Origin of the sequence: Corynebacterium sp. HMSC062E11 (assembly GCF_001811845.1) — a bacterium.
Lineage (GTDB): Bacteria > Actinomycetota > Actinomycetes > Mycobacteriales > Mycobacteriaceae > Corynebacterium > Corynebacterium hesseae.
Window position 1 is genome coordinate 1 of record NZ_KV806779.1, and the last position, 52,903, is coordinate 52,903.

At 60.2% G+C, this 52,903-nt stretch carries 60 protein-coding genes and 1 tRNA gene (1 of these 61 cut by a window edge); 30 read left to right on the forward strand and 31 right to left on the reverse strand.

The window, feature by feature from the left end:
- The 4 genes from HMPREF2822_RS13270 to HMPREF2822_RS02000 form a co-directional block, all read left to right on the forward strand.
- On the forward strand, nt 1-760 hold a 760-nt coding region (locus HMPREF2822_RS13270), incomplete at its 5' end, for a hypothetical protein (RefSeq protein ID WP_232755540.1).
- A gap of 66 nt (nt 761-826) precedes the next feature.
- The gene (locus HMPREF2822_RS01990; protein WP_070444330.1) at nt 827-1,042 is read left to right on the forward strand and encodes a hypothetical protein; all 216 of its coding nucleotides are present in this window, start codon (nt 827-829) and stop codon (nt 1,040-1,042) included.
- Nucleotides 1,043-1,063: 21 nt separating this feature from the next.
- On the forward strand, nt 1,064-2,065 hold the full coding sequence (locus tag HMPREF2822_RS01995) for a ThiF family adenylyltransferase (protein ID WP_070520230.1): 1,002 nt from the start codon (nt 1,064-1,066) through the stop codon (nt 2,063-2,065).
- 33 nt (nt 2,066-2,098) lie between these two features.
- The gene (locus HMPREF2822_RS02000; RefSeq protein ID WP_042528789.1) at nt 2,099-2,335 is read left to right on the forward strand and encodes a type II toxin-antitoxin system RelB family antitoxin; all 237 of its coding nucleotides are present in this window, start codon (nt 2,099-2,101) and stop codon (nt 2,333-2,335) included.
- A gap of 243 nt (nt 2,336-2,578) precedes the next feature.
- On the opposite strand, the gene HMPREF2822_RS02005 is transcribed toward HMPREF2822_RS02000, so the two are convergent.
- Nucleotides 2,579-2,893 carry a DUF4288 domain-containing protein gene (locus HMPREF2822_RS02005; protein ID WP_070520233.1) on the reverse strand — a complete coding sequence of 105 codons (315 nt, stop codon included), beginning with the start codon at nt 2,891-2,893 and terminating at the stop codon, nt 2,579-2,581.
- 252 nt (nt 2,894-3,145) lie between these two features.
- Between HMPREF2822_RS02005 and HMPREF2822_RS13275 the strand changes: the two genes are divergently transcribed.
- The 5 genes from HMPREF2822_RS13275 (at nt 3,146) to HMPREF2822_RS02020 (ending at nt 5,566) form a co-directional block, all read left to right on the forward strand.
- The gene (locus HMPREF2822_RS13275) at nt 3,146-3,286 is read left to right on the forward strand and encodes a hypothetical protein (protein ID WP_158014566.1); all 141 of its coding nucleotides are present in this window, start codon (nt 3,146-3,148) and stop codon (nt 3,284-3,286) included.
- Between the two features lie 197 nt (nt 3,287-3,483).
- Nucleotides 3,484-4,215 (forward strand): DUF1648 domain-containing protein, encoded by a 732-nt coding sequence (locus HMPREF2822_RS02010; RefSeq protein WP_070520235.1) that lies wholly within the window; start codon nt 3,484-3,486, stop codon nt 4,213-4,215.
- 4 nt (nt 4,216-4,219) lie between these two features.
- The gene (locus tag HMPREF2822_RS02015; protein ID WP_070520240.1) at nt 4,220-4,975 is read left to right on the forward strand and encodes an NAD-dependent deacylase; all 756 of its coding nucleotides are present in this window, start codon (nt 4,220-4,222) and stop codon (nt 4,973-4,975) included.
- Nucleotides 4,976-5,032: 57 nt separating this feature from the next.
- Nucleotides 5,033-5,287: a prevent-host-death family protein gene (locus HMPREF2822_RS12870; RefSeq protein WP_369815736.1), complete on the forward strand. Its 255-nt coding sequence runs from the start codon at nt 5,033-5,035 to the stop codon at nt 5,285-5,287.
- A 9-nt stretch (nt 5,288-5,296) separates the two neighbouring features.
- Nucleotides 5,297-5,566 carry a type II toxin-antitoxin system RelE family toxin gene (locus tag HMPREF2822_RS02020; RefSeq protein ID WP_070444336.1) on the forward strand — a complete coding sequence of 90 codons (270 nt, stop codon included), beginning with the start codon at nt 5,297-5,299 and terminating at the stop codon, nt 5,564-5,566.
- A 79-nt stretch (nt 5,567-5,645) separates the two neighbouring features.
- Here HMPREF2822_RS02020 and HMPREF2822_RS13450 read toward each other — a convergent pair whose 3' ends face one another.
- Together HMPREF2822_RS13450 and HMPREF2822_RS02030 are read right to left on the reverse strand one after the other, a co-directional pair.
- Entirely contained in the window at nt 5,646-5,786 is a 141-nt protein-coding gene (locus tag HMPREF2822_RS13450; RefSeq protein ID WP_168163677.1) for a type II toxin-antitoxin system Phd/YefM family antitoxin, read from the reverse strand.
- Between the two features lie 352 nt (nt 5,787-6,138).
- A tRNA-Ser gene (locus HMPREF2822_RS02030) sits at nt 6,139-6,226 on the reverse strand.
- A gap of 146 nt (nt 6,227-6,372) precedes the next feature.
- Here HMPREF2822_RS02030 and HMPREF2822_RS02035 point away from each other — a divergent pair.
- Nucleotides 6,373-7,269: an NAD(P)/FAD-dependent oxidoreductase gene (locus HMPREF2822_RS02035; RefSeq protein WP_070520241.1), complete on the forward strand. Its 897-nt coding sequence runs from the start codon at nt 6,373-6,375 to the stop codon at nt 7,267-7,269.
- Between the two features lie 15 nt (nt 7,270-7,284).
- The gene (locus HMPREF2822_RS02040; RefSeq protein ID WP_070520242.1) at nt 7,285-8,241 is read left to right on the forward strand and encodes an NAD(P)H-quinone oxidoreductase; all 957 of its coding nucleotides are present in this window, start codon (nt 7,285-7,287) and stop codon (nt 8,239-8,241) included.
- On the opposite strand, the gene HMPREF2822_RS02045 is transcribed toward HMPREF2822_RS02040, so the two are convergent.
- Nucleotides 8,238-9,449 (reverse strand): aminotransferase class V-fold PLP-dependent enzyme, encoded by a 1,212-nt coding sequence (locus HMPREF2822_RS02045; RefSeq protein ID WP_070520243.1) that lies wholly within the window; start codon nt 9,447-9,449, stop codon nt 8,238-8,240. The genes HMPREF2822_RS02040 and HMPREF2822_RS02045 overlap by 4 nt on opposite strands.
- Nucleotides 9,450-9,645: 196 nt before the next feature.
- Here HMPREF2822_RS02045 and HMPREF2822_RS02050 point away from each other — a divergent pair, with 196 nt between their 5' ends.
- Together HMPREF2822_RS02050 and HMPREF2822_RS02055 are read left to right on the forward strand one after the other, a co-directional pair.
- On the forward strand, nt 9,646-10,497 hold the full coding sequence (locus tag HMPREF2822_RS02050; RefSeq protein ID WP_070520410.1) for a galactan export ABC transporter permease subunit Wzm/RfbD: 852 nt from the start codon (nt 9,646-9,648) through the stop codon (nt 10,495-10,497).
- Nucleotides 10,498-10,509: 12 nt separating this feature from the next.
- Nucleotides 10,510-11,307 carry a galactan export ABC transporter ATP-binding subunit Wzt/RfbE gene (locus HMPREF2822_RS02055; protein WP_070520246.1) on the forward strand — a complete coding sequence of 266 codons (798 nt, stop codon included), beginning with the start codon at nt 10,510-10,512 and terminating at the stop codon, nt 11,305-11,307.
- Here the strand turns inward: HMPREF2822_RS02055 and HMPREF2822_RS02060 are convergent.
- Together HMPREF2822_RS02060 and HMPREF2822_RS02065 are read right to left on the reverse strand one after the other, a co-directional pair.
- Nucleotides 11,304-12,194 carry a Fic family protein gene (locus HMPREF2822_RS02060; protein WP_070520248.1) on the reverse strand — a complete coding sequence of 297 codons (891 nt, stop codon included), beginning with the start codon at nt 12,192-12,194 and terminating at the stop codon, nt 11,304-11,306. The genes HMPREF2822_RS02055 and HMPREF2822_RS02060 overlap by 4 nt on opposite strands.
- Nucleotides 12,195-12,257: 63 nt before the next feature.
- A complete protein-coding gene (locus tag HMPREF2822_RS02065; protein WP_070520251.1) occupies nt 12,258-12,863 on the reverse strand; it encodes a GNAT family N-acetyltransferase in 606 nt (201 codons plus the stop codon).
- A 186-nt stretch (nt 12,864-13,049) separates the two neighbouring features.
- On the opposite strand from HMPREF2822_RS02065, the gene HMPREF2822_RS02070 reads away from it, so the two are divergent.
- The 3 genes from HMPREF2822_RS02070 (at nt 13,050) to HMPREF2822_RS02080 (ending at nt 15,014) form a co-directional block, all read left to right on the forward strand.
- Nucleotides 13,050-13,442: a hypothetical protein gene (locus HMPREF2822_RS02070; protein WP_070520254.1), complete on the forward strand. Its 393-nt coding sequence runs from the start codon at nt 13,050-13,052 to the stop codon at nt 13,440-13,442.
- A 147-nt stretch (nt 13,443-13,589) separates the two neighbouring features.
- The gene (locus tag HMPREF2822_RS02075; protein WP_070520255.1) at nt 13,590-14,048 is read left to right on the forward strand and encodes a hypothetical protein; all 459 of its coding nucleotides are present in this window, start codon (nt 13,590-13,592) and stop codon (nt 14,046-14,048) included.
- 60 nt (nt 14,049-14,108) lie between these two features.
- Nucleotides 14,109-15,014 (forward strand): galactofuranosyltransferase GlfT1, encoded by a 906-nt coding sequence (locus HMPREF2822_RS02080; RefSeq protein WP_070520256.1) that lies wholly within the window; start codon nt 14,109-14,111, stop codon nt 15,012-15,014.
- On the opposite strand, the gene HMPREF2822_RS02085 is transcribed toward HMPREF2822_RS02080, so the two are convergent.
- The 4 genes from HMPREF2822_RS02085 to HMPREF2822_RS02100 are packed head-to-tail and all read right to left on the reverse strand — an operon-like array spanning nt 15,011 to nt 17,200.
- A complete protein-coding gene (locus tag HMPREF2822_RS02085; protein ID WP_070520257.1) occupies nt 15,011-15,466 on the reverse strand; it encodes a GtrA family protein in 456 nt (151 codons plus the stop codon). The genes HMPREF2822_RS02080 and HMPREF2822_RS02085 overlap by 4 nt on opposite strands.
- A 2-nt stretch (nt 15,467-15,468) precedes the next feature.
- Nucleotides 15,469-15,858 carry a GtrA family protein gene (locus tag HMPREF2822_RS02090; RefSeq protein WP_070520260.1) on the reverse strand — a complete coding sequence of 130 codons (390 nt, stop codon included), beginning with the start codon at nt 15,856-15,858 and terminating at the stop codon, nt 15,469-15,471.
- Nucleotides 15,859-15,890: 32 nt separating this feature from the next.
- Nucleotides 15,891-16,757, reverse strand: coding sequence for a plasmid pRiA4b ORF-3 family protein (locus HMPREF2822_RS02095; protein ID WP_070520262.1), 867 nt, complete (start codon nt 16,755-16,757; stop codon nt 15,891-15,893).
- A 20-nt stretch (nt 16,758-16,777) separates the two neighbouring features.
- The gene (locus HMPREF2822_RS02100) at nt 16,778-17,200 is read right to left on the reverse strand and encodes a hypothetical protein (protein WP_070520265.1); all 423 of its coding nucleotides are present in this window, start codon (nt 17,198-17,200) and stop codon (nt 16,778-16,780) included.
- Nucleotides 17,201-17,236: 36 nt separating this feature from the next.
- Here HMPREF2822_RS02100 and HMPREF2822_RS02105 point away from each other — a divergent pair, with 36 nt between their 5' ends.
- From HMPREF2822_RS02105 to HMPREF2822_RS02125, 5 genes are all read left to right on the forward strand, one after another.
- Nucleotides 17,237-17,515 (forward strand): hypothetical protein, encoded by a 279-nt coding sequence (locus HMPREF2822_RS02105; RefSeq protein WP_070520269.1) that lies wholly within the window; start codon nt 17,237-17,239, stop codon nt 17,513-17,515.
- Nucleotides 17,516-17,663: 148 nt separating this feature from the next.
- A complete protein-coding gene (locus HMPREF2822_RS02110) occupies nt 17,664-19,067 on the forward strand; it encodes a decaprenylphosphoryl-beta-D-ribose oxidase (RefSeq protein ID WP_070520272.1) in 1,404 nt (467 codons plus the stop codon).
- A 14-nt stretch (nt 19,068-19,081) separates the two neighbouring features.
- Complete coding sequence (locus HMPREF2822_RS02115; RefSeq protein ID WP_070520274.1) at nt 19,082-19,840, forward strand: decaprenylphospho-beta-D-erythro-pentofuranosid-2-ulose 2-reductase; 759 nt, start codon at nt 19,082-19,084, stop codon at nt 19,838-19,840.
- Between the two features lie 38 nt (nt 19,841-19,878).
- Nucleotides 19,879-21,831 carry a galactan 5-O-arabinofuranosyltransferase gene (locus tag HMPREF2822_RS02120; RefSeq protein WP_070520277.1) on the forward strand — a complete coding sequence of 651 codons (1,953 nt, stop codon included), beginning with the start codon at nt 19,879-19,881 and terminating at the stop codon, nt 21,829-21,831.
- Nucleotides 21,832-21,862: 31 nt separating this feature from the next.
- Nucleotides 21,863-25,204: an arabinosyltransferase domain-containing protein gene (locus HMPREF2822_RS02125; RefSeq protein WP_070520280.1), complete on the forward strand. Its 3,342-nt coding sequence runs from the start codon at nt 21,863-21,865 to the stop codon at nt 25,202-25,204.
- 2 nt (nt 25,205-25,206) lie between these two features.
- Here HMPREF2822_RS02125 and HMPREF2822_RS02130 read toward each other — a convergent pair whose 3' ends face one another.
- Nucleotides 25,207-26,037, reverse strand: coding sequence for an alpha/beta hydrolase (locus HMPREF2822_RS02130; RefSeq protein ID WP_070520283.1), 831 nt, complete (start codon nt 26,035-26,037; stop codon nt 25,207-25,209).
- Between the two features lie 14 nt (nt 26,038-26,051).
- The gene (locus tag HMPREF2822_RS02135) at nt 26,052-27,968 is read right to left on the reverse strand and encodes a M13 family metallopeptidase (protein ID WP_070520286.1); all 1,917 of its coding nucleotides are present in this window, start codon (nt 27,966-27,968) and stop codon (nt 26,052-26,054) included.
- Nucleotides 27,969-28,010: 42 nt separating this feature from the next.
- Here HMPREF2822_RS02135 and HMPREF2822_RS02140 point away from each other — a divergent pair, with 42 nt between their 5' ends.
- Complete coding sequence (locus HMPREF2822_RS02140) at nt 28,011-28,502, forward strand: hypothetical protein (protein ID WP_070520291.1); 492 nt, start codon at nt 28,011-28,013, stop codon at nt 28,500-28,502.
- The gene (locus tag HMPREF2822_RS02145) at nt 28,499-29,341 is read left to right on the forward strand and encodes a PrsW family intramembrane metalloprotease (RefSeq protein WP_070520294.1); all 843 of its coding nucleotides are present in this window, start codon (nt 28,499-28,501) and stop codon (nt 29,339-29,341) included. Before HMPREF2822_RS02140 ends, HMPREF2822_RS02145 begins: the two co-directional genes overlap by 4 nt.
- A gap of 1 nt (nt 29,342) precedes the next feature.
- Here the strand turns inward: HMPREF2822_RS02145 and HMPREF2822_RS02150 are convergent, their stop codons facing one another.
- Nucleotides 29,343-29,945, reverse strand: a complete 603-nt coding sequence (locus tag HMPREF2822_RS02150) for a zinc metalloprotease (RefSeq protein WP_070520298.1) — start codon at nt 29,943-29,945, stop codon at nt 29,343-29,345.
- A 101-nt stretch (nt 29,946-30,046) separates the two neighbouring features.
- Entirely contained in the window at nt 30,047-30,820 is a 774-nt protein-coding gene (locus HMPREF2822_RS02155) for a hypothetical protein (RefSeq protein ID WP_083303761.1), read from the reverse strand.
- A gap of 325 nt (nt 30,821-31,145) precedes the next feature.
- On the opposite strand from HMPREF2822_RS02155, the gene HMPREF2822_RS02160 reads away from it, so the two are divergent.
- A complete protein-coding gene (locus tag HMPREF2822_RS02160) occupies nt 31,146-32,405 on the forward strand; it encodes an HNH endonuclease signature motif containing protein (protein ID WP_070520413.1) in 1,260 nt (419 codons plus the stop codon).
- A 47-nt stretch (nt 32,406-32,452) separates the two neighbouring features.
- Here HMPREF2822_RS02160 and HMPREF2822_RS02165 read toward each other — a convergent pair whose 3' ends face one another.
- The 6 genes from HMPREF2822_RS02165 to HMPREF2822_RS02190 all read right to left on the reverse strand — a co-directional run bounded on the left by HMPREF2822_RS02165 (nt 32,453) and on the right by HMPREF2822_RS02190 (nt 35,688).
- Nucleotides 32,453-32,752, reverse strand: a complete 300-nt coding sequence (locus tag HMPREF2822_RS02165) for an MGMT family protein (protein ID WP_070520303.1) — start codon at nt 32,750-32,752, stop codon at nt 32,453-32,455.
- Complete coding sequence (locus tag HMPREF2822_RS02170) at nt 32,724-33,428, reverse strand: VOC family protein (RefSeq protein WP_070520307.1); 705 nt, start codon at nt 33,426-33,428, stop codon at nt 32,724-32,726. Before HMPREF2822_RS02170 ends, HMPREF2822_RS02165 begins: the two co-directional genes overlap by 29 nt.
- Nucleotides 33,428-33,706, reverse strand: coding sequence for an RNA-binding S4 domain-containing protein (locus HMPREF2822_RS02175; RefSeq protein ID WP_046648682.1), 279 nt, complete (start codon nt 33,704-33,706; stop codon nt 33,428-33,430). Before HMPREF2822_RS02175 ends, HMPREF2822_RS02170 begins: the two co-directional genes overlap by 1 nt.
- A 19-nt stretch (nt 33,707-33,725) precedes the next feature.
- Nucleotides 33,726-34,373: a LysE family translocator gene (locus HMPREF2822_RS02180; protein ID WP_070708104.1), complete on the reverse strand. Its 648-nt coding sequence runs from the start codon at nt 34,371-34,373 to the stop codon at nt 33,726-33,728.
- An 80-nt stretch (nt 34,374-34,453) separates the two neighbouring features.
- Nucleotides 34,454-35,146 carry an SDR family oxidoreductase gene (locus HMPREF2822_RS02185; protein ID WP_070520317.1) on the reverse strand — a complete coding sequence of 231 codons (693 nt, stop codon included), beginning with the start codon at nt 35,144-35,146 and terminating at the stop codon, nt 34,454-34,456.
- A gap of 5 nt (nt 35,147-35,151) precedes the next feature.
- Nucleotides 35,152-35,688, reverse strand: coding sequence for an NADPH-dependent FMN reductase (locus tag HMPREF2822_RS02190; protein ID WP_070520320.1), 537 nt, complete (start codon nt 35,686-35,688; stop codon nt 35,152-35,154).
- Between the two features lie 83 nt (nt 35,689-35,771).
- Between HMPREF2822_RS02190 and HMPREF2822_RS02195 the strand changes: the two genes are divergently transcribed.
- Genes HMPREF2822_RS02195 through HMPREF2822_RS02205 form a run of 3 tightly spaced genes read left to right on the forward strand, consistent with a single transcriptional unit; the run spans nt 35,772 to nt 39,740 of the window.
- The gene (locus HMPREF2822_RS02195; protein ID WP_070520323.1) at nt 35,772-36,914 is read left to right on the forward strand and encodes a Fic family protein; all 1,143 of its coding nucleotides are present in this window, start codon (nt 35,772-35,774) and stop codon (nt 36,912-36,914) included.
- 23 nt (nt 36,915-36,937) lie between these two features.
- Entirely contained in the window at nt 36,938-37,552 is a 615-nt protein-coding gene (locus HMPREF2822_RS02200) for a sugar O-acetyltransferase (protein ID WP_232755543.1), read from the forward strand.
- Nucleotides 37,545-39,740: an ATP-dependent RNA helicase gene (locus HMPREF2822_RS02205; protein WP_070520329.1), complete on the forward strand. Its 2,196-nt coding sequence runs from the start codon at nt 37,545-37,547 to the stop codon at nt 39,738-39,740. Before HMPREF2822_RS02200 ends, HMPREF2822_RS02205 begins: the two co-directional genes overlap by 8 nt.
- Here the strand turns inward: HMPREF2822_RS02205 and HMPREF2822_RS02210 are convergent.
- Nucleotides 39,737-40,513, reverse strand: coding sequence for a TSUP family transporter (locus HMPREF2822_RS02210; RefSeq protein WP_369815739.1), 777 nt, complete (start codon nt 40,511-40,513; stop codon nt 39,737-39,739). The genes HMPREF2822_RS02205 and HMPREF2822_RS02210 overlap by 4 nt on opposite strands.
- Before the next feature lie 16 nt (nt 40,514-40,529).
- On the opposite strand from HMPREF2822_RS02210, the gene HMPREF2822_RS02215 reads away from it, so the two are divergent.
- On the forward strand, nt 40,530-41,582 hold the full coding sequence (locus HMPREF2822_RS02215) for an AbrB family transcriptional regulator (RefSeq protein WP_369815737.1): 1,053 nt from the start codon (nt 40,530-40,532) through the stop codon (nt 41,580-41,582).
- Here HMPREF2822_RS02215 and HMPREF2822_RS02220 read toward each other — a convergent pair.
- The 3 genes from HMPREF2822_RS02220 to HMPREF2822_RS02230 all read right to left on the reverse strand — a co-directional run bounded on the left by HMPREF2822_RS02220 (nt 41,562) and on the right by HMPREF2822_RS02230 (nt 45,220).
- Complete coding sequence (locus tag HMPREF2822_RS02220) at nt 41,562-42,821, reverse strand: ATP-binding protein (RefSeq protein ID WP_070520339.1); 1,260 nt, start codon at nt 42,819-42,821, stop codon at nt 41,562-41,564. The genes HMPREF2822_RS02215 and HMPREF2822_RS02220 overlap by 21 nt on opposite strands.
- A 97-nt stretch (nt 42,822-42,918) precedes the next feature.
- The gene (locus HMPREF2822_RS02225; RefSeq protein WP_070520342.1) at nt 42,919-44,580 is read right to left on the reverse strand and encodes a DUF885 domain-containing protein; all 1,662 of its coding nucleotides are present in this window, start codon (nt 44,578-44,580) and stop codon (nt 42,919-42,921) included.
- Between the two features lie 70 nt (nt 44,581-44,650).
- Nucleotides 44,651-45,220, reverse strand: coding sequence for an LOG family protein (locus HMPREF2822_RS02230; protein ID WP_070520345.1), 570 nt, complete (start codon nt 45,218-45,220; stop codon nt 44,651-44,653).
- Between the two features lie 98 nt (nt 45,221-45,318).
- Here HMPREF2822_RS02230 and HMPREF2822_RS02235 point away from each other — a divergent pair, with 98 nt between their 5' ends.
- Nucleotides 45,319-46,395, forward strand: a complete 1,077-nt coding sequence (locus tag HMPREF2822_RS02235) for an ROK family protein (protein ID WP_070520347.1) — start codon at nt 45,319-45,321, stop codon at nt 46,393-46,395.
- Here the strand turns inward: HMPREF2822_RS02235 and HMPREF2822_RS02240 are convergent.
- The 6 genes from HMPREF2822_RS02240 to amn form a co-directional block, all read right to left on the reverse strand.
- Nucleotides 46,392-46,970, reverse strand: coding sequence for an HAD-IA family hydrolase (locus HMPREF2822_RS02240; RefSeq protein ID WP_070520350.1), 579 nt, complete (start codon nt 46,968-46,970; stop codon nt 46,392-46,394). The two genes, HMPREF2822_RS02235 and HMPREF2822_RS02240, sit on opposite strands and share 4 nt — an antisense overlap.
- Nucleotides 46,903-47,298: a hypothetical protein gene (locus tag HMPREF2822_RS02245; protein ID WP_070520352.1), complete on the reverse strand. Its 396-nt coding sequence runs from the start codon at nt 47,296-47,298 to the stop codon at nt 46,903-46,905. The genes HMPREF2822_RS02240 and HMPREF2822_RS02245 overlap by 68 nt, the downstream gene beginning before the upstream one ends.
- A 63-nt stretch (nt 47,299-47,361) precedes the next feature.
- Entirely contained in the window at nt 47,362-47,844 is a 483-nt protein-coding gene (locus HMPREF2822_RS02250) for a ferritin (protein WP_070520355.1), read from the reverse strand.
- 112 nt (nt 47,845-47,956) lie between these two features.
- On the reverse strand, nt 47,957-49,405 hold the full coding sequence (locus HMPREF2822_RS02255; RefSeq protein WP_070520358.1) for a SulP family inorganic anion transporter: 1,449 nt from the start codon (nt 49,403-49,405) through the stop codon (nt 47,957-47,959).
- On the reverse strand, nt 49,405-49,920 hold the full coding sequence (locus tag HMPREF2822_RS02260) for a phosphoribosyltransferase (protein WP_070520361.1): 516 nt from the start codon (nt 49,918-49,920) through the stop codon (nt 49,405-49,407). The genes HMPREF2822_RS02255 and HMPREF2822_RS02260 overlap by 1 nt, the downstream gene beginning before the upstream one ends.
- A gap of 53 nt (nt 49,921-49,973) precedes the next feature.
- Entirely contained in the window at nt 49,974-51,377 is a 1,404-nt protein-coding gene (amn, locus tag HMPREF2822_RS02265) for an AMP nucleosidase (protein WP_070520364.1), read from the reverse strand.
- Nucleotides 51,378-51,545: 168 nt separating this feature from the next.
- Here amn and HMPREF2822_RS02270 point away from each other — a divergent pair, with 168 nt between their 5' ends.
- Nucleotides 51,546-52,295, forward strand: coding sequence for an esterase/lipase family protein (locus tag HMPREF2822_RS02270; RefSeq protein WP_070520367.1), 750 nt, complete (start codon nt 51,546-51,548; stop codon nt 52,293-52,295).
- On the opposite strand, the gene HMPREF2822_RS02275 is transcribed toward HMPREF2822_RS02270, so the two are convergent.
- Nucleotides 52,292-52,903: the 3' portion of a Sir2 family NAD-dependent protein deacetylase gene (locus HMPREF2822_RS02275; protein ID WP_070520370.1), read on the reverse strand. The gene runs 312 nt beyond the window's last position; 612 of the gene's 924 nt are visible here — the last part of the coding sequence; its start codon lies beyond the right edge, outside the window; it ends in the stop codon at nt 52,292-52,294. The genes HMPREF2822_RS02270 and HMPREF2822_RS02275 overlap by 4 nt on opposite strands.

Genomic DNA, 52,903 nt, shown 5'->3' on the forward strand with positions numbered 1-52,903 from the left:
TCAGGTGTCTACCAAACAGGGGTCAGGTCCGAGCGATAGTCCGTATGCGAGCCGCATAGTGCTCGCAACTAAGGAATCTACAAGCACGGTAACTCGCGATAGGAGACCAGTCGCGTTAAGGGCTTGTACTGATGAAAAAGCTGTCTGGATAGAACGTGATGAAGATGACGGAAGCGGTTTAACGCTTGTGCGTATGGGAGTCGACGGGTTGTTGTCTGAATCTCGCCTTGATATACCTGCCGGAACAGTCGCATCCGAATACTTCTCTGCTCTTGGGTGTGGGAAAGAAAAATCATATATTTCTTTTCCTGACGATACTGGTGGTGCGTATGTTGTCTCGGTTGGTACCTCGAATGAAAAACCAACTTTAAAACACGAAGGAAATATCGAAAGGCTGCCGATACCAGGCGTAAATAGGTCCTCTCGCTACGAAGAAGGAAGCGTGTCGTACTTTACGAGTCGAGGAACGATCGTGGCACTTGATCTCGAGCGTCAGGAAGTTAAAGAAACTGAACCGCTAATCGGCGCAGATCGCCGTCCTGTATCTGCAACTATCGACGGCGGAAATCTATATATCGTGACTCAGCCGATTGAAGGTGCTGAGGAGCTTCGCGTACATTCTTTTACATTCAAAGACCCAGCTGCGGATAAGGATGGCGCGCATATCGCGAAGCTTAGCCAGCTTATGCAAGGTGGTACTGCAAAAGGTGCATACACAATTCCGATGTCTATTTACCCTTTCGATAAACGGACGGAATAATGCCTAGAAGAGCTTTATTTTCTGCTCTTTACCTCGCATGGAAATCGCAAGTCCACTGCCTGGCTGATGCGCCTAGCCGACATTTCTGACAAAGATGAACTCGTCATCAAGGTCAACACACTGGTGGCCATCAAGGGCGTGCATGACGTTCGAGTGAGCGTCGAGGTAGGACGAAGCACGATTCCGCCAGAGCTTAGAATATCGACACCAACCGGGATTGAAACCGAATTCTTTAATCAGAATCCACTGCAGGAAACAATAGAAATCAAGGCAAAAGTCTAGGAAAACTCGGAGCACTTCAGAATGAGTTCACGCTACGCACGTCAGGAAGCCCTCTGGGGAACCTCCACACAGCAACGACTTCGCGCTTCCACAGTCGCCGTCATCGGTGCCGGCGGCCTGGGCTCGCCTGCCCTTCTCTACCTGGCAGGCGCAGGCGTGGGGCGCATCCTGCTTTTCGACGACGACACCGTCTCCCTCTCCAACCTGCACCGCCAAGTCATCCACAGCACGGCGACCGTGGGCCAGCCCAAGACTGAATCCGCCGCTGAAGCCTTGAGCGCCCTCAACCCCGAGTGCACCGTCGAGCAGTTCTCGCGCCTCACGCCTGATACCGCCTTGGAGCAACTGCGCGGCGCTGACCTCATCATCGACGGCACCGATAACTTCTACTCCCGCCACCTGGCCTCCTGGGCCGCCCATGAGCTGGGCATTCCGCACGTGTGGGCATCGCTGCTGGGATACGACGCGCAGCTCACCGTCTTCCACTCCGGCCACGGCCCGGTCTACGAGGACCTCTTCCCCACCGACCCGCAGGTACCCTCCTGCTCACAGGCCGGAGTGATGGGACCGGTCGTCGGCGTGGCCGGCTCCGCCCTAGCGGTGGAGGCCCTCAAGCTCCTCACCGGCATCGGCACCCCGCTCATCGGCACGCTGGGCTACTACGATTCCCTCGCCGGTACCTGGGAATACATCCCCGTACGCGCCAACGGCGCCGTCCCGACGCGCCCCGACAACCCCACCGACGTCCGCGAGATCCCTGAGGACGCCACGCTTATCGACGTCCGCACCGCCCCCGAACGCGCTACCTCCCTCATTCCCGGCTCGCAGCACTTCCCACTCGATGACATCCTCGCTGGCCACAACCCGCCCATCGACCCCGCCGACCTCGCCGTCCTCTACTGCGCCAGCGGCCTGCGCTCCTCCCAAGCAGTCGAGGCCTTGCGCGCCCGCGGCTTCAGCAACGTTTACTCTCTGCGCGGCGGCATCGATGCCTGGCAAGAATCTCATCGCGATGGGGTCTAGACATGGGACTTCACCTCGTGTAATCATGTTTACATGAGTAGTTCAGTTATCAGTTTGCGTATTGACGCAGAGCAAAAGGAGCGCCTTGATTCTTTGGCGTCCAAGACTGGACGTTCTGGCGCGTTTTACCTCCGAAAGGCACTTGACGCTTACTTGGACCAGTTGGAATACGTCTATGCGCTGGAGGCCGAGGCCGAGGCCGCACGCCGTGGCGAGCTAGAGACCATTTCTCTTGAAGACCTAGAGGCTGAATGTGGCGTGGAGAATTAGCTTCACGCCGCGCGGTGCAAAAGCCTTCCGAAAGTTAGACAAACCAACGCAGAAGAGAGTCAGCAGGTTTCTTCGCGAAGTGGCAGAACTCGAAGACCCGCGCTCGCGCGGCAAGCGTCTCGTGGGGGATAAATCCGGCCTGTGGCACTGGTGAGTCGGGGACTACCGCGTTATCGCGGCAATATACGAAAACACAGTCACGGTCACCGTTGTTGACTTAGATCACCGACGCGAAGTCTACGATTAATCAGCCAGCGGGTCGGTTCCGCCGAGCTTCATCTCGAAACGCTCGTAGTCCTCTAGGCTCGCAAAGTGCCGCGAGTAGAGATCACAATCGCGGTCTACATAACCATAGAGGGCTGGCGCGACATCCACGATGTGCCGTACCTTCACGTCCTCACCATCGGCCTGCTCGTTCGCCATCGCTTCAACGCGTTCTCGAGCCTTCTCGTCCGACTCCGCATACACAATATAAAAGTCCTCGCGGAAGAAGCTTTGGGCAGATGAACTGGACTTCTTAGCAAGCTCCATCACGACAATTCCAACATAAGGTTCCATTGCCGGCTACTGTCCTTTCCGGTTCTAGGTCAGCTTGGACTCGACTCTACCTGCTCACCCAGACCATGTAACGCGGAAAACTCAGCCGGCCGCCTTGAAAGCTCACTGTCATGCAGACCCGCCAGTATTACGTCGCCACCACTGCGGTGTGTGCTCTTACGCTGGGGCCAAACTGCGGCGCAAGGACTCGGCCCCAGGTCCCATCCCTGACCGCTTCGATCCGAAGTCTTTCCTCAACGCAACGGCTCTGATATGCGCTATAGCGCTACCGCTGCAGGTGTCACCATCTTCTACTCCGCGCAAGCAGTCGACGGCCTGCGCGCCCGCGGCTTCAGCAACGTCTACTCACTGCGCGGCGGCATCGATGCCTGGCAGGAGCACAACGACACATAGACCAAACCCCTGCTCAGTCTCCTCTGCCCACATGGCATCTTGTAAAAGGCATCAACCAGAAGGCGTTTTCAGAGCCATAAACGCCTTTTACCCCGCGCAAATGGCGTTTTTAATCCCAAAGATGCCTTTTGACAGATGCCATTTGCCAGACGCCTTTCGCAGAGGTCCTCGGCCTGCCGCCTTGTAAGCTTACTGCCATGAGAAGCCGCCAGTATTACGTCGCCACCGCTGTGGTGTGTGCTCTCACGCTGGGGTACATGCTGCTGCGCTGGGATTCGGTGCCTGATCCCATCCCGGTCCACTTCGATGGCTCGGGCAACCCGGACCGCTTCGAACCCAAGTCTTTCTTCAACGCCACCGCTTTGGTGTGGATTGGCGTTGTATTCGCCATTGCGCTGCCGTTGTGCGTGCCACCGGTCTCGCTGGCGCGAAAGACAACACGGGTTCCGGCGGAGTCAGCGCTTCCTTTCTCCGAGGTCACCGCACAGCGCGCGGAGCTGATCGCTGAAAAGACCACCACCTTCATCGCCCAGACAGTGTTCGCCATGACGACCTGCGTGTGCCTCACCGCGGTCTGCACGGTTGTACCGGACATCCCCTTCTCGGGCTTTCTCCTCGTGGCCGCGTGGATAGCCTTCACCCTGTTCATCATGATTCAAGGCGTCCGATTAACGCTGACATCTGCGAAGGCCGTGAAAGCCATACCAACCGACGATGATGAACAGGTTCGCAACGAAGCACTCCGCTTTGCCGGTGGCATGGGAGTCTACAAAGAACCTAAAGACCCGATGTGCATGGCAGTCTTTTCCACGAATCCTTCGAAGCTGCAGATCAACACCGCCCACGAACCGGGACGGCGCTACCTGTGGCGCATGGGCATTGCCCTTCTCGTATCCATAGCATTCTGCGTGCTCATCGACGTACTCTAGATGCATGGAGCACCTGTTTGAGCGCGCACACTCGATTCTTTCTGATGCCACCCACGTTGAGGTGTTCACCGGCGCGGGTATGAGTGCGGATAGCGGCATCGCCACATACCGCGATGCGCAGACGGGCATCTGGGAGAACGTGGATCCGGTCGCGATGGCGTCGATAAGCGCATGGCGTAATGAACCAAAGCCCATGTTCGCCTGGTACCTGTGGCGCGCCCAGCTGGCGCAGCGGGCCGAACCCAACGCCGGGCACCGCGCGATTGCTGCCGCACGCGGCATGACGGTGACCACGCAAAATATCGATAACCTGCACGAGCGCGCCGGAAGCCAGGACGTGGTCCACCTACACGGCTCCCTATTCGCCTTCCGCTGCACCGACTGCGATACACCGTACGACGAGGACATTGCGCTGCCGAAGAAACCGGTCGAGAGCATCACTCCACCCGAGTGCCCCGTGTGCGGCGGGCTCGTACGCCCAGGCGTGGTGTGGTTCGGTGAGGCTTTGCCCAACGACGAATGGGCCGAGGCCGAACGCCGCATGTCCACCGCGGACGCGCTGCTCATTGTGGGTACCTCCGGCGTGGTCTATCCCGCCGCCGGCCTGCCGCAGATTGCCCACGCGCGCGGCATCCCCATCGTGGAAGTCACCCCGCAGCCCACGGACCTCTCGCCGCTTGCCAGCGTGGTGGTCACCGCCACCGCAGCGGAGGCGCTGCCTCGCATCTTGGCGGGGCGGATCGATGGCAAAGACGAGTAGCAACCAGAAACCCCGCGGCCCTTGCCCACCGAAATGTACAAGATGTACATTTGCAGTATGAAAACGATGTCAGTGGCATCCAGCCAATTCCGCCAATCCCAAAGCCAAGTTCTTGAAGAGGCACAGCACACACCCGTCGCCATCACTAGTCGTGGAAGCCGGATTCGCGCTTTTGTCGTCTCTCCTTCATTTTTCGCCCGCGCAGTCGAAGCACTAGAAGATCGTGAGGATGTTCAGACCGCAGAGATTGCCCGAGGAGAAGCCGTAGAGATTTCACACGAAGACCTCAAAAAAGAACTCGGACTCACCTAATCGCCTTCTATGGCTGACTCCACTTATCACATCACCTATAAGGCATCCGCAGCCAAGGAGCTACGCAAGCTCGACAGGCCGACACAGAGGCGACTACTTGCTGCAATCGAAGACTTGGCCGTTACCCCTCGCCCTGATGGAGTAAAGAAGCTAAGAGCCTCAGACGACCTGTACAGAATTCGAGTCGGACACTATCGCGTAGTTTATGAAATCTTAGACGGAAAACTCGTGGTGCTCGTCCTGCGCATTGCTCACCGACGAGATGTTTACCGGAAATAGGTAAAATTCCTCTCAGATAAACAAAACCGGTTCCACCCTGCCAGAAGGTGAATACTCCACTTCGATCGGAAGATAGTTCTTACACAGCTAGATCGATGTCGTGCTCCTTAGCCTTTCCGTCTAGCACTTGCTCGTAAGACTCCAATAGCCGGCGAGCATTGACTGGGGAGCCGAAAAGATAATCAGTCTCTACCCACGCCGAATAGTTATCCTCTGACATCACGAAACCGCCTTCCTTACCACAACCATTATTCCCCCCGAGAGGAGATGAATCCATGCTCTACCTAGTTCCAGGAGCCTTAGCGGGAATCGTCTTTTATGTCATTCTCGCAGCAGTGAGCTGGGCTATCGAGAAAGCTTGGCCGCAATGCCACCTTGGAGCGCATAGCCGGTTGGTCATCCACTGCCTTGTCGCGATTGCATTTTCGATTTTCCTCGTCGTGGCTGGCGGCGGCGGAAACTCGGCCACCCACCTGCAAATTAGCGGATTCCTACTGGCAGGATGCGTTCTGAGCTTCGTTACAGCCGCATGGGACAGAAGCAAAGCCGCTACAAATGACCCCCAAAACAATTGGCGGAGGCGGCGGGATTTGAACCCGCGGTGAGTTTCCCCACGCTGGTTTTCAAGACCAGTGCATTCGGCCGCTCTGCCACGCCTCCTCGTCACGCGTCAGCATGCACCGCGCGCAACACATTCAGAGTACTAGACTCCGCCGCGGGAGAAGAATTCGGCTCATCACGTTGTGCAAAGCGCAACCTACTGAAAGCCATTGCCGCATATACCTTGCTCTGGTTTACTCGGGCCTATGCAGACAGTCGATACCCTCATCATCGGCAGTGGCGCGGCCGGCCTTCAGGCAGCACTGGTCATGGTCCGCGCCCGCCGCAGTGTCCCCGTTGTTGATTCCACCACTCCCCGCAATCGCTTCGCCCACGAAATCCATGGTGTCATCGCCCTCGAGGGCACACCACCACTCGAGTTCCAGGAGCGCGGTAAGGAGCAGCTGCGCAACTACGGCGTACAGATCGTCAACACCACCGTGGATTCCGTCACCGATAATGACCGAACACTCACCGCCACATTGAGTAATGGAGATACCGTCGCGGCCCGCTCCATCATCGTCGCCAGCGGTGTGGACGACGTACATCCAAACATCCCGGGACTCGAAGAAAACTGGGCAGATACAGTCCTCCACTGCCCTTACTGCCACGGGTTCGAGGTCGCCGACAAGAAACTCGGTGTTCTCTGCATCGGCGAGTTCTCCCTGCACCATGCAGCGCTCCTGCGCCAGTGGTCCAAGGACATCACCTTCTTCACCAACGGCATGAAGCTCACCGAGGAACAGCGCGCTGACCTGACCCGGCGGGGCATTGCGCTTGTCGACGGCCCCGTCACCGCCTTCCAGGACGGAAAAGTCCTGGTTGGGAGCACAACCCATGCCGTCGATGCACTGTTCTACATGCCTGTCCCTCACCCGCACGATGAGTTTCTCGCTGACCTCAACCTTGACCGCCACAGCCCGCCGTCGGGCATGGGCGGCAGCCTGATCAAAACGGGCCTCGCCGGTGCCACCAGCCACCCGCGCATCTGGGCGGTGGGCAACGTGGTCAACCCACCGGCACAGGTCGCGGTAGCGATGGGCGAAGCCAACGCCGCAGCCATCGCGGTCAATGCCTTCCTGGTCGAGGATGATTGGATTTAAGTACGGTGGTGTGGCATGAAAGCCATCATTCAGACCAATCTGGACGACCCGCACTCGCTGGAGTTGGGGGATGTCGCCACACCAGAACTAGCTGCCGGCGAAGTCCTCGTTAAAGTCAAAGCCGCCGGCGTAAACCGCGCCGACCTGCTCCAGGCCCGCGGGCACTACCCGCCGCCGCCGGGTGCTTCGGAGATTATCGGCCTCGAAGCCGCAGGCGAAGTCGTCGACGCCGGCAACACCGACGTCGCGGTTGGCTCCAAGGTCGGCGCGCTACTGGCCGGCGGCGGCTATGCCGAATACGTCGCCGTACCCAAGGGCCAACTGCTGCCCATCCCCAACGGCTATTCCTTTGCCGAGGCCGCCTCCGTCATCGAGGTGGCCTGCACCGTGTGGTCCAATATCGCGATGGAGGCGAAACTAAACAAGGGCCAAACCATCCTCATCCACGGCGGCGCGGGCGGTATCGGCACCTTCGCCATCCAGGTGGCGAAAAACCTCGGCGCCACCGTCGCGGTGACGGCTGGCTCGGACGAAAAACTCGAGACCTGCAAGGAACTCGGCGCGGACATCCTCATCAACTACAACGAACAGGACTTCGCCGAGGAACTGAAGAACCAGTGCGATGTCATCCTCGACATCATGGGCGCGAAGTACCTCAAGAAGAACCTCATCGCGCTGGCTAAGGGCGGCCACATGGTCACCATCGGAATGCAGGGTGGCACGAAGGCCGAGCTCAACATGGCCATCCTCCTCAACAAGCGCCTGACCCTGCAGGGCACCACGCTGCGCTCCCGCTCGCTGGAGGGCAAGGCCGCCATCGTTGCGGACACCGTCAAAAATGTCTGGCCTTGGTTGGAAGACGGCAGCGTCAAGCACCACCTGCACGCGACGTATGCGCTTGCCCGCGCCGCCGAAGCCCACAAAGCCCTCGACTCCGGCGAGGTCACGGGCAAGCTCGTCCTCGAGGTCTAAGCCAGCGACGCCACGACGCGGGTGAGGTGCTCTACGTCGTGGTACGTGCTGAACGGGCTCAGCGAAACCGTGACGGCACCGCCAACCTCCTCCACACCCATCTCCGTAAGCAGTGGGGTGTGCGGGGCGATGGTAGTCACCAACCCATTATCGAAGAGGCGGCGGTGGATCACGTCCGCAGGCACATCGCGCACGGCGAAGGTCAGGCGCGGGAGGCGGTCATCGGAGGCGTCGGCAGCCGCCTCCCCCGTCACGCCAAGGATGTGAACGGCCGGCAGCGTGCCCAACAAGCTATAGAGATCCCCCGTGAGATCCTCCATGTAACCCGCGAGGGCTTCCATCGAACGCGTCAGGCGCACGCGGCGCGAACCGCGCTCCCCGCCGGCAAGTTCTGCCAGATGATCCACCAAGGGCCCAACGCCACCCGCCAAGCCCGCGGAGACCGGGCCAACGACAATCTCATCGAGGCGGCGGAACATCGCGGTATCGCGGAAGACCAGCGCCGCCATCTGCGGGCCACCCAGCGCGCCCACATCCACACCAAGAATGTCTGCCCCAATCGCATCAAAGTCGAGGAGACGGTAGGGGGCGATCGATGAGACGTCGACAAGCGCCCATGCGCGCGAACGCTCATGGACCGCATCAACTATGTCCGAGGCCGGCGTGACCGTGCCCAGCAGCTCGTGCGCGGCGGAAAAAGCGACGAATCGCGTCGAGCCATCAACCAGATCGGCGTACTGGAAGGCTGGGAGCTCGCCCGTACCCAAATCCGGCTGCGCCCACCGAATATCAGCACCCACGTGCTCAAACGCGCGTGTCATCTCCGGCGAATCAAAGCGGGAGAGCACCACCGAAGACTGGCGGCGCAGCAGCGGGCGCAGTGCAACGCCCAAGGACTGGTAAAGCACCGGCAAGGACGGGCCCAGGATGACCCGTTCCGCCGTGGCACCCGTGAGATCCGCCACCGCCCGGCGCGCGGAGGCATACATGTCTGCCGCGTGGAGCTCCCCCGGATCGTTGTGCGCCGAGTGCGCACCCACGGCGTCCTCCAGCGGCTTCACCGTGGCGGACATGCGGAAAGAACGGGCAACACCAGAGGCCACGCGCTCCGCAATCTGCGGCGCGGCATGCGCGTTCAGGTAGGTCCAACCATCGGACAGACCAGTGTAAAGACCTCGCACGCTGGCGACGTCATACTGTTCCGTCATGCTTCAACCCTTCCTTCCGATGCGGATGAACGCCCCCTACTCTATACGCCCCACCTGAATCTTTCCTAACCCTCGGTTTTCCCAGCTCGCCCGTGTTTTCCCAGGTTACGGGCGTGTGTGTAGGTGTTTGTGGGACGTGCGCGCTAGGGTGAAGGGCGTGCAAGACAAGAAAAACCTGCGTGACGACGTCGCCCGCATGACCTCCGCGCCTGCACCCGGCGAGGAGCCGGCCTCGCGTTCCATGACCATGTCGGCGGCCTTCGCCGATCTCCTGCAAGGCGCTCGCCAGCGCGAGCTGTGGTTCAAGCTGGGCATCCAAGACATCAAGCAGCGCTACCGCCGCTCGGTGCTGGGTCCGTTCTGGATCACCATCGCGACCGGCGTGATGGCCGCGGCGCTTGGCCTGCTGTACTCCATGCTCTTCCAGATCCCCGTGGCGGAGTTCCTGCCCCACGTGACCGTGGGCCTGATTATGTGGAACTTCATTTCGGGCGCCATCAAAGAAGGCTCGACGGTCTTCATCGACAACGAGGGCCTAATCAAACAGCTGCCCGCGCCACTGTCGGTGCACGTCTACCGCTTGGTCTGGCGGCAAACCCTTTTCTTGGGTCACAACCTCATCATCTGGCTGTTGCTCATTCTTATCTTCCCGCGCCACTTGGGCTGGGAGTTCTTCCTGTTCATCCCGGCACTGGCACTCTTCCTGGTGAACGGCGTGTGGGTGGCCATGTTCTTCGGCATCATCGCCACCCGCTTCCGCGACGTTGCCCCGCTGCTGGAGGCTCTAACCCAGCTGCTCTTCTACGTCACGCCGATCGTGTGGATGACCAACACCCTGAAGGATCAGGGAGGTGCCGTGGCCAGCCGCGCACGCATCGCTGAGATCAACCCGCTGTATCACTACATGGAGATCATCCGCGCCCCCATGATTGGTGAACCCGTCGCCGGCTATCACTGGCTCATCGTCATCGGCTGCACCGTCGCCGGCCTGCTCATCGCCGGCTTGGCCATGCGCCAGTGGCGCTTCCGCGTCTCCTACTGGGTCTAGAAAGGATCGTCCATGGTTTCCATTGATACGTATAACGCTTGCGTGGACTTTCCCATCTTTGATGCCAAGTCCCGCTCTCTCAAGAAGGCGATGCTCTCCACGGCCGGTGGCTCCATTGGCAAGAATGACCAGAACGTGGTCATGGTGGAAGCGCTCAAGGACATCAACCTCCACCTGCGTGAGGGCGACCGCGTCGGCCTCGTCGGCCACAACGGCGCGGGCAAAACAACCTTGCTGCGCCTGCTCTCCGGTATCTACGAGCCCACCCGCGGCGCCGCCAACGTGCGCGGACGCGTGGCCCCCGTCTTTGACCTCGGCGTGGGCATGGACCCGGAGGTTTCCGGTTACGACAACATCATCATCCGCGGCCTCTTCCTGGGCCAGACCATCAAGCAGATGAAGGCCAAGATGGATGAGATCGCGGAATTCTCTGAGCTGGGTGATTACCTCTCCATGCCGTTGCGCACCTACTCCACCGGTATGCGCGTGCGCCTAGCGCTGGGCGTGGTGACCTCCATTGAGCCGGAGATCCTGCTTCTCGACGAAGGCATCGGCGCCGTCGACGCCGCTTTTATGGCCAAGGCCCGCGTCCGTCTTCAGGACCTGGTGAAGCGCTCCGGCATCCTGGTCTTTGCCTCCCACTCCAACGACTTCCTGGCGCAGCTGTGCGATACCGCCCTGTGGATCGACCACGGCCAGATTCGCTCGGTGGGCGAGGTCTCCGAGGTCGTCGGCGAATACGAAGGCCCCGAGGTGGGCCAGTACGTGCGGGACTTGCGCAAGCGCTTCGACAACGAGGAGAACGCCTAGCCACGGCCTTTGTTGTCACTGCCATACTGCGCATCAATCATCCACGTTCCGCGCTGCCGGAAGGCCGGGATGGTACCCCGCGCCGCCTTATTGGCGGCCGCGGACCCAGAAACGCCATTAGCCTTTGCCCATTCCGCTAGGCGAATCACCTTCGGCGCGGTCATGAGCGTTATGCGCTTGTGTAGGGACTCGACGAGTTGCCGCGCGATGAGCGTGCTCAGCGCAGAGAAGTCCCCACTAACTGGGTAGCCACGGAACACAGGGTAATAGTGGCGCTCTTTTCCCTTGTTCGGAATGATGATGGGCGGTGCCCCTAGCTCCAAGAGCTGTTGATTGATAATGACGCGCCCGATGCGCCCATTGCCGTCTGAAAAAGGATGGATGGTTTCAAATTCCGCATGAAACCGCGCGATTCGGTCAACAAAGAAGCTGGTGTCCTCGTAGTATTCGGCAATGGCTGTGTCCACCAGCCTGTCCACGTATTCAGGGTTGGCCCCCATATGAGCGCCCACGCGAACCCACTCCCCCCTTCGACGAAAGTGCCCCGCCCAGTCGTCATTGATGCCGCGAAGCAATATGCCATGCAATCGCAGAATGAGGTTTGCATCGAGCTTACCGACGCCCCGAATAAGTTCCTCAGTCACGTCCGCCAGGTTTTTGGCCTCAAAGACTTCCCGTAAATCGTGCGCTCTGGTGGTGAACCCCGCCAAGATGTTCTCGGTGTCTTCCAAAGTCAACGTGGAATTCTCAATGGCGTTCGAGTTATACACCGACTCCGCTACCTCTGCGCGTGCTATCTCTGCAATGGCCTCGGAGTTGTCCTCCCGCAACGCTGCATATTGATCAAGAAGAGCGTCAATTTTTGAGGCGGTCCGCGCGTTAAGCATGCCAATATTATACAAGTATCCGTGAAAACGAGTCGATACTCTCCCATTTTCACGAATCATTCGTCATACTGCGTAGTTTGCTCCCAAAAGCTCGCGCAGTTCCTCACTCATCCCGGCCACAATCACTTCCGGCCCCGGCTGGTAATCTTCTTTGCTCAGCACGGCCTTATTGCCTTCGATGGTGTACCCCAGCTTGCGTGATACAGCCTGCGACGCCTCGTTCCCCGGCTCCCATTCGGAGCGCAACGTGCGCGCACCCAAGTAATCAAAACAAAAGACCGCAGCGGCGTGGCGAACCTGCGTACCTATCCCGCGGCCCTGAAGGCGGTGGTAGATCCACGAGCCAGTTTCGACCTCATGGTTATCGGGAAAACTCTTCGCCCGCAGATCCACAGAACCAATGACTTCACCATCAAGATGCACTCCGAAGTCGAGCGACCATTCTTCCGGGGACATCTGCGCGCGGTGCGCCCACCGGAAACCTGGATCAGGCTTCTGCTTCAACCACGGAAACGTGTAATCCGGTAGCGGCTCACCAAAAATCTCGGCGGCAGTGACACCATGAATCGCAGCGATGTCGTTATCACGCAGCACCCGCAGGGTCAGGTCACCCACGTGGATGGAAACTCGAAAGGGAGCCCACATTTCTTCAACGCTTCGTACGGTCATAAGGTCACTCTACTGTGTGCGGAACTCGTCAATGGGCCCATGCGCTGGAAGAATGCATACCCCTGTATGGGTGAATCACGATAGATACTTTTTCTATTTGCTCTTTTTCTTAGTTCCTTTCAAGCTAAAATTGTCGCGAGCCTGAATCACAGGCACCGTTCTCTCTTAACTCTAAGGAGCCCTATCATGAAGCGTTTCGCTGCTGGCGTTGTTGCCGCCGCTACCGCACTGTCCCTGTCCACTGGTGTTGCCTCTGCTGCAACTAACTCCGATGACGTCCAGGTAGCCACGGGAGTTCTTGACCTTCTCGGCGCCGCTGCTGCCAATGGTGTTTCTGATCCGCATGAGGGTTCCTCAGACATCAGCTCTAAGGCTCAAGGTGGAGAATGGTCGACCAACTCCTCCAAGGACTGGTTCAAATTCTACGGCTCTTCCTACGACAACGATCTCAAGCAGGGCTACGCTGCTGGCACCACCGCTGACATCCTCTGGGGCGTTGGCATCGCCGCTGCCGTCCTCGGCGCTGCTTACACTGCAGTTCAGAACGGCCTGATCCCGGGCGCTTCCCTTCCGTTCTAATTTGAACGCATCAAGCTTTTAGCTTTGAAGTTCTAGCTCCAGTCCTTTGAGGGCTGGAGCTTTTCCATATCGCATACTTTTAGCCTTCGCTTCTTTATCATTTTCTTTACTTTCACTTTCTCTACCTTTCTTCCAAGGAGTACCTCCATGAAGCGTTTCACCGTCGCTGCCGTTGCCGCCACCACTGCACTGTCCCTGTCCATCGCCCCGGCTACTGCTGCTGAGAAGGGTTCCTCTGAGGTCTCCGAGGCTGAGGTCTTTGGCTACATTCTGAAGCAGAGTGGCAAAGAACTCGTCGGCGGTGACGGCTTCGCCTCCTCCGTGGATTACGGCATTGAGAAGGGCGCTGAAGCTATCAGCAGCAAGGGCAGCAGCGAGGGCAGCAGCTCCCCTGAAGAAATCAAGGAAGGACTTGAGACTGCCGGCTCCGCCAAGGACGTGGCCATGTCTTCCCTGAAGAATGACACTGCCAAGGAATACCCGGTGGGCACCACCGCTGAGATCATCGTTGGCACCTCCATCGCCGCGATTGTGCTGGGCCTCATTGCTGGTGTTGTCAATGCTGTGAACTCCGGCTTCATCAAGGTTCCGGGCTTCAACGCCTAAACCTTTGCCACCTCCATGTCACGCACCTGAGCGCCACATGCGGGTGGCACAATAGAACCCATGACTGCCACCCTGTCCCAGGCCGGAACAACGGCCGCTGTGATCGTCACCCACCAGCGCGTGGAGCTGCTGCGCGCCTCCCTTGAGCAGGTGGTGAACCAGACGCACCCGGTGCAGTGGGTGATCGTGGTGGATAACGGTGCGGAAGCAGCAGTGAAGGAGCTCCTCCACGAACTGGCCGGCGAGCGCGGCGTCTACGTGCCTTCCGAAACCAATCTGGGCGGTGCCGGCGGCTTCGCGTTGGGATTCCTGACGGCTCTGGCCCTGGGCGCGGATGCGGTGTGGTGTGCGGATGATGACGGACGGCCCGCCGACCACCAGGTGCTAGAGGAGCTCTACCGTGTTGCGGAAAACCACGCACTCCACGAAGTCTCCCCCGCCGTGTGCAATATCAATGAGCCCGCCAAGCTGGCCTTTCCCCTGCGCCAGGGCCTGGTGTGGCGGCGCTACATGAGCGAGCTGGAGGGTGATTTTCTCCCTGGCATCGCCTCCCTGTTCAACGGCGCGCTCATCTCCGCAGAAGCCATGGAGATCATTGGCGTCCCAGACTACCGCCTGTTCATCCGCGGTGATGAGGTGGAGTACCACCGCCGCCTGGTCAACTCGGGCCTAAACTTCGGCACCGCGCTGACCACGAGCTACCTGCACCCGGATGGCTCCGATGAGTTCAAGCCCATCCTCGGCGGAAAGATGCACACGCAATACCCGGAGGGCGAGTTCAAGCGTTTCTTTACCTACCGCAACCGCGGCTACCTGTTGTGGCAGCGCGGCATGCGCAAGCTGCTGCCGCAAGAATTCGCGCGCTTTGGTTGGTTCTTCCTAGTTCAGCAGCATGACGTGAAGGGCTTTATGGAGTGGCTGCGCCTGCACAACCGCGGCCGCAAGGAAGACTTCCGCCGGCCCTAAACCTCAAAGGACTTGCGCGTGCTGCGGAAAATCACCCACCGCTGCACAAAGAAGTTGATAAGCGTTGCCGTGCCCTGGGCAATCACGAAAGCGACCGCCAGCGCCCAGGACGAAGGCCAGTCCAGCGTGTGATCAAAGAAGGGGAAAGCCCAGCGATACAGCACAATGTTGATCGCATAGGTCATGGCGTAGGTGGCAAACACGGCAGCAAAGCGGCGCTTCGATGCCCGCGCGTTGAAGGTCCACCGCCGGTTCAATAAATAAGCCACGAAGGTGCCGGCGGCAAAGCCTACGGTCCGCGAGGCCACATCGCCGAATACCCCTAAGCCAATTTGAAAGAGCCAGGTCAGGGAGACGTCGATAAGCGCGGCAATGGCTCCCGTGATCGCGAACTTCGCGCCCTGCGCCTGCAGGGAATTCGACCGTGAGAGGCGTTCGGCGCGACCGGGCATGGCTACTTTCCTTTGAAGATGAAGGCGCGCTGAATGGCGAAGTTGGTCACCGTAGCAACGCCTTGTGCGATGACGAAGGCGATGGTGTCCTTGACCGCGCCTTCAAAGCCCAAGCTGATCAGCGGGGCATTAAGCACCCAATACAGGAAATTTTGCACTGCAAAGGTGGACAGGTACAGCAAGCCCACGGCACCGGCGGTGCGGCCGGAAACCTGGGCACCAAAAGTCCACCGGGCATTGGCCACATAGGCGGCGATGGTGCCGAAAACCCAGCCAATCGCCTTCGCCAGGGAGCGATGCAGACCCAAGTAGGTAAGGAAGAGGGTCAGGCCGTAATCAATCGCGGCGGTGAAAACACCGACGGACACGAAGCGCACGAGTTGGGTCTTCATGCTAGAGGTAGGTTCAGTCACGGCGAAATACTTTACCCGCGGATAAGGGCGCGGTAAATGTCCAGGCGATCCACGGGCGCGACGGCATCTTCACCATAGGCGCCGAGGGATGACAAAACCTTAAGCGACGCAGAGCACAGCTCCCGAATCGCCGAACCGCGTAATTCCTCACCGTCATCGTCGACCCAGCCCAGAGCGGCCATGGCGGTCTCTACGACGGAATCAGTCAACTCGCGCCCGCCCATGCAGGACAGTGCCAGAGCCATGGACCAGAAAGCATCCTTGCCCTCATTCGTCACCTCGCGCGGCAAGGTGCGCAGCTGGCGGTACGCCTGAGCATCAATGCTTACCTCACGCTTCAGATCCAGTGCTTGGAGGAGCGGAACGAAGTCGTAGAGACGGGTTCTCTCAATCAGCGCGTGGACGGGACTAATGACAAGATCCAACACCTCATCGATGGTTTCCTGGCCCGTGAGCTCCGCATTCACGGCGGTGAGATCAAAGGGGGTCTGGAAAGAACCGGAACCGCCCACACACAGGGCCTCCGGCGTCCCGCTATCGCGCGGGTAGGTCTCCACCACAACGATTTCGAAGTCCCACAGCCCCCAGGCGTAATCAACCTGCTCGCCTTCGCGGCTCAAGAATTCGCGCACGGTATGGCTCGGATCGATGCGCTGGCCGCGGGCATCTGTGTGCTCAAAGAAGTGCCACGGTGAATCCTCTTGCGGCAGCCCGAAGCAGATTTCAAGAATGTGGTGGAGCTCTTCCAACGTGAGCGCGTCAGAGAAACCGATCTGGCGGTGAACCTCTGCTTCTGCGCGAACATTGGATACCTGGCACAGGAGGGTTTCACCACGATTGGCGCGGACCTGCGCCAAATCTGTGACCTGTGAGCTCATGTGCCCCACCATACGCATTTTTAGTTACGCGCGGTGAGCTCGCGTGCTTCAAGCTCGCTAAGGATGAGGACGATGGCAGCACTAATTCCGCCCCATACCGTCCAGGGTTTTGCCGCCCCACGGCGGCGAATAAACCGGACCACGCTTTGCTCAGTCTTCACAGTGATCCATCCACCCAGCACAAGAATGGCGAAGGCAACTGGGATGGCCCACACGGGAACGTCGGGGGTCTCCGGCTCCGGGCGGTCCTCATGGCTCTCTGCATTAGTGATAGCCACGAGCGCGCCGAATCCGAGGAAGGACAGCACGTAGGCGAAAACGAGCGCAGTCTTATTCTTGATCCAGTCAGGGAACGCGGTCATGATGCCCACGGCCGCAGCCTGGGTGATGCGTCCGGCAAGGGTGTCATCCAGCGCATAATTGTCTTGCTTGGGAGAAGTCATACCGCCCCACTTTAGGCGGGCGGTAGGCTACCGTGCATGTACTCCTCCAAAAAAGAGCACCTCACCCCGGCCCAGCGAGCAGCGCAAGATGAGCGCGCCGAGGAAGACAAACGCCACGGCCACTATCTGGCCACCGAACACACCTCGCTGCCGCTCAATGGTTTCATGACGCGGCTCATCGCCGAGGAACTCCCCATCCTCGATTCCGTCTCAAGGGCAAGAGTCTACGAGATCCTCCGTGAGTATGACGGCCCGGAGATCACCTCCCAGGAAGAGCTGCCGGAAGAGATCCGCGAGATTATGGATCTGTACTAATTCCGAACTAAAACCACATAACCGGACAGTACAAATGTTCCGTTTACTTGGCTTTTGTACCTAATCTCACGTTTTCACTCACGCCACAGGCACTGTCACCTAGGTAGGGTAGAGAACCGACCCATCACATCGAATCAAAGAGTAAGAGATGGAACTGCATACTACTGAGAAGTCCCTCCACGGTTGGGGCCGCACGGCGGCGACAACCGCCCACGTTTTGTCCACCCCAGACGTCGACGTCATCAAGACTGCCGTCGCCCAGGTGGCTGAGGACAATGCTGATAAGCCCGCCCACCTGCGCCGTGGCGTCATCGCCCGCGGTATGGGCCGTTCCTACGGTGACCCCGCGCAAAACGCCGGTGGCCTCGTCATCGACATGCAACCCCTCAACAAGATCCACTCCATCAATCCGGAGTCGGGCATTGTCGACGTCGACGGTGGCGTCACCCTTGACCAGCTCATGAAGGCCGCTCTGCCCTACGGCCTGTGGGTTCCTGTCCTGCCGGGTACCCGCCAGGTCACCATCGGCGGCGCTATCGGCCCGGATATCCACGGCAAGAACCACCACTCCGCCGGTTCCTTTGGTAACCACGTCACCTCCATGGAGCTGCTCGTCGCCGACGGCCGCGTCCTCCACCTAACCCCGGAGGGAGAGCACAGCGATCTTTTCTGGGCCACCGTCGGCGGCATGGGCCTGACCGGCATCATCCTGCGCGCGCAGATCAAGATGACCAAGACGGAAACCGCCTACTTCATCGCGGATACCGACCGCACCGATAACCTCGATGAGACCGTGGCCTTCCACTCCGATGGCTCGGAGCACAACTACACGTACTCCTCCGCGTGGTTCGACGTTATCTCCCCGGAGCCGAAGCTGGGCCGCTCCACCATTTCGCGCGGCTCTTTGGCCACCTTGGAGCAACTTGAGGAGCTCGCTCCGAAGCTGGCGAAGGACCCGCTGAAGTTCAATGCTCCGCAGCTGATGACGGTTCCGGATATCTTCCCGAACTTCACCATGAACAAGCTCTCCCTCATGGCTATCGGTGAGGCCTACTACCTCATGGGCGCCCCGGCGCGTAACCAGGTCAAGAACCTCACGCAGTTCTACCAGCCGCTGGATCTCATCGGCGAGTGGAACCGTGGCTACGGTTCCAACGGCTTCCTGCAGTACCAGTTCGTGGTGCCGACCGACGCCGTCGAGCCCTTCAAGGAGATCATCCGGGACATGCAGCGCTCCGGCCACTACTCCGCGCTCAACGTGTTCAAGCTCTTCGGCCCCGGAAACAAGGCCCCGCTGTCCTACCCGATGCCAGGCTGGAATGTCTGCGTGGACTTCCCCATCAAGCCGGGCCTGGGCGCCTTCCTCGACGATCTGGATAAGCGCGTCATGGAATTCGGCGGCCGCCTCTACCTGGCCAAGGAGTCCCGCACCTCGGCGGAGAACTTCCACAAGATGTACCCGGGCCTCGAGGGCTGGCTCAAGACCCGCAACGACATCGACCCGACCGGCGTCTTCGCCTCCGATATGTCCCGCCGCCTCGAGCTGCACTAGAAAGGAATCACCTCATGCTGAATGCAGTAGGCCAAGCACAACACATCCTCCTTCTCGGCGGCACCTCCGAAATCGGCCTGGGCATCGTCGAAGAATTCCTCGAGCGCGGCCCGGCCAAGGTCACCCTCGCGGCACGCGCCGACTCCCCGCGCATCGCGGATGCCCGCGCGACCATCGAGTCCCGCGGCGGCGACGTCGAGGTCATCGACTTTGACGCGACTGACTTCGAGGGCCACGGGGACGTCGTCAAGCGCGCGTTTGAGCGCGGCGATGTCGACGTCGCCATCATCGCCTTCGGCACCCTCGGTGACCAGGAAGAACTGTGGCAGGACCAGGCCAAGGCCGTCGCCTCCGCCCAGACCAACTACACCGCACCGGTCTCCCTCGGCGTCTTGCTCGGCCAGAAGTTCAAGGAGCAGGGCCACGGCACCATCGTGGCGATCTCCTCCGTCGCCGGCATGCGCGTGCGCCGCTCCAACTTTGTCTACGGCGCCTCCAAGGCCGGCGTGGACGGCTTCTTCATTAACCTCGGTGAGGCCCTGCGCGGCTCCGGCGCCAACGTGCTCGTGGTCCGCCCGGGCCAGGTCCGCACCAAGATGTCGGCGGAAGCCGGCGAAGCGCCACTGACCGTCAACGTCTCCGACGTGGCCAAGGCCACCGTCAAGGCGGTCCTGGACGGCAAGCAGTCCATCTTCGTGCACCCGCTGTTTGAGTACGTGTCCTTGGGATTCAAGTTCATCCCGCAGGCGATCTTCCGGAAGCTGCCTTTCTAAAGTTCCGCTAAGTCCACGGCGTGTGGGAAACTACTTACATGACTGAGTCTCCCACCATGTCGTCTCCCGCCGTGTCCCCCACCATGGAATATGACGTCGACCGCCTATCGCGTCGCGCCACCCTCGTGGGTATCGCCGCCGCCGCTCTAGGTGGTGGCCTTGTCACGCTTTTTGGCTTCTTTGCCTTTAAGACGGTCTCCCTCCCGGCGTTCAGTACGTCGATGGTGACCCGTGCGCTGAGCACCGCGGGAACTGCGCTCACCGTCCTCCTGGTGGGCGCGTTATGCGTGTGGTGGGTCATTGGCAGCTCGCCGCGGCCCCGGTGGCGGACGTGGCTCACCACCGCCCTGTGCTACATCTCCCCAGCGCTACTCACGCTAACTAGTATCGGCCTGCCTCTTTCGGCCTCCCGTCTCTGGCTCGACGGCGTCCAGGTCGATCAGGTGTTCCGCACCCAGTTCCTCACCCGCGTCACGGAAGCCAGCTCCTATGCGGACATGAACTACGAGGGCCTGCCCACCTTCTACCCGCTGGGCTGGTTCTGGATGGGCGGCCGGCTGGCCAACATCCTCAACATGCCCGGCTGGGAGGTCTACCAGCCCTGGAGCCTCATCTCCCTGGCCGTAGCCGGGTGCATCCTGGTTCCTCTGTGGCAGCGGCTTGTCGGTTCCCTACCGGTGGCCACCGCCATTGCCTTGACCACCACAGCGGTGACCCTGACCATCGGCGCTGAAGAACCGTATTCCGCGGTCATCGCAATGGGCGTACCAGCGGTAGCTGTCCTGTGCTCACACGCCTTCTACGGCTCCTCGTGGTTCTCCGCCGCCGCAATCGCCATCTACCTCGGAATCTCCGCCTGCTTCTACACGCTGTACACGGGAGCCGTGGCGCTTACCATCGTCAGCCTCATTGCACTCGTCACGTGCGTGGCCGACCGTACGTGGACTCCCCTCGTGCGCCTCGCCGCCATCGCGGCCGGATCCCTGGCCATCGCCGCGATTGCTTGGACACCGTATCTGCACGCCGTCCTGCACGCCACCGCCCCGCTAGAATCCACCGCGCAGCACTACCTGCCGGAGGAAGGCACCCAAATCCCGGCGCCCTTCCTCTCCTTGTCCGTCATCGGCGCCCTCAGCCTTATTGGCCTGATCTACCTCATCTTGCGCGTCGACGAACCCGAAATCAGAGCCATGGGCACCGCGCTTGTCGGCACCTACCTGTGGACTTTGGCTTCCATGGTCATGACTCTTGCCGGCAGCACGCTGCTGGGCTTCCGCCTGGAGCTAATGGTCGCGGTGCTCTTCGCCACGGCGGGCATTCTCGCGCTGGCCGACGTCCGCCTCATGGGCCTGCCCACGCTCTACCCGGCGGGCATTACTGAGACCACCAGCAAGCGCGTGACCCTGGTCTTTGCCATCATCATGGGGCTGGGCGGTATTTACTATGCGCAGCAGATCCCCGCGACGAACGTGACCGCCTTGGATCACGCTTATACCGATACCGACGGCTACGGGGAGCGCGCGGACCGCTACACCAGCGATTCTTCCGCTAATTACGGAAAGATCCGCGAATTCATCGACGCCCAGGGCTACGAGGCCACCGACACGGTTGTCCTGACCGATGAGAAGCTCTTCATGGCCTATAACCCCTACTACGGATTCAACGCCTTCACCAGCAACTACGCTAACCCGCTGGGAGAGTTCAGCACCCGCAATCTGCAGATCGAAGAGTGGGCCTCCAAATCCTGGGAACAAACTCCGGAAGAATTTGCGACGTCGCTTGAGTCCGCACCGTGGCGCGGGCCGGACGTCCTCATCTTCCGCGGAGACATCAAAAAACCCGGCGATGGTTACAAGACGCACGTGGCGGAAGACATCTACCCCAACCAGCCCAACGTGCGCTACCGCGCGGTGTTCTTCAATCCAGAGGTCTTCGATAAGGGCTGGGAAGTCGAACAGATCGGACCCTTCGTCGTCGCGGCCAGATCTTAATAAGCCAAGGCGGTGACGTAGACTGATCGCCGTGTCAGATCGGAATACCTCTTCACTGCGAGCACCGCAGTCCCTGCGGCTCACCGCCATCATCGCTGGATTCATCGGTTTCCTGTGCTTTGTGGCCACACCGCTGCTGCCGGTGAACCAAACCCAATCTTCCTTCGATTGGCCCCAGCAGGACTCCCTGCAGTCCATCAACGCCCCGCTCATCTCGGTGGCGCCGGAGGAGATCGATGCAGAGATCCCTCTGAAGGCCGTCGATAAGCTGCGCGATGGCCAGGACCTGCTTTACGGCACCGTGCCCCCGGAGTCCAAGAAGGCCTCCAACCGCGGCATGTTTGTCCGCGCCGGCGAGGATGGTCTCTCGGTGACCAGCCTCGATGAGGTCATTTTCTCTCTCACGGCCGAGCAGGTGGCGAAGCTGCCTGAGGACTCCACGCTCCGCATCCAATCCACCGGTGACGGCACCACCGTCTCCTTGGGCAAGCACAAAGAGACCTCCGAGGAGGATCTCCGCCCTCAGGTCACCGGCGTTTATACCGAGATCGACGATTCCCCGGAAGCCCTCGCCGAGCTTGGCGACGACCTCCGCATCCACGTGGAGATCAACTCTCGGTTCACCTCCTCCCCGACACCGCTCAAGCTCATCGCCATGTGGCTGGGCCTGGCCATGGTGGTGATCAGTCTGGTCTGCCTGTGGCGAATCGACCGCCTCGATGGCAAACGCCGTGGCTTCATGCCCGAAACCTGGAAGCAGATCCGCCCGCTCGATGGCGTCGTGGCGGCTGTTCTCGGCTGGTGGTACATCTTCGGTGCTAATACCTCCGATGATGGCTTCATCCTCACCATGGGACGCGTTTCCGATCACGCGACCTATATGGCGAACTACTACCGCTGGTACGGCGTCCCCGAGGCCCCGTTCGGCGCGCCGTACTACGACCTCGTGGCATGGCTGGCGCAATTCTCCAGCGCGTCCATCATCGTGCGCCTGCCTGCGCTTATCTCAGCGCTCATCATCTGGTTTATCTTGTCGCGCGAGATGCTTCCGCGCTTCGGCGCTCGCGTCAACGAGCGCCGCCTGGCGCACTGGACCGCCGCGTTCATGTTCCTGGCTTTCTGGCTGCCCTATAACAACGGCATCCGCCCCGAGCCCATCGTGGCCCTCGGCGTCATGCTGACGTGGGCCTCTTTCGAGCGCGCCATCTCCACCCAGCGCCTCCTTCCGGCAGCGGTGGGCACCATCATCGCCACCATCACCCTGGCCGCTGGCCCCACCGGCCTCACCGCAGTGGGCATCTTCCTGGTCTGCCTGCCCGCCCTGTTCCGCATCATGGGTAAGCGCGCTCCCCAGATCGGCTGGACAGCTCTCATCGCCCCGTTCCTTGCCTGTGGCACCGCTGTCATGGTCGCTGCCTTCGGGGACCAAACGCTAGCGTCGGTCCTCGAATCCACTCGCGTGCGTTCCGCGGTCGGCCCGTCCCTGCCGTGGTACTCGGAGTTCGTGCGCTACTCCACGCTCTTCGAGCCCTCCGTGGACGGCTCCCTGACGCGCCGCTTTGCAATGTTCACCATGCTCTTCTGCTTGGCGCTCATCATCTATGCCTTCATCAAGGACCACCGCGTCGTCGGTGCGGAGGCAGATCCCACCAAGCGCCTGCTGGCCATCATGGCGCTCTCGGCCTTCTTCCTCATGTTCACGCCGACGAAGTGGACGCACCACTTCGGCATTTACGCCGGTGTCGCCGGCGTCATCGCCGCGCTCGGCTCGGTAGTTCTTTCCCAGATTGCCATGCGCTCCCCGCGTGCCCGGACCTTCTCCATCGCCGCGGTGATCTTCCTCCTGGCCATCTCCCTGGGCGGCTGGAACGCCTGGTGGTACGTATCCTCCTTCGGCATCCCGTGGTGGGACCGCACCGTGCAGTTCAAGGGCATCGAGGCCAACACCGTGGTGCTGGCCATCGCCATGGTGGTCCTGGCGATTGGCCTCTACCAGTCCCTGGTTCACAGCTATCGCAAGAACAAGGCCGAAACCGCCGGCACCCTCGAGGAATTCGAGGCCGCCAATGCCGCCAAGGTCTCGCGCTGGGCGGGTGTCATGTCCGCACCGATTGCGGCGGCCTGCATTATCATCGTGGCCTTCTCGTGTGCCTCCTTTGCCAAGGGCTACGTGGCCCAGGCGGATTCCTACTCCGTGGGCAAGGGCAACCTGACTTCCCTGCGCGGCGATACCTGCTCGCTGGCGGATTCCACCATGGTGGAGACCAACACCAACGAATCCTTCCTCACGCCAGTCGAGGGCGAATTCCAGGACTCGCTCGTTGACAAGAAGGAGGACAACTTCGGTTTCGGCCCCAATATGATCAAGGAAGATATTGAGCCGGAGAACCTCAACTCGGCGTCGGTAGGCGCTATTGCCAACACCACCAGTGACGACTCCGCTGCGTCTAACGAGCAAACCGAGACCGAAACTGAAGAAAAAGCAACCGAAGTCACCGACTCCTCCGCCGGCGGCGTGCGCGGAACCCTGGGTGTCAACGGCTCCGAGATGCACCTGCCGTTCAACTTGGATTACCGGAAGGTCCCGGTCATGGGCTCCTACGATGAATCGCAGCGCTCGACCGCCACCATCACCACCCAGTGGTATAACTTGCCGGAACCTGGCGAAAACACCCCCGTCCTCTCGGTCTCTGCCGCCGGTAAGATTTACCACCACGACGTCAACGGAGTGGAGCAGGAAGGCACCGAGCTCACCCTGGAGTACGGAACACTCAAGGACGGCAAGGTCACCAACAAGGGTGAGGCCGAGCTTTCCGACGTCGGCGCGACCCCCAAATGGCGCAACCTCCGCATTGCTCTAGACGAGCTCCCAGAGGAGGCCAACGTTGTGCGCCTCGTCGCGGTCGATGATTCCACCGATGAGGACGATTGGATGGCGTTTACCCCGCCGCGCGTCCCGGAGCTTGCCACCATCAACTCCCAGTTCGATTCCTCTACCCCGGCACTCCTCGACTGGTCCGTGGCCCTGCAGTTCCCCTGCCAGCGCACCTTCGACCACTACGCCGGCGTGACCGAGATCCCGCAGTTCCGCATTCTTCCCGACGCCGCCGCACAAACCTCCCTCACGGACTTCCAGTCCTTCTCCGGTGGTGGTGCGCTGGCAACCGCGGAGGCAGTGAACTACTCCTATGAGATCCCGAGCTACCTCAACAACGATTGGGCGCGCGACTGGGGCTCCATTGAAAAGTATGAGCTGCGCACCAACTCCCGCGGCGAGGCCCCGCTCGAGGCGGATATCGACCAAGAAATTATCCAGCGCTCCGGCCTGTGGAAGAACTCCGAAATGAAGATTCGCCCCGAGGGCGAACAGTAGAACTACAGGAACTCGGCCGAATCTTTAATGCGCTGCCGCGCCACGGCCGGGGTCGAAATACGGTGCATGGACACGTACTCCGCAGTCTGTGCACCGGGGACCTCCACGCGCTCAGCAATCTCATCCTGCGCCGCGGTCTGGACCAAGATGTCAGAATACAGCCCCGGCAGCTTCTCAACATCGAGGACGTAGTCACCGCGGATCTCCTCCGGCAGCTTGGCCAGCGCACCGAAGTCGGGGAAGGTGAGGAGGAGGGCGTCGGCAGGCACCAGCGCTGCGAGCGCCCCACCGGAGGAATATCCCCACACCGTCACGCGGTTGGCCCCATGCTCGCGCGCATAATCGACGGCCGCCTGAACCGACTGGACCATCTCCGCCACGGTGTGCTCCGGCGCCAACGGATAATCGACATCGATGATCGTCGTGCCCGACAACTGCGCTGCGGCAGCAACTTCGGGCCGCCATTGCATTTCTAGCGCCTTGCCGTCACCGCGCCACCAGCCGCCGGAGTGCAGCGACACCGCCCAACGACCAGACTCTTCTGACGGCCTAAAGATCGCTCCCACCTCAGAGTCTTCAACGCTCACGCCTTCCGTAAAAACGGTGCCGGGCAGCGAGTGATCCACCGCGGATCCCAGCACCATCATGGAGGCCTGCACGATACGGTCCGGCAGCAGCGCGCAATAGCGGTCCGCCTCCGGCGAACCTCCACCGGCCCACGGCGGGCGGAAATCCGGCAGCGGGTAGTGCACCTCCATGTAGGAGGAGAGCTGCTCGAGCTGTTGTTCTGGACTTAGCTGGCGATCCTGGCCGCCGATATTCCACTCACTCATGGCCCCCAAGGGTACTACCAGATGGTGACGCGCTCCTCTGGGACAAGACCACCCTCGACATCAAAAGCCTCGTAGAATTCGTCGATGTTCTCGGCGATGATGTTGCAGCGGAACTCCGCCGGCGAGTGCGGGTCAATGGCCAAGTACTGCGTGGCCATCTCCGGACGAATAGCAGTGCGCCACACGCGCGCCCACGCCAGGAAGAAGCGCTGCAGACCGGTGTACTCGTGCTCTGCCAATTCCGGCTCAGCGCCCTCGGCCTCAAACGGCGCTACCTGGCCGTTGATGTCCAGGCCTTTGTCGGCGCAGTAATTCTTGTAGGCCACCACAGCAATACCCAGTCCACCGAGGTCACCAATGTTCTCACCCAGGGTGAAGCTGCCGTTGACGCCCGCGGAATCGGTGCCTTCCAGCACCTTCGGCACCTGTCCCTGGAACTGGTCCACCAGCTTCGCGGTCAACTTCTCGAAGGCCGCGCGGTCCTCATCCGTCCACCAGGAGTTGAGGTTGCCCTGGCCGTCGTACTGCGAGCCCTGATCATCAAAACCGTGGCCAATCTCGTGGCCAATCACCGCGCCGATGGCACCGAAGTTCTCCGCCGCGTCCGCGTCCGGATTATAAAACGGCGGACGCAGAATCGCCGCCGGGAAGGTGATGTCATTGACTACTGGGTTGTAGAAGGCATTGACCGTCTGCGGGGTTGCGAACCACTCGTCGCGGTCGGCCGGCTTGCCAATCTTGGCCAGCTCATAATCGTGGCTCCACGCACTGCCTGCGCGCACATTGGCCACCAGGTCCGCACCCTTGGGTGAAAACTCTAGGTCGGAATAGTCACGCCAGGTCTCCGGATAACCAATCTTGGCCTTGAACTGCAAGAGCTTCTCCAGCGCGCGCTCACGAGTGGCCGGGGTCATCCACTCCAGCTGCGAAATCCTCTCGCGGTATGCGGAGGTAAGGTATTCCACCAGCTCATCCATCTCGGACTTCGAGGACGGCGGGAAGTGCTTGTCCACGAAAACCTTGCCAATCTCCTGACCCACCATGTTCTCTGCCAGGCCCACGGCGCGCTTCCAGCGGTCACGCTGCTCGGTAGCGCCGGAAAGCTTGGTTCCGTAGAACTCGAAATTCTTCCTACCGATCTCCTCGGTAAGGTACGGCGCGCGCGACAGCAGAATGTGCCACGTGGCCCACAGCTGCCAATCCGCCATGCGGCCGGCGGTAAACAGGCCCTCCAGGTGCTCAAAATACGACGGCATCATGGCCACCGCGCGGTGCTCCGGCAGTCCCCCACCGTTCAGGATGGCGCGGGTGATGCTGGGCAGCTTGGCGACGTCCACCGGGTTATACGTCTTCACCGCATCACGGGAGGCCACCACATCCCAATGCCCTGCAGCAATTTCCTTTTCCAGATTCACGATGCGGGTAGCTGCAACCTCCGCCCCCAAGCCGAAGAGGCGAGCCGGATCCAGGAATCCAAGCATCGCTGCGACGTGCTTCTCGTAGGCCTCAAGCGTCTCCGCATGCGCTTCTTCGCGGTAATAAGCCTCATCCGGCAAACCCAAGCCAGACTGAACAATATAGGCCACTGCCTCCTCGGAGCCGGAGTCCTTTTCTACCCAGAAGGTAACCGGGGCGCCGACGCCCTCGCGCTCCAGTACGCCAAGGTTGTGCGCCAGCTCTTCCGGGTCCGCCGCCACCAGCTTGTCCAAATCTTCGGCCAAAGGCGCCGTTCCCGCAGCGTTCACTCCCTCAACGTCCATGTGGGAGGAATACACGATCCCCGGACGGCCTTCGTCTTCCTTAACGATGTCGTGGACGAGTTCCTCGGCTTCGTCGCGAAGCGCGTGAAAAGTCCCGTCAACACCGCGGTCATCGGGAATAACGTGGGACTCAATCCAGGGGCCATTAACAAACTGATACAGATCCTTCATGCACTTCACTCTATGTCAGATGTACCCGTTAGTGTGGTGTGCATGACTTCTTATCGTTTCCCGCCAGCGAAGATGACGGGGCCGTTTTTCGCTGTGCTTGGGGTGACCCTCCTCGTGCTCGGCACGCCCGCCGTCCTCAGCTTGGCGCTGCCGGACCACGATCCTGAAACCGAGCCTGTTGTCCTCGACGATCCTGAGTGGCGTCAGCCTATCGACGGCGTCGAATGCAGCGTGAACTACGATTCCGTGGCCAACCAGGCGTGGGATTGCGGCGATACCTTGGTCGAGGCCTACCTCACCTCTGATGTCGACGATGACGAGCTGGCCCTGCGCCGAGCTGTGCGCGCCACGACCTTCGGGTCGATGCCGAAAGAAGAAGTAGAAAACCAAGACGGCATCCTCGTACTGCGAACGTATACATACATCCCGGTCGTTGCCTTTAGCGTGGCCAAGGACGATCTCAACTACGAGCTCGTCTTTTCAGACGGAAACCCAGAAGAAATCGCCGATCAGTTTATGGAGGCCTTCAAGTGAGCAAGATCTTCCGCGTGGCGCTGTGGGTCATCATTGGTATCTGCCTGCCTGCAGCTCTGATCAACCTGTTAGGTGCTTTCCTCGTTGCCCCGCTGCCGGGCCTAATAAGCCTGCTGATCGGCTTTGCTTTCTTGGCGCTGGGGCTGTATCTGTGGCACCTCAGCCCGATGTGGGCGCGACCTGCCAAGGGATGGGCCACAGCCAGCGTGCTGTGGGGAGCCGGCACCGCGGTGTCTTTGGCGCTCCTATCAGCACTTCCGTTCAGCTCCCTCACCAAGGGCGTGGGATGGGAAGAATCCATGATGTCATGGTCCGGAGCTTATCCGGAGGAGTTCGCCAAGGCGCTGGGCGTGGTTTTTGTGTTACTCAGTTTCCGCCAGCTCAACCGCCCTTGGCATGGTTTCATCGTCGGCGCGCTTGTGGGCTGGGGTTTCGAGGTCTTTGAAAACGTCCTCTACGCTTCTCTCGGCGCCGTCATGCACCCGACGTCTGATTGGATTGGCATGCTGCAGATGTGGGGGCTCCGCCTTGTGGCGGGCCCAGGCCTACACATGTCACTGACGGCCATCGCAGGCTTTGGCATCGGCTGGGCCATTTACGCCGCCCACAAAACGTGGTGGTGGCGCCTCGGAGTGGGCGTGGGCGCGCTTTTTGTTTCCTTCTGTCTCCATTTCGCGTGGAACTACATGTGGGATGAGACATGGCAGCTGGTCACGCAGTACATCGTGGTCGCGCTCATCCTCTACCCCATCGTCATCACCCTGGGGCTTCGCGCCCACCGCCTAGCCAAGGCGGACGATACCTACTCGCACTCGCCCGGCTCAGCCAGCCTGCGCTGAATTAGTCAAACTGCCCCTGCAGGACAGCCACGGCGTCAAGCGGAGTTACGTGATAGGAAATGGGGTTCTGGTTTGCGCCGGCCATGAGGGCGTGGGCGCAGGAGTGGCCCGCTCCCATCATGTGGCCGAGCTCGTGAGCGATGGTTCCCTGAAGCGCCTCTGGGTACTGAGCGGTGGCCGCCTTGATGAAGAGCATCCCGTGGTCCGGGTAGGCCGTACCCTGGACGTAACCATTCGGCTCCGGCTTATAGATGATGGCGATGGTGTCATCATCGGCCTCGGACGGCGCTACTTCCTTCAGAGAAGCCTTGCCGTCGAGAGCATCGTTCCACTCAGCTACCGCGGCATCGAGCTGCTCGCGGTAGGGGAAGTTATCCGCCACCTTGTACTTGAGCACGCCGCTCTTGAAGTAGGAAGGAACGGAATCAGCATCGTGCAGAATCGACGGATCCGGAACCGGCTTTCCTTCGTTTGCCAACTTGGTGATGGAGGTGCAGGTGCCAGGGGAAATGAGCGAACGAGTTTGGTCGCTCTTCGCCGAAGCCGACGGGGCAACGGTCAAAGCAACAACAGCAATGGCCGCGATGGACAGGGCCTTACGCATAGGGAAATACCTTTCGGGTTAGTAACCGCTTATTTGGTAGCCGAGAATATATTAATTTCTCAGTTTCCGCAAAGGTAAAACTTAGCTAAACCCGTGGCCAATCAGCACACGTGCGATGAACTAGGCACAGCGCGCTTCAGCTCCGCACACGCCCTATCGCGCAGGTCCTGAGGGGGCGTCGGCAAGCTCGGCGCTTGCGGCTGTACCTCCACCGCGCCGAGCACATCTGCGGTGAGATCCGCGGGAGATCCATAGGTATTTGCCGCCACACTATATCCAGGACCGAAAGAAGCGCTCGCATGCACCTGCCGGTCATCCGACCACCCAAATTTCGTTCCGATAATGCCCGGAATCCGCGCGGTGCCGAAGTCCTGACGATATCCGTCGGATGCCGTAGGCGCTGCCGTCGCCATACCTTTCATGAGCGGTGCAGCAACTGGGTCACCAGATATCACCCCAATAAAGCGAGCGAGATCCTCCGTCGACGTCGTGGTATTGCCCCAGTAACCGTTGTGATGGGTCTCCCCCAAGCGATATTCCCCGATGATGGAAGGTATGGCCTGCGGATACTTCCGCTCCAGATCGCTAGCGGTGCCATCCTCAGAGAAGCGAACCATGTTTTCCACCCGCGCTTTATCCTCCGGCGCGCCATATTTCAGGACCCACATTCCTAGGTACAGCTTCGCGAGGGATAGCGCAGGACGAGACTCGTGGCCATTTCCAGTGGAAACCGAGTTTCCGTCGGCATAGCGCACGGTCATTTGAGTGCGTGGCGGAACCTTTCCAGGATCAAACGTCAGGGCCTGGGCGGATGGCGCAGCGACGGTCGCTAGCGCAAGACCAGCAATAAGGGAGCGGAGTTTAAGCACTTTCATAGATTAACTCAAGCCACAGCTTCAACAGGCTTGATTGGTACATAAGCGCCGCTGCCCAAGGGATTCAGCGCGCACCCTTCCCCACGCTAGGGTTCGAACAGTAATTTTATTAGCTTCTTACCCAACAAGCCCCTCCCAACGAAGCTCAAAGCGGCGGAAGGCTGGGTAAATGCAATATCAGTAGGCACATTCACCTCTCTAATCACAACTTTCCGCCAGGGTATAGACTTTCCAAACGGTACAGAATAAACTCATTTTTCGAAAAGGGATTCGGACAGTGGGGGTTCGGTCCTTCTCAATATCTCTAACGAAAGAGGGGGTTGAATTGTCTTCCACTACAGAAGCCGTTGTTTTCTATTTCTCTCATTCCAATCCGAACGACCCGGTCTGCATGAAAGGTAAAGCCATACGCCAAGCAGACTACGAGTTTTGGTCTAGCGTCCTTCCCGCCTTGGACGAGGACTCAGATACAGCGTGCATGCGCCTTGGGCTAAAGACCGGCAAGGCGGCCGGGACGGTTGCTCGCATAATCATGGGGATTTACCGCCTGAAAGAGCTACCCCAGCTCAAGGCCCTGCAAGATGCAGATTTTTTGCTGGACTTACCCGCTTTGATTGCCATCGACCAGGTCATGGCTAAACTCGGCCAACCTTCCACTGAGGTAGTAGCCGCCATTGACGCTGCGTTGGCCCGTTGGCTTACGCCTACGAAGCCAAATCAGGTATTTCCCACCACGTCGCAGATTCGTCGCCGCATGCGTGACCTTGTCAAGGTCCATGATGACTCCATCGCAGTGGAGGATAAGCGCACAAAGAATCGATATTCCATTCTCACCCGCGACCAACGCGCCACCATAGAACTAGAGGTGGATAGCAGCGTTGGAATCATCATCCATGAGGCCATTAAGGCAGCTGCTGAAAAGCATGAAGTCTCGATGGCAGAAGCACTAATCCTTTTAACGACTGGAAAGGTAGAACCAGAAGCTGCCCGAGTAGTGCTCCACACTTATCAAGCGAGTGATGTCGAAGACGCGCCAGTGTATGTAGAAGGGCACGGCTGGCAGGTAGAGAATATCCCAGCACAAGCCGTAACGAAAAGGGACTTGAGCACCAAGCCGAAAGCCACTAATGGCTACGGACCAGCCACGTTGGTTCGCAAATATGTTGAAGGGCGCGATGGCACCTGCCGTGCAGCTGGCTGCGGAATGCCGGCGTGGCTGTGTCAATTAGACCACCGTATTAACTATGCCGATGGTGGGCCAACGCATCCGGACAACATGGTGGCGTTGTGCCAGCATCACCACAACATGAAGACCGATGGGCGGGCGTTCTATTTTTTGGACCCCGATACCGGGGATGTGGTCTGGCTCTTTGAGGATGGAACCTGGGCAATCACGGAACCTTCCGGGCCACTAGCACCAAAGAACAAACGCTGGGCGCGAAGCGTTGCGCAAGATATTGAAGGTTACCGCGCTAGGAAGCACCGGGAAGCTCAGGAGCTGAAAGCCGAGCTAGACCAAGAACAGCAAGCAAACACAAATAAGAAGACCGCTTATGGCAAGGGAGATGAAGAAATCCCCTTCTAGATAACTAGGTTCGTCGCTTAAAACGACGAAACACATTGGTGCTCGGCTTAGAGGAGGTAATTGAGGTCCGCCGCATCCAGCCCGCATTCAGCGAGCACCACACTGTCGCCGCGGTGTGGAATACCTTCGGCATCCCACTGGGCTTGGGCGGCGGGGGTATGGGCGCGGCCCGTACTGTTGACCACCCGCCACCAGGGCAGATCCGCGCTTTTCGACATCACCCAGCCCACATACCGCGCACCGACCCCTACGACTTTGGCGATCTCTCCGTAGGTGGAGACGTTGCCAGGCGGAATGCGGAGAACGACCTCCGCAACCCTAGAGCTCGATGGGTTCTTCGGGGGCATCCTCGACCTCGCACAAGGTAAGCGTCGCACCCGTGGAATCCTCAATCAGGCACAATCGGCCGAATGGTGAGTCGTGGGGCTCGCGGATAACCTGCCCGCCATTCTCCACAACAGCCTTCGCTGCTTGGTCGATGTCCCGCACACCCAAGTATGTTTGCCAGAAACTCGGCAAACCTTCCGCATGCCAGAACCCAGCGAAGGCAGCGCCTTCTTCCTCCGCAACTGCATAATGCTCATCACCACGGATTTCCCAATCGAAGAGCTCACCATAAAAGTCCAGCGCTGAGTGAAAATCCTCCGAGACCGTCAGCTCGTGCCACACCGGGGTGCCAGGCTCACCGCCGGCGACGAAGCGGTCGAGCTCCGGCTGCGTCAAGCCAAACATGGCACCGGACTTGTCGAGTACGAGCGCCAGCGGAGCACCTAAAGCGAGGATTTTTCCGCCGAGTTGTTCTACTCGGGCGCAATCGGCTTCCAAGTCGCGGGAGAGGAAATAGGTAGCCCAGGTGTCCTGGCCCGGAACAATTTCTGCAATCGGCAGACCTTGAAGGCGGGCGATGCCATCTTCGAATTCCCAGCCCAGCACGGCCGAGTAAAACTTCTCGGAGGCTTTCACATCAGAACTGGCCAGAGTAATCCAGTAGGGCATTCCTACTTCAGCTTCAAAAGCGGGCATTAAAGGTTCCTCCACTTCTCCGGGTCGAAGTCATCATCAGCGGTAGCCTCATCAAAATAATCGTCGTCGTCTTCGACGACGCGGGCGCAAGTGTCGGAGACACAGATGACGTCGCCAAGCGCCAGCGTTGCTCCGCGCTGCTTCGTCACTTCCCCATTGACGGTGACCTGACCCTGCTCGATGAGTTCTTTGGCCTCTCCCCCGGTGGCGACCAAGGAGGCCAGTTTGAGGAACTGGCCGAGCTTAATGGATTCTCCCTTAATTGAGACTTCTAGCATGTTGACCAGCATACCCAGCTCAAAGCGCAAGAATTCCCTCTGCCAGAATGATGACGCCAAGCAGGGCAAACACGACTCCGCTGAAGATATCTACCCCGGCGGAGTTCTTTGCCATCCACTTCGCCACCGCACGGGTGCACAACGCAACGCCGACAAAAATAATGAGGCTTTCAATAATCAGCACAGAACCAACCGTGGCATTCGCGCTCAAGCCCATGCCCGGATCGATGAAGTTGGCGAAGATAGCGCCGAAGAAGATGAGCACCTTGGGATTAGAAAGATCGCTGACCAGGCCCATGCGGTACGCCGTACCGAGTTTGATGATGCCGTCCGGGGTGAACCCGCGCGGTTGAGGATTCATGGTTGCTGGAGCACGACGCTCTTTAATGCCGCTGCTTATTGCAGAAAATGCCATCCATAGCAGATAGCTACCGCCGGCAATCTGCAGCGCCACAAGGATTTCAGGATGGGCCGAAATCAGCGCGGTAAGCCCCGCCAGCGAAGCAACGGTCCATATCATCAAGCCAGTCGTGCTACCTATTGCGGCCCACACCGCTGCACGCGTGGAACGCGCACCCAAACGAATAATCTGAACCACATCTGGCCCCGGCGAAGCCATCGCCGCGAACCACACACCCATCAAGGCCACTATGGCGCTGAAAGCCACCTAACACCCCCATACTCACATGCGTTTTCACTAACACATGCCACTATAAGAGGCGTCTCACCTGCAGCGAAACAGGTAAATTAGCTTTGCGTACGCGGCTTAATAGTCATGGTGTCAATGTTGACGTGCTCCGGCAGGGACGCCACCCAACGCACTGCCTCAGCGATGTCTTCTGCGGTGAGGTTGAGCTCGCCGTCATAAACTTGTGCGGCACGTTTGGCGTCACCCCGAAAACGATTGAGGGAAAACTCCTCCGTGGCTACACGGCCCGGGTCAAGTTCGGTAACGCGAACGCCGTGCTCTTCAATACGCAGTGCACGAGAAATCACGCGGACGCCATGCTTGGCGGCGTTGTAACCGGAACCGCCCTCGTAGACGTTCCACCCGGCCACGGATCCCATGTTGATAATGAGCCCGCCCCGCAGCTTCGGCATGAGAGCCTGGATCATCCGAACGGTGCCAAGGACGTTGACGTCATACATCCACTGCCAATCCTCGATGGTGGTGTCCACGAGGGGCTCCAGGCCCTTAGCGCCACCGGCGTTGTTGACCAGCAGGTCAACGCGGTCGAGGTGGGAAACGAACTCGGCTACGGATTCGTCCGAAGTGACGTCGAGGGCATAGGCCTCGCCGCCGATGTCGTTCGCGAGGGCCTCAAGGCGCTCCACGCGCCGCGCGCCGACGACGACACGCCAGCCGTCAGCCGCCAACGCTCTTGCCGACGCCTCCCCAATCCCCGAAGACGCTCCTGTAACGACTGCTACTTTTTCCATGCGCCCTAGGATAGGGCTTCTTCCAGCTCGGCGCAGATGTTTTCGACGATTCCACTCTTGAAATCAGCCGGGGTGAAGGTGCCATCCTTCATGTCGGTATTTAGCGAGATATCCAACTGAGTGCGCAGCTGCGGCATGGAGAAGTTCGCCATGATAAGGCGCCACGCCTCTACCGCGCGGATGCCGCCGCTGAAGCTGTAGCCCACGTAAGCAATCGGCTTGGCCACCCACTCGGCACCGAGGGAATCGACGGCGTTCTTGAACGCGCCCGGCACGGAATGGTTGTACTCCGGGGTGACGAAGATAAAGGCATCGCAGGAATCGATAGCATCGGACCAGGCCTGCACATTCGGGTCCTCGTAGTTTTTGTTTGCCGCCATAGGAATGACGGAGGTGGTGAGGATCGGGACATCGAAAGCCTTGAGGTCAATGAGCTCGTAGTCCACGTCGCGGCCCTGAGCGAGGTCGGTGACCCACTGGGCGATGGCCAGCCCGGCGCGGTCGTCGCGGGTAGAGCCGAGGATGATGCCGATTTTCGCCATAAGGATGCCTTTCATGATTTTGTTAACGCGTCAACGTCTGAGGGTACGCCGATATGTCGACGCAATCGACAAGTCACCCAGATATGTCGAAAATTCTAGAAAAAATCGACATATCCGCTCAACATGTCTATTCTTTTACCATGCCAACCTATAGCCCGGACACCCCCTACAATGGGCTTCCGCCCCTCCCACCAGCAGAAGTGGTGGAAACCGTTCCCGTGCTTAAGGCCATCATCGATGCTAAGGAAAAACTGGCTGAACTGCGTACGGCCTGCCAGCTCATTCCCAACCCGGAGATCATCACCTCAACGATTCCACTGCGTGAGGCTCGTGCTTCCTCCGAGATTGAGAACATCGTCACCACTAATGACGAGCTCTTCCGTGCGGCGTGGCACGTCGATGCTGAGCCGACTCCTGCCACCAAGGAGGCTCTTCGCTATAACGCCGCGCTCCACGCTGGACTTTCCTCGCTATCGCAGCGACCTCTATCCGAGAAGACGGCAAAAATCGTATGCAGCACCCTTCTAGATACTCAGGCCGAGGTGCGTTCACTTCCGGGCACATTTATCGGTAACCCTGTAACGAAGGAGCGGCTCTACACCCCACCTGAAGGAAAGGAGATTATCGAGGGCCATCTCGCAGCGTGGGAGGACTATATATATTGCAGCCACGACGTTGATTCCCTCGTAAAGATGGCACTGCTTCACTATCAATTTGAAGCAATCCATCCTTTCTACGATGGCAATGGGCGCACTGGACGAATCCTTAACGTCCTCTACCTCATTCAAGAAGATCTTCTTGAGCTGCCGGTTTTATACCTGTCCGGGTATATCGTCGACAACAAAGCAGACTACTATCGCTATCTCAACGCTGTTACAGCCAAGGGAGCATGGCAAGACTGGCTTCTCTTTATGATCCGCGGCGTTCACGCAGCGGCTGCCGACGCCTCCTCGATGATTACCCAGCTTCGGGCTATCCAGGAAAACACTGCGCAACGAATACGTTCTGCGGGCGTGATTAACCATCCCCTCGAGATGGCCGAGCTCATTCTTATCAAGCCCTATGTACGCATTACTGACGTGGTAGAGATGGGCTTCGTCAAACGCCAAACTGCCAGCGCGTGGCTGGCACATCTCGTAGATTTAGGAATCCTCGAAGAAATCCAACAAGGCCGCTCCAAGGTTTTCCTTCACCGTGCCGCTCTCGATGTTCTGACTCGAGACTAAGACGAGGGAATAGGATGGCTGACATGCATCACCCAGACGAAGGATCCTTTGAGCGCATGACCAGCGGGCAGTGGTTCATGCCCGGTGTCAACGAGGAGGTCAGCGCCGAACATCGACGCGGCTTCCTGCTGGTCAAGGAGCTCAATGAGCTGCACAACACCAACCCAGAGCGCGCGAAGGAGATCTTGCGAGAGCTGCTTTCGCCCGAGTCCGAGGTTCCCGGGCTGCACGTCCCGCTCAACTTGGAGTATGGCTGCAATGTGACCATCGGAAAGGGCGTCTTCATCAACTTTGGTGCGACGATCCTGGCGCAGGCGCCTGTAACCCTCGGAAATCACGTCATGATCGGTCCGAACTGCTCGCTTATTACCGTGGGGCATCCTGTCAACGATCATGAGATGCGAGCAAACGGTTGGGAGATTGCGAAGCCTATCAGCGTCGGCGATAACACGTGGTTCGGCGCCAATGTCACTGTGTTGCCGGGCGTGACCGTGGGCAAGAACTGCGTCGTGGGAGCGGGCACGCTGGTGACTAAGGATATCCCGGATAACTCGCTGGTCTTGGGCTCACCGGGACGTGTGGTGCGCAAGCTGGAGGACAACGAAGATAGGTGGGAGCGCCAAGATCTCGATGTTTGATCTCAAGGCGATCGGCAAAGGACTCCCCGTCCTAGAGACTATTGATTCGCTTCCGTCCGCCGGTCACGTCGTCGTCCAGGCCCCGCCCGGCACGGGTAAGACCACGCTCGTTCCGCCGGCGCTGGCTAACCAAGTAGAGGGCAAGGTTCTCGTCACCGCGCCGCGCCGAGTAGCTGTGCGTGCGGCGGCAAACCGCCTTCAAGAGTTGTCAGGCCAGCGCATCGGCTATGCGGTGCGCGGTGATTCCCGCAAAGGTCAGGACGTCGAGTTTGTTACCCCCGGCGTGCTGTTGCGCCGACTGTTGCGGGATCCGGAACTCACTGGTGTTGATGCCGTAGCCATCGACGAGGTGCATGAACGCCAGCTCGATACCGATTTGGTGCTGGGCATGTGCTTGGAGTTGGCGCAGCTCCGCGATGATTTCCGGGTCATTGCCATGTCCGCGACTGTCGACGCCTCCCGCTTCTCCCAGCTCATGGGAGGGGCGCCGATCCATTCCACTGAGGCAGTGACGTACCCGCTCGACATTTCCTATGAACCGATTCCGGGACGTGCCGCGGGCGATCGGGAGTTTTGGAAAGGCGTGGCCAAGGTTGCCGCGCGGCAGCACGAGTCCACGCTGGTCTTTGTTCCCGGCGTGCGCGAGGTCAACCTGGTGTGTGATGCATTGAGCGGCCACAACGTTTTTCCGCTCCACGGCCGCCAAACCACGCAGGAGCAGGACGCGGCCCTGTATACGCGAGAACAGCGCATCGTGGTGGCGACGTCTATTGCGGAGTCCTCGCTGACCGTGCCGGGCGTGCGCACCGTCATCGATGCTGGATTGTCCCGCGTTCCCAAGCGGGATGCGCAGCGCGGGATGAGTGGGTTGGTGACAGTGTCGACGTCGAAAAGCAGCGCCGACCAACGCGCCGGACGTGCCGGGCGTGAGGCGCCGGGTACCGTCGTCCGTTGCTATTCGCAGGAGGATTACCAGCACTTTTCTCCGCACGTGATTCCAGAAATCCTTTCCGCCGACCTCACGCAGGCGGCGCTGTTCATGGACTGTTGGGGCGCGGGATCAGACTTTCCGTTACTTGATCAACCGCCGAAGGCTGCGCTTGCCGACGCCCACCGCACCCTAGATCTGCTTCATGCCACTGAAGAGTTGGCGCTTTTGCCGGTGCACCCGCGATGGGGCGCGGCACTGTTGAAGTACGGTGCGGGGGCAGCATGCACGATTGCTCGTCTGGATGATTCGGACCCGAAGCGGCTTGCCCGCTTGGTGCCCAACAACGGGCCGGTGGACCCAGGCGTGGTGGTCGCTACCGCTTTCCCAGAGTTCGTGGCTAAGCGCGTGGGTGACAAGGAGTACTTGTTAGCGAGCGGTACCCGCGCGCGGCTACTCAACGGTGAACAGGGAGCTGACTGGTTGGCGGTGGCTGAGGTGTCGTTGGCGCAATCCGGTAACGCCGTCATTCGTGAAGCAGTGGCTATCGCGGACAAGGATGCGCTCGAGATCGTCGGCGTCACGGAGGAGACGCGAGCGTTTCTCGACGGCTCCAAGGTCCGCGGCGTGCGCGTGCGTGCGGCAGGTGCCATCGTGTTGTCGGAGACGCCAGTAAAGGTCACCGGCGATGAGGCGGTGGAGGCATTGCGCAGGTCCGGACAGGGCTTAAGCTTGTTCCACTTCAGCGAGAAGGCCCAGAACCTGCGGGAACGTCTGCGGCATCTGTATCGGGCCTACGGAGAGCCCTGGCCAGATATCGACAATGCCAACCTTGAGTGGCTGGATCCGGAGCTGCATGAGTTGGCGATTGGCGGGCGCCCAGACATGTATCCGGCGCTGCAACGATTGCTGCCGTGGCCCGAAGCCAGCCGCTTGGACGAGCTCGCGCCGGAGCGTTTGCCGGTGCCGTCCGGGCGTGATGCAAAGATTGATTGGTCCGGCGAGCGCCCGGTGGTTTCCATCAAGTTGCAGGAGTGTTTTGGTTTAGCGGAGTCCCCCGAATACTGCGGCCACCGCGTGCAATTCCATCTACTGTCTCCCGCCGGGCGGCCGCTTGCTGTGACCGATGACTTGGCCAGCTTCTGGTCCGGGCCCTATGCCGGGGTGCGCGCCGACATGCGCGGGCGCTATCCCAAACACCCGTGGCCCGAGGACCCGTGGAATGCGGTGGCCACCGCAAAGACGAAGAACAGGATTTAACCCCACTGCTGCCAGGCCAGGTACACGCTCATCACCACGACGAGAGTGAGCAGCGCATAACGGATGAGCTTCGCACCGCCGCCGAGCACTGTTCGCGCGCCCAGCTGCGCACCAATGATATTTGCCGCTGCGAGAACAAGTGCTAGGCCCCATACCACGTGCCCGCCCACGATGAAGACCACGAGCGCGCCGACATTGGTGCACGTGTTGACCACCTTGGACATCGCGGCAGAGGTAAGGAAGTTCTGGGAAAAGATGGCAGTGAAGGCCATGATGAGGAACATACCGGTGCCGGGGCCAAAGATGCCGTCGTAGAAGGCAATGGCCGCCACGGCGGCTAACCCGGCCCACGTGCGCCAGCCGCCGCGGATACCGTCTCCTTCGCCACTGCCGAAGTCTGGGCGAAAGGCCACGAAGAGGCCGACTGCCACCATAAGCACGATGATGACCGGCCGCATGACGTCCTTGTCCATGAGTGCGGCTGCTGCAGCGCCGAGCCCGGAGCATAGGAGGGCGATAAGACCCATACGGATGAGCTCGCCCTTCGGCGGGCGGACTTTCCTGACGAGCGTAATGGCCGCGGACGCTGTACCAGATACCGCCGCCACCTTGTTCGTGGCCAGCGCGGTGGCGGGAGCAAGCTGGGGTGCAACCGCCAGAATGAGGGGAATAAGGACGAGGCCGCCGCCACCAATAACGGCGTCGATCCATCCGGCCACGGCAGCTCCAATAGTGAGAATCGCCCAACCACTCAATCCAAAGCCCATGACCATCATTAAACTCGATTGCATGTCTGTGCGTGCAAGGTGGGCCATCGTTGCCCCGGGATCTGTGGCTCTCGGGGCAGTATTCAGCTACCTGCACGTGCCCGCCGCCTGGATTCTGGGCGCCATCGTGGTCTCCGGCGCCATGGCACTGACGACGGGCAAGGAGCTTTCCGTCAACGATCGCTTCTATGCTGTCGCTCGCGGTTTCATCGGAATGATGGCGGGCATACCGCTGACTCTTGTGCCTGCCTCCACCCTGATTGGCTTTGTGCCGGCTGCGGTGACGATGTCCCTTATCACCGTGCTTATCGGTGTCGCCGGCGGTGTTCTGCTACACCGCTCACAGCCGAAGGATATTTCCTGGGAGACGGGCATTTTATCCATGCTGCCCGGTGGAGCCTCGCTCATGCCCGCGCTGGCTAGCGAGCTGGGTGCGGACTACCGCTACGTGGCGCTGACGCAATATCTGCGCCTTCTGGCAGTGTCGGTATCGCTCCCTTTGGTGGTTTCTTTGTTAGATGCTCCTGCGGGCGAAGGCGTCGACATGAGCGTTGACGGCGAGGTCACGTGGTGGATTGTGCTGCTGACCCTCGCTATCGCCGTGGTTGGTGAGAAGCTAGGCAAGCTCGTGCGTTTGCCTGCGGCTGCGGTGCTAGGTCCGCTTATCTTAACGGTGCTTGTCGCGCAGGTTATCCCAGCCGGCCACACCTTGGAGCCGCTCTACGTGTTCAAGATCATGGCATTCATGTCCATCGGCTGGGTCTGCGGTGGCGGGCTTTCCGTGCCGGCCTTGCGGGCCTTCGCCAAGCAGCTACCCGCGACGATCCTCTTCATTGTCGTGGTCATCGGCGTGTGTGCGCTGACCGCCCTGCCATTGACCGCATGGCTGGACATCACCTACTTTGAGGCTTACCTCGCCACCTCGCCCGGCGCGCTGGAGACGGTTCTCGCGCTGTCCGCAGAAGGAGGGGCGGGTCCCGCCGTGGTGGCCGTGCAGATTATCCGACTCATCATCGTGCTGGTCATCGCCGGCTACCTGCCGCAGATTCTGGGGCTATTCCGCAAGCGCCGCTAGTGGTACCACCCAGACCCCATCCGGACGTTGGAAAGCTGGACCGCTGGGAATCACAACTATCAGCGCTGCTGGAGGCGAAGAAAGCTTAGCGGCTACGTGCTTAAGGTGTGCTGCCGCTGCATCGACCTCGTTGTGCGAAAGTTTCGCCTCAAATCCCACCCACGAACCATCTCGAAGCTCCACTACTGCATCAATTTCTTCGCGCCCCTTCATATCCCTCAGGTGGAATACTCCGCGCGCACGCAGTGCCTGCGCATAGACGCGCAGATCGTGCACAAGTTGCGCCTCGAAGAGGATGCCTAATGTCTCTAAATCTCCAAGCAGTTTATCTGGACCCGTTCCCAACAAAGCAGCAGCCAAACCAGGATCGGCAAGCTGGCGTTTAGGCATTTGGACCATGGAAGTCTTCGACCTCGTACGCGGTGACCAAGCTGGTTGATCCTCAATAAGGAAGAGGCGAGTAGCAAAATCGTGAATGACGTTCACAGTTTCTGCGGCTGGTGTCGAGGTAGCGCTGCTGAGTTCTCCTATGCGTTTACGAATCGCTGCAGCGGTGGCCGGCTGGGCAACTAGTCCGGCATAGGCATGAAGGAAAGACTGGAAGCGGCGCGGATCGCGGCGCGGTCCGCCAAGCTCCGGGTAGTCGTGCTCGCTCATCTCCGTGAGGTAGGACTCCATCCCTTCCTGCGCGTCGAGCGGATCAAGGTCAAAGAATTCCGGAAAACCACCAGCAACGATCCAGCGGGCATAATCCGCCACGGTGGCGTCCGTCCCAGCTGTAGGATCTTGATTGCCAGCAATGATGGCGCCCAGTGATACCCGCTCAGCAGCAAGTTCTCGCTCTGCCAAACTCAACGTGCGCAATTGAATAGAACGAATACGGCCTGCGCCCGAATGCCTGATGGCATCGTCATTGGGTGTGGAGGAGCCTGTAAGGAGAAACTGTCCTTTCTCCGGTGAGTCATCAACTGCATGGCGCACTTCATTCCAGATAGCAGGGACAACCTGCCACTCATCAATAAGCCGCGGCCGCGCCCCTTGAAGCCCCAAAGCCGGTTGCATGCGCGCAAGGTTTGCTTCTGGGGAGTCACGGTCAAGTTGAATGACGGACTTTGCGAATTGGCGTGCTGTTGATGTTTTCCCACTTGCACGGGGGCCTTTGAGGAAGAGGGCTCCCGAAACACGGAGCCCTCTCTCGACTTCTGCATCAACGATTCGGGGCAGGTACATACCATGCATGTTAGCTCGACAAGTGGATAAATCACAGAGTCACTAGTGGATAAATCCAAGAGTGAGGTGTGGATAAATCCAAGAGTCTAAGAAGCGACCTGGGTTTTTAGTCCAGAATTGTCTCACGCAGGATCGACATCGGCACCGAGCCTAGGGCCAACGCCTGGGAGTGGAAGTCACGTACGTCCATCCCTTGTTCAACTGCGGCGTCGCGGGTCTGCTGCCACAGGCGCTGGCCCAAGGCATAAGACGGTGCCTGGCCCGGCCAGCCCAGGTAACGGGTGACCTCGAAGGAAAGGTTCGCGTCATCCATCGCGGTGTTCTCACGCATGAAGGTCTTGACGTGGGACTTGTCCCAGACACCAGACGCGGTGCAGTCCGGCAAGGGCTTACCCAAGTGGAGTCCGATGTCCACCACGACGCGGGCGGCGCGGAAACGTTGGGCGTCGAGAAGCCCCATGCGGAAGCCCGGATCATCCATGTAGCCCAGCTCCGCCATGAGCGCTTCCGCGTACAGGGCCCAGCCTTCGCCGTGGCCGGAGTTCCACGTCACCGCACGGCGCCAGAGGTTAAGATCCGGCTGCGTCAGCGCCGCACCAATCTGCAGGTGGTGGCCCGGCGCGCCCTCATGGTGGACGGTTGTGAGCTCCTGCCAGGTGTGGAAAAGCTCCTGACCAGCCGGCACGGACCACCACATGCGGCCGGGTCGGGAGAAGTCATCAGACGGCGAGGTGTAGAAGATGCCGCCGGTGCCTGCCGGGTCGATGCAGCACTCGATCTCTTTAGCGGCCTCCGGAATGTCGAAGGCGGTGCCATCGAGGTCCTTGATGACGCGGTCCGCAGTGGACTGCATCCACTCCACCAGCGCGTCGGTGCCGTGGAGCTGGTAGCGCTCCTCCTCGTTGAGCTTGCGCATCGCGGCGCGGACCGTCACGTCGGAGCCATAGAGCTCGTGGGCGATTTTTTCTTGCTCCGCCTTGATGGAGCGCACCTGGTCCAGGCCCCACTCATAGGCTTCGTCGAGGTCCACGGTGTCACCGACGAAAAGCTTGGAAAAGCGCTCGTAGCGCTCGCGTCCCACCGCGTCCTGGGATGGGGCCTGCGGCTGCAGCTCGTTGGAGAGCCAATCGGCGAATTCACCGAAGGCTTCCTTGGCGGCGTCCACCTCGGGGCCCTCGACGCCGAGATCCTCGAGCATGGAGCCGGCGTCGGCAAGCCGCTCACTCTGCACGAATACTTCCGAGATCTGGCGTTGGGGCGCCACCATGCCACGCGACGCCGCCTCGGTGAGGGACTCCTTGTAGCCGCTGAGGGATGCCGGCACCTTCGACAGGCGCGAACGCAATGCATCAAGCTGTTCCGGAGTGTCCTTCGGCATGAGCATCAGGGTGTCGCGGATGGTCTGCACCGGCGAGGCAATGTTGTTAAGACAACGGATGTCCTCACCAGCATGGTGCAGGTCAAGATCCAGGCAGAGACGGTCGCGCAGGACGGCGGCGGTGACGTAGTCCACCTCGTCGAAATCGTCGTCATCGTCGGATTCGTCGGTGGTGTCATCGAGCGCATCGAGATCCGCCATCATCTCACGGGTGCGATCCGCCACGGAGGAGTAGTACTCCGGGGAGAAATCCTCCAGCTCCCCATCGAAGCCGGGGATTCCCCACGCGGTGGCATCGGTGGGCGTGAGCTGCGCGAGGTCGTGGACGAAGTTATCGCACGACGCGTCCAGCAGCGAAGGCTGGCGCTCTGCGTTCTGGTCAAAACTCATAAGGGCGAAGTCTAACGAAGCTCCGGGGGTTTGGGCCAACCTGGTGCCGCCTTATTTACCAGGTTGTTAGCTAATTGTTGCTCCACTTGCTACCCGGGCTCACCCAGGATGCGAATTCGTTCAGCACTTCAGCTGGATCGGCATTGACCACGAGCGCATCGAGGAAGCGTTTTTGAACAAACCCCTCCTGCACCATTGCGGAGTACATTTTTGTAAACGGCTGCCAGTAGCCGTTCACGTCTACGAGTCCCACCGGGCCATCGATGTTCCCCAACTGCTGCAAGGTGAGGACCTCGGTGAGCTCCTCCAAGGTCCCCACGCCACCCGGCAGGCACACGAAGGCATCGGCGAGCTCCTCCATGCGCGTCTTGCGCTGGGCCATGGTGTCGACCACCTCGAGCTGGGTTACCCGCTGGTGGGAAAGCTCGTAATCGACGAGCTGGCGCGGGATTACTCCAATGACGGTTCCGCCGGCCGCAAGGCAGGAGTCCGCAACGATACCCATCAGGCCTACGTCACCACCGCCATAGACCAGGGTGAGGTTTCGGCGCGCGAGCTCCTCCCCCAAATGGTGCGCGGCGTGGCTATAGGCCTCAGAGTTTCCGGCGGCGGAGCCGCAGTACACAGCAACAGAATCCATGGGTATCACTCTATCGCAGGCGCATTTCTAGACCATGATGTCTACTGAATCCTAATTTCTATTAGACAATGCGGTCTGGTGAATTTATACTTGACGCCATGATTAAATCCGGTCCCGTGTTCACGCGCCCCCGCACCCCAGCGGCGAAGTGCCTCCACATCATTCGACTCAACCCCGTTGTCACCCGCAGTGAGCTTGTCGAAGCCACGGGACTCTCCCAGCCCACAATCACCCGCGCCACCGCCGCGCTTTTGGGTGCTGGACTGATCCGCCAACGCACGGATTTGACGCAGTCCCGCGGTCGCGGGCGCCCCACAGTGCCCCTGGAGGTAGCGGATAATGACTGGATGCTGGCCGGCATTGCCGTCGGTACCGCCTTTACCCACATCGCCTTCTTTGACACGCAGGGACGCACGCTCCGCGAGGAAGACGTGGCTACACCGGTTTCTCGCCTGAGCGCGAGTGACGTCATCGAGCACATCATCGCTGGCGTTAATCGCCTCATGGCCGGCCTGGATCGCCGCTTGGTGTCAGTCGGCGTGACCACCTCCGGCAGCGTCAACGAGGCCGGGCGCATCACCGCCCACAACCTGGGGTGGGACGAAATGGACATCGCCAGCCGCCTGGAGTATCAGTTCGGCGTTCCAGTAGTTGTGTCTTCCGTCATCCCGGCGATCCTCGGCTCAGAGACGCAGTCGACGGAGATGGGAGCGGAGAAGCCCGTCATGGTGCTCTACGCGGATGACTCCGTTGGTACTGCGCTCACAGTTGGCGATGAGATCGTGCAGCTCAACATCGATGACCCTGACTCTCTCGCTACGCAGGCGGTGCTCGATGTGACAGGTGAGGAGTCTTTCCCAGACGTGGTTGCGAACGCTGACGATGAGACGCGAGCGCTTCTCGACGACCGCGCACGCTCCCTCGGCGCCACCGCCGCTGAGCTTTTGGCTGAGTACAAACCTGACACCCTCGTGGTAGCCGGCGGAGCCTTCTCAGATGATCCGGCAGCGCCGAAGCTCTTTGCTTCCGCTGTACGCCAGGCCACCGACCACCCGGTGGAGCTGCGCATGATTCCCTCGCACACCGAGATTGTTCGCGCCTGCACCCGCGCTGTGGCGCTGGACCCGCTGCTGCGCGTGCCGCTCGATCTCGGCCGCGAGGCCAAAGCTGCCTAAAAGGGGATTGAAGTAATTCCCGTAAAAAGGTGGGCTTTGAGCCCAAGGTGCTGGGCGCCGGCGACGAAGTCCGGCCGATCGTCGAAGAAGTGGGTGTCCTTGGCCTGGGCCCCGAGGGCATCCACGGCCACGAGGTAGGCTTCCGGATCCGGCTTGGCCACCCCTATATCGCAGCTCAGCGTCACGGCGGCGCATTCTTCCAGCCAGGGCTGCGTCTGGCGGATCCTGGTTCCCAATGCCGCCGGCACATTCGCCAGGATGCCAACACTATGGCCCTGGCCAATAAACCCTAGGACCGCACGAACCATTTCTTCGTCGGCTACCAGCAGGTGCTCGGTGTCCAATTCGATGGCGTGGCTGACATCAAAAGGAGCAAGACCGGCCAGCGCGCGAATGCGGCCCCAATATTGCGCATCGCTCAGGTGCCCAGCGTCATATGCAGGGCGAAACTCCTCATAAAGAGACCAAAAGTGCTCTACATTGTCGGGACGGAGGTAATCCTCCAGCTCAGCGTTCCCGGCGGGCGTAGCTGACCGCATGAGCACGCCGTAGAGGTCGAAGAGCAAAGTGGCCATGCGCCCAGTGTAGCCAGACCGCAAGAGCGCCAGTCAGCGTGCCCGCTACGAAAAGCGGAAGCGATAGTGTGCCATGTGCCAACAGCGTCGAGGTTGCCCCCACGAGGAATAGCCCGCCCACGCTAAACAGGGAGCGGCTCAGCGCCGTCGCCGCCGCGGCGGCGCACAATAAGAGGGCAAGCCCGGCAAACGGGCCGAGCATCACCGCGAGGGCGAAGAAAAAGGTTCCCAGAGCCATGTTGGTTGCCGCCAGCCACATGCCACCGACCAATGCAATCGCTAGCCCGGCAAGGGCACCGCAGATGAGCATGAGGCGCGTTGTAGTCATAAAAAAATTCTCCCACCAACCGCAGGGGGCCGTGGGAGAATCCGCGCAAACTATATGGCTTCGTTACCGTTGCGCCAGCGAGCCATCGACGCGCAGCAGGCCAGAACCGTCATTGCCCACCAGCTTGAGCTGGTCAATGATCTCAGACACGGAGGACTCTTCCTCAACCTGCTCCTCGAGGAACCAGTTGATGAGACCACGGGAATCCAGGTCCCCAGCCGCATCTGCGGTGCGGGCGATCTCTCGGATCTGCTCCGAGACCTTCTGCTCATGCGCGAGGGATGCCTCAAAAGCATCGAGCGGGGTGGCGGCCTTGACGGAGCCGACCTGGATATCCTCCAGCTCGACGCGGTAGCCGCGGTCCAACAGGTGCTCGGCGAACTTCTGTGCGTGCTCGCGCTCTTCCTCTGCCTGCTTGAAGAACCAATCGCGCATGCCTGGGAAGGACAGGTTGTCCATCTCGTAGGCCAGCTGAGTGTAAATCAGGGCTGCGCCGTGCTCATTATTGACCTGGGCGTTGAGGAGCGTTTGCAGTTTCTCATCCATAAGAGTTATTCCTTTCGTGTGTTGTTCCCACAATACAGAAAAAAATCGGGCGCGCTAGCAAGGTGATCTTAAGCAAACTCGCACGTCATAACACTTTTTCTGGTAGGTTTACCTAACCCAAATCTGAGATCCGCTGGTAACGCGCGAGGCTAACACCATCAAGGCCCCGGAATTCCACCGCTATTCCACGGCTTGCGTACTTGCTTTCCACAGCCTGGAGCACCGCCACGGTTGAGGCATCCCAAATATCGGCCTCTGAGAAATCCACGATGACCTTCTCCACCGGCAGGGTGTAATCGAAGGCGTAGACCAGATCGTTCGAGGAGGCGAAGAAGAGCTGGCCGCGCACAGTGTAGACGTTGCCCTCTAGCTCCACCGACACGAGGTGGGCGACGCGGCGTGCAAAGGCCACCGAGGCAGTGAGCACACCGAGGATCACACCGACCGCCAGGTTATTCGTGGCCAAGGTGCCAATCACCGTCACCAGCATGACGAGGGTTTCGCTCAGAGGCATGCGGTGAATCGTGCGCACCGAGCGCCAATCCACGGTGTGGAAGGACACCATAAACATGACCGCCACAAGAGCAGCCATGGGGATTTTCCCTACGGTGTCCCCCAACACGAGGATGAGGATAAGGAGGAAGACGCCGGCGAGGAACGTCGACAAGCGCGTGCGTGCCTGCGATTCCTTGACGTTAATCATGGTCTGGCCAATCATCGCGCACACGCCCATGCCGCCGATGGCAGCGGCGAGCATGTTGCCGATGCCCTGGCCCACGGATTCGCGCGTTTTATCGGAGTGGGTATCCGTGAGGTCGTCGACAAGCTTGGCGGTGAGCAGGGATTCCATGAGTCCGACGAGTGCCACGCCCAATGCATAAGGCAGGCAGAGGAGGAAGGTCTCGCGGCTAAACGGCACGTCTGGAATGACGAAACCGGGCAGGGAGGTCGGCAGCTCGCCCTGATCCGCGACGTCGGGAACCTCCCAGCCGAAAATCACAGTCAACATGGTGACAACCACAATCGCCACGAGGGGCGCGGGGATCACCGTGGTGATTCGCGGCCACACCACCATGATGACGAGGCCCAGAGCAACGAGAGGATAGACCAGCCACGGCACCTGCCACAGGTGACCCAGCTGCGCGGTGAACATGAGGATGCCCAGCGCGTTGACGAAACCCAGCATGACGCTGCGGGGGATGAAACGCATGAGCTTGGCGACGCCCAGCATTGCCATCACTACTTGCAGGATGCCCGCCATCCAGATGGTCAGGAGCACGTACTGCAGGCCATGCTCGTGGGCCAGGGGTGCGATGACCACGGCGACAGAGCCCGCCGCGGCGGAGATCATGGCTGGGCGCCCGCCAGTGATGGCGATGGACATCGCCATGATGACGGAGGCGAAGAGCCCCACCTTGGGGTCGAGCCCGGCGAGGATGGAGAAACTTAAGACTTCAGGGATGAGGGCCAGCGCAACAGCAAGCCCGCCAAACATCTCCTTGCGGAAGCGGGCGGGCGAGCTGAAGGCCGCGCGGAAAGAACCGGCGGAACGGTCAGACATTAGTGGCCGTCTTTGAAGGAACCATCGCGGGTGATGACCGGCAGGACCGACCAGGCAAAGTTGATCCACTGGTCGGTCTTCTTCCACGAGAAGTCCGGCTCAAAAATGGTGGTCGGCTTGGTGTAGATGACGGCGGACTTGACCTCGGAGGCGGTCTGCTCGAGCAGGTTGACCACGAGGTCGAGGGTCTTGCCGGAATCCGCTACGTCATCGACGACGAGGACCTTCTTGTCCTTGAGCGAATCCGTATCCAGCTGCGGGTTAAGGAGAATCGGCTCCGGCAGGGTCTCACCGATATCGGTGTAGAACTCCACATTGATAGCGCCCATTTCTTTGACGCCGATAGCATAACCAATAGCGCCTGCAGGGATCAGGCCTCCGCGGGCCACGCCCACGATGAGATCCGGGAACCAGCCCGAATCCACGATTTGTTGCGAAAGGTAGCGGCTGGCCTCACCGAAGACCTCCCACGTCAGGTTCTCGCGTTCCGGGTTCCACCACTCCGGGGTGCTCATCGTCTAGGTCTCCTTCGCCAGATTGTGCATTTCCCTCAGTCTAATCATCTACCTCAGCGGAACGGAACCTCTGCCACCGTTCGGCGCAGTTTGCGGGTGCGCAGCCGCTCCGGATTCTCCGCCAACGCCTCCACCGCGCGCACCGCACACATGACGTGGGCTTCCTTCGAGTTCGAGTAAAAGGCCTGCGCTTGGGCAGGAAGCTTGGGCACGGCGTGCAAAGGCAGATCGGACACCGACAGCAGAGTGCCATACGGGATGCGGTAGCGGTAGCCGTTGGCAGCGAGGGTGCAGGATTCCATGTCCACGGCCACCGCGGTGGAGTGGCGCAGCCATTCCCACAAGTCCCGGGAGGTGCGCCACTCCCAGTTGCGGTCATCGGTGGAGAGCACCGTGCCGGTGCGCATGAGCGAATTGTCTTTCCCGTATACCTCTTCGACGGCGGCCTCCAGCATGCGCTGGATTTCTGGAATGGCGGGAATCGGGTTGCTGGTGGTGACGGTGCCATCGAGGATGTGGTCCTCGCGCTGGTAGGCGTTGCCCAGGATGAGGTCGCCGATGCGCATGCGGCCATCGAGCCCTGCGCAGTGGCCGATCATGATCCAGGCCTCCGGGCGCAGCACCGCCAGGCAATCTGTGATGGTCTTGGCGTTAGAGGGGCCCACGCCAATGTTGATCATGGTGATGCCATCTCCGCCGGCGGTGATGAGATCAAAACGGGGCATCTGGTAGCGGGAGGTGAGGGTGAGCTCGTCGACGTCGAGAAGCACCGCGTCATTGGAGTGGATGGTCTCCCCCGTGGGCAGCACGAGCGCGGTGTAGCGTGAATCCTCACGTGAGAGTTCGCGCAGGCCGAACTTGACGAACTCGGTGGTGTGCATGGCGTAGTTGGTGAACAGGATGTACTTCTGCACGGTGTCCACCTCGATGCCGGTGTAGTGCTCGATGCGAGCACAGGCGATGTCGAAGCGCTGCGGGCCGAAGTGGAACAGCGGCTTTTCTTTCCCGTGAAAGGCCTTCCACGCGCCGTCAACGATCCCGTCATGAACCGCATCGAGGGTGGGCCGGGGTATATCGCCGCGGTCCTGGGGAATTTCTGTAATCCCCCGGATATATTCCGGCGGGATGCGCTCATCCGATTGACCGACGTAGATATCGCAGGGGTAGTTATTGGTGAGCCGCGTGAGCTGCTCCGTGAGGTAACTACGAATCAGCCATGGTTTTGATATCACTGCCGAGTAGCGGCCCTCTTGGTCCACGTAGCCGAAGGGCTCAGAGCGGTCGATGGGTGTCCATTGGCGGATATCCACGGTGATCTTCGGGTAGACCACGTGGCGGTAGGCGTCGTGGTCCCCCGAGGCGAGAGCGTGACGTGCCAGCTCGCAAGAACTGTCATAGAGCTCGCTGAGGCGGGAAATCGCTTCATTGACGGAGTGGACATGCTGCAGGTCGGTCATGCTCGCGAGTGTATCCATGAAAGAAGCCCGCCGCGGTGAGGCGGCGGGCTCTATCCCCATGACTAATCCGGTAACGCGTGCGGTGTGGAGCTCACCGCCCGGCCCGTATTAGGCAAGCCTTAGCTTAGTAAAAAAGTTGGAGGGGCGTCAAGGGTAAACTGCAATCCCATGACCACACTCCCCCTCGGTGCCCGCAGGCGGACGCGAGGCGTGTGCGAAGACGACTGGTCCGCGCGCCCCACCGCCGAACGACCCTGGCCGGTTATTTTGATCCACGGAACCTGCGACAGCAAAGGCGTCTGGCAAGTCCTCGCAGACATGCTCCGCGCCGCTGGCTGGGCCACCTTCGCCCCTGACTACGGGACCCGCGCCACCGCTCCCCTGCAGGAATCCGCCCGGCAGCTCGACGCCTACATCAACGCCGTCCTTGCCGTCACCGGCGCGGAAAAGGTGATCCTCGTGGGGCATTCCCAGGGCGGATTGCTGGCTCGCTATTGGATGCGCATGCACGATAGCGCGGGGTTTGTACGGCACGTCGTCTGCATCAGTGCGCCCAACCACGGAACGACCCAGGGCGGAATTGCCAGCCCCCTCTTCCGTGGCGAGCGCCAGGAGGAGGTCGTGCGCACGCTTATCGACGGCTGGTTTGGCCCCGCCGGCATGCAGCAAGTAGTCGGCAGCGAGGTCGTGGAGGCAACGAACCGCGACAGTGAGGTCGAACCCGGTGTGAGCTATACGTGCATCGCCACGCGCTCCGATGCCGTCGTGGTTCCACCCAACACCTGCTTCCTCAACGGCCAGCAGGTACGAAATATCTATATTCAGGACATCGAGCGCCGCGCGATAATCCGCCACGAAGACATGCCCTTGGACAAGCGGGTATGCCACGTGGTGCTCGAAGAACTGGAGCAGCTTTAGAGTTCTAGCTCATCCAGGATCGCGTCGAAAGCCGGGCCCACCTGGGTGCGCCACAGGGTGTCGACGCGATCGTCGGCGCGTCCCGGCCCTCCATTGATGGTGGCCACGCGCTTGCCTTGTTTCTTGGCCTCTAGGACGAACCGAAAGCCGCTCATGACCGCCAACGAAGAACCGGCAACGAGCACCGAGTCCGCCGCGTTGACCATCGCATAGGCGGCGTCCTTTTTGTAGGTAGGCACTGGCTCACCGAAATAGACTACGTCTGGCTTCAGGCGCTGCGAGCCGCACTGCACGCAGCCGGGCATGACGAATTCTTCCACTGCTTCCTCGCTGAGGGCGACGTCGCCGTCGGGGTTCACGTCCGCTTTGTTGACTGCCCAGCGTTGGAGGAATTCCGGGTTGGCTGTGGCCGCGCGGGCGTCGTAGTCCGCGCGTGCTTCTTCGTACCCGCAGCTCAAGCACACGACGTGCTGCATATCCCCATGCAGGGCGATGAGGTTGCGCTGCCCAGCTTCCTCGTGCAGGCCATCAACGTTCTGCGTGACAACGCCCGTGAGAAGCCCGGCGCGCTCGAGCTCGACCAAAGCGTAGTGCGTGCGGTTGGGGTG

What these genes read in the sequence shown, in the direction of transcription:
- HMPREF2822_RS02035 (WP_070520241.1), top strand. Translation starts at nt 6,373, where the DNA reads ATGCAGACAGTCGATACCCTCATCATCGGCAGTGGCGCGGCCGGCCTT.
- HMPREF2822_RS02240 (WP_070520350.1), bottom strand. Translation starts at nt 46,970, where the DNA reads ATGGCCACTTTGCTCTTCGACCTCTACGGCGTGCTCATGCGGTCAGCT.
- HMPREF2822_RS02175 (WP_046648682.1), bottom strand. Translation starts at nt 33,706, where the DNA reads ATGCTAGAAGTCTCAATTAAGGGAGAATCCATTAAGCTCGGCCAGTTC.
- HMPREF2822_RS02070 (WP_070520254.1), top strand. Translation starts at nt 13,050, where the DNA reads ATGAAGCGTTTCGCTGCTGGCGTTGTTGCCGCCGCTACCGCACTGTCC.
- HMPREF2822_RS02185 (WP_070520317.1), bottom strand. Translation starts at nt 35,146, where the DNA reads ATGGAAAAAGTAGCAGTCGTTACAGGAGCGTCTTCGGGGATTGGGGAG.
- HMPREF2822_RS02130 (WP_070520283.1), bottom strand. Translation starts at nt 26,037, where the DNA reads ATGAGTGAGTGGAATATCGGCGGCCAGGATCGCCAGCTAAGTCCAGAA.
- HMPREF2822_RS02235 (WP_070520347.1), top strand. Translation starts at nt 45,319, where the DNA reads ATGATTAAATCCGGTCCCGTGTTCACGCGCCCCCGCACCCCAGCGGCG.
- HMPREF2822_RS02195 (WP_070520323.1), top strand. Translation starts at nt 35,772, where the DNA reads ATGTCGAAAATTCTAGAAAAAATCGACATATCCGCTCAACATGTCTAT.
- HMPREF2822_RS02055 (WP_070520246.1), top strand. Translation starts at nt 10,510, where the DNA reads ATGGTTTCCATTGATACGTATAACGCTTGCGTGGACTTTCCCATCTTT.
- HMPREF2822_RS02255 (WP_070520358.1), bottom strand. Translation starts at nt 49,405, where the DNA reads ATGTCTGACCGTTCCGCCGGTTCTTTCCGCGCGGCCTTCAGCTCGCCC.
- HMPREF2822_RS02095 (WP_070520262.1), bottom strand. Translation starts at nt 16,757, where the DNA reads ATGAGCTCACAGGTCACAGATTTGGCGCAGGTCCGCGCCAATCGTGGT.
- HMPREF2822_RS02135 (WP_070520286.1), bottom strand. Translation starts at nt 27,968, where the DNA reads ATGAAGGATCTGTATCAGTTTGTTAATGGCCCCTGGATTGAGTCCCAC.
- HMPREF2822_RS02200 (WP_232755543.1), top strand. Translation starts at nt 36,938, where the DNA reads ATGCATCACCCAGACGAAGGATCCTTTGAGCGCATGACCAGCGGGCAG.
- HMPREF2822_RS02080 (WP_070520256.1), top strand. Translation starts at nt 14,109, where the DNA reads ATGACTGCCACCCTGTCCCAGGCCGGAACAACGGCCGCTGTGATCGTC.
- HMPREF2822_RS02010 (WP_070520235.1), top strand. Translation starts at nt 3,484, where the DNA reads ATGAGAAGCCGCCAGTATTACGTCGCCACCGCTGTGGTGTGTGCTCTC.
- HMPREF2822_RS02005 (WP_070520233.1), bottom strand. Translation starts at nt 2,893, where the DNA reads ATGGAACCTTATGTTGGAATTGTCGTGATGGAGCTTGCTAAGAAGTCC.
- HMPREF2822_RS13275 (WP_158014566.1), top strand. Translation starts at nt 3,146, where the DNA reads ATGCGCTATAGCGCTACCGCTGCAGGTGTCACCATCTTCTACTCCGCG.
- HMPREF2822_RS02220 (WP_070520339.1), bottom strand. Translation starts at nt 42,821, where the DNA reads ATGCATGGTATGTACCTGCCCCGAATCGTTGATGCAGAAGTCGAGAGA.
- amn (WP_070520364.1), bottom strand. Translation starts at nt 51,377, where the DNA reads ATGACCGACCTGCAGCATGTCCACTCCGTCAATGAAGCGATTTCCCGC.
- HMPREF2822_RS02270 (WP_070520367.1), top strand. Translation starts at nt 51,546, where the DNA reads ATGACCACACTCCCCCTCGGTGCCCGCAGGCGGACGCGAGGCGTGTGC.
- HMPREF2822_RS02170 (WP_070520307.1), bottom strand. Translation starts at nt 33,428, where the DNA reads ATGCCCGCTTTTGAAGCTGAAGTAGGAATGCCCTACTGGATTACTCTG.
- HMPREF2822_RS02115 (WP_070520274.1), top strand. Translation starts at nt 19,082, where the DNA reads ATGCTGAATGCAGTAGGCCAAGCACAACACATCCTCCTTCTCGGCGGC.
- HMPREF2822_RS02085 (WP_070520257.1), bottom strand. Translation starts at nt 15,466, where the DNA reads ATGCCCGGTCGCGCCGAACGCCTCTCACGGTCGAATTCCCTGCAGGCG.
- HMPREF2822_RS02205 (WP_070520329.1), top strand. Translation starts at nt 37,545, where the DNA reads ATGTTTGATCTCAAGGCGATCGGCAAAGGACTCCCCGTCCTAGAGACT.
- HMPREF2822_RS02015 (WP_070520240.1), top strand. Translation starts at nt 4,220, where the DNA reads ATGGAGCACCTGTTTGAGCGCGCACACTCGATTCTTTCTGATGCCACC.
- HMPREF2822_RS01990 (WP_070444330.1), top strand. Translation starts at nt 827, where the DNA reads ATGCGCCTAGCCGACATTTCTGACAAAGATGAACTCGTCATCAAGGTC.
- HMPREF2822_RS02140 (WP_070520291.1), top strand. Translation starts at nt 28,011, where the DNA reads ATGACTTCTTATCGTTTCCCGCCAGCGAAGATGACGGGGCCGTTTTTC.
- HMPREF2822_RS02225 (WP_070520342.1), bottom strand. Translation starts at nt 44,580, where the DNA reads ATGAGTTTTGACCAGAACGCAGAGCGCCAGCCTTCGCTGCTGGACGCG.
- HMPREF2822_RS02100 (WP_070520265.1), bottom strand. Translation starts at nt 17,200, where the DNA reads ATGACTTCTCCCAAGCAAGACAATTATGCGCTGGATGACACCCTTGCC.
- HMPREF2822_RS02120 (WP_070520277.1), top strand. Translation starts at nt 19,879, where the DNA reads ATGACTGAGTCTCCCACCATGTCGTCTCCCGCCGTGTCCCCCACCATG.
- HMPREF2822_RS12870 (WP_369815736.1), top strand. Translation starts at nt 5,033, where the DNA reads ATGAAAACGATGTCAGTGGCATCCAGCCAATTCCGCCAATCCCAAAGC.
- HMPREF2822_RS02245 (WP_070520352.1), bottom strand. Translation starts at nt 47,298, where the DNA reads ATGACTACAACGCGCCTCATGCTCATCTGCGGTGCCCTTGCCGGGCTA.
- HMPREF2822_RS02190 (WP_070520320.1), bottom strand. Translation starts at nt 35,688, where the DNA reads ATGGCGAAAATCGGCATCATCCTCGGCTCTACCCGCGACGACCGCGCC.
- HMPREF2822_RS13450 (WP_168163677.1), bottom strand. Translation starts at nt 5,786, where the DNA reads ATGTCAGAGGATAACTATTCGGCGTGGGTAGAGACTGATTATCTTTTC.
- HMPREF2822_RS02210 (WP_369815739.1), bottom strand. Translation starts at nt 40,513, where the DNA reads ATGGTCATGGGCTTTGGATTGAGTGGTTGGGCGATTCTCACTATTGGA.
- HMPREF2822_RS02110 (WP_070520272.1), top strand. Translation starts at nt 17,664, where the DNA reads ATGGAACTGCATACTACTGAGAAGTCCCTCCACGGTTGGGGCCGCACG.
- HMPREF2822_RS02065 (WP_070520251.1), bottom strand. Translation starts at nt 12,863, where the DNA reads ATGACCGTACGAAGCGTTGAAGAAATGTGGGCTCCCTTTCGAGTTTCC.
- HMPREF2822_RS02045 (WP_070520243.1), bottom strand. Translation starts at nt 9,449, where the DNA reads ATGACGGAACAGTATGACGTCGCCAGCGTGCGAGGTCTTTACACTGGT.
- HMPREF2822_RS02060 (WP_070520248.1), bottom strand. Translation starts at nt 12,194, where the DNA reads ATGCTTAACGCGCGGACCGCCTCAAAAATTGACGCTCTTCTTGATCAA.
- HMPREF2822_RS02260 (WP_070520361.1), bottom strand. Translation starts at nt 49,920, where the DNA reads ATGAGCACCCCGGAGTGGTGGAACCCGGAACGCGAGAACCTGACGTGG.
- HMPREF2822_RS02105 (WP_070520269.1), top strand. Translation starts at nt 17,237, where the DNA reads ATGTACTCCTCCAAAAAAGAGCACCTCACCCCGGCCCAGCGAGCAGCG.
- HMPREF2822_RS02215 (WP_369815737.1), top strand. Translation starts at nt 40,530, where the DNA reads ATGTCTGTGCGTGCAAGGTGGGCCATCGTTGCCCCGGGATCTGTGGCT.
- HMPREF2822_RS02050 (WP_070520410.1), top strand. Translation starts at nt 9,646, where the DNA reads ATGACCTCCGCGCCTGCACCCGGCGAGGAGCCGGCCTCGCGTTCCATG.
- HMPREF2822_RS02020 (WP_070444336.1), top strand. Translation starts at nt 5,297, where the DNA reads ATGGCTGACTCCACTTATCACATCACCTATAAGGCATCCGCAGCCAAG.
- HMPREF2822_RS02230 (WP_070520345.1), bottom strand. Translation starts at nt 45,220, where the DNA reads ATGGATTCTGTTGCTGTGTACTGCGGCTCCGCCGCCGGAAACTCTGAG.
- HMPREF2822_RS01995 (WP_070520230.1), top strand. Translation starts at nt 1,064, where the DNA reads ATGAGTTCACGCTACGCACGTCAGGAAGCCCTCTGGGGAACCTCCACA.
- HMPREF2822_RS02150 (WP_070520298.1), bottom strand. Translation starts at nt 29,945, where the DNA reads ATGCGTAAGGCCCTGTCCATCGCGGCCATTGCTGTTGTTGCTTTGACC.
- HMPREF2822_RS02040 (WP_070520242.1), top strand. Translation starts at nt 7,285, where the DNA reads ATGAAAGCCATCATTCAGACCAATCTGGACGACCCGCACTCGCTGGAG.
- HMPREF2822_RS02075 (WP_070520255.1), top strand. Translation starts at nt 13,590, where the DNA reads ATGAAGCGTTTCACCGTCGCTGCCGTTGCCGCCACCACTGCACTGTCC.
- HMPREF2822_RS02165 (WP_070520303.1), bottom strand. Translation starts at nt 32,752, where the DNA reads ATGCCCCCGAAGAACCCATCGAGCTCTAGGGTTGCGGAGGTCGTTCTC.
- HMPREF2822_RS02090 (WP_070520260.1), bottom strand. Translation starts at nt 15,858, where the DNA reads ATGAAGACCCAACTCGTGCGCTTCGTGTCCGTCGGTGTTTTCACCGCC.
- HMPREF2822_RS02250 (WP_070520355.1), bottom strand. Translation starts at nt 47,844, where the DNA reads ATGGATGAGAAACTGCAAACGCTCCTCAACGCCCAGGTCAATAATGAG.
- HMPREF2822_RS02000 (WP_042528789.1), top strand. Translation starts at nt 2,099, where the DNA reads ATGAGTAGTTCAGTTATCAGTTTGCGTATTGACGCAGAGCAAAAGGAG.
- HMPREF2822_RS02155 (WP_083303761.1), bottom strand. Translation starts at nt 30,820, where the DNA reads ATGAAAGTGCTTAAACTCCGCTCCCTTATTGCTGGTCTTGCGCTAGCG.